The following is a 57,671-nucleotide window of genomic DNA, read 5'->3' on the forward strand; positions in this document are numbered from 1 at the left end:
TCCAACCTGCCATGCCGGCCAGCGCCGGCACTGCCCGCACCGGGGCGATTGCCGAATTCGCGTCAACACCTTGACGTGGCCTGCCTATAATGGCCGCCTCGATCAAGGAGTGACGACATGAGCGGTCCGGCACGGCGGAAGCGGTGGGGATGGGCGGCGGCGGTACTGGCAGGAGGCCTGTTGCTGGGCCTGGCCGGCTGCCGCAACGACAGCGGGCAGTTGCCCAAGGCCAGTGGCGAGGCGATCACCACCAAGGCCGAGCAGGTGAAGGAATTCACCCTTCTGCGCGCCTACCCGGACCAGAAGAATGACGGCCTGTCGCTGGCGCTGGAGTTCTCGCGCCCGCTGGTCGGCACCCAGGATTTCGACACGCTGGTGCGCTTCGAGGAGAAGGTCGGCACGGACGACAGCAGCTGGACCCTGTCCGATGACGGCCTGACCCTGCGCTACCCGTTCGTCGAGGCCGGCAAGGAGTTCAGCCTGGTGGTGTCGCCGGACCTGCTGGCCGCCGACGGCAGCCGGCTGGGCAAGGAACTGAAGCAGAAGGTGTTCAGCGGCGAGCTGAAGCCGGTGGTCGGCTTCGCCTCGCAGGGCAGCGTACTACCGGCCAAGGACAGCCGTGGCCTGCCGGTGGTTTCGGTGAACGTGCCGGAGGTTGACGTCGAGTTCCTGCGCGTGCGCGAGAAGGACCTGCCGACCTTCTTCAGCCAGTACCAGCGCGGCGGTCGCCGCGGCAGCTGGGAGCTCAGCAGCGACTACGAGCGCAGCCCGATCAACAAGCTGGCCGAGCCGGTCTACGTCAACCGCTTCATCCTTGGCGGCAAGCAGAACGAGCGGGTGCTGACCTACCTGCCGACCCAGGACATCAAGGAACTGCAGGAGCCGGGCCTGTACTTCGCCCTGCTCAAGCGCACCGGCGACTATGAGGGCGAATTCGATACCGCGTTCTTCTCGGTCAGTGACATCGGCCTGCACACCCGCGCCTACAAGGACAAGCTGTTCGTGCATACCGCCGGTCTCAAGGACGGCGCGCCGCTGAAGGGCATCGACCTGCGCGTGCTCGACGCCAAGGGCGAGGTGGTGCTGAAGGGCAGCACCGATGGCAACGGCAATGCGCTGCTGAACTACACCCTGGATGCCACCCACGTGCTGGTCGCCAGCAGCGGCAAGGACACCAGCTTCCTGCCGTTCAACCAGCCAGCGCTGGACCTGAGCGAATTCGCCGTGGCCGGCCGCGACAACGCGTGGTTCGATGTCTATGCCTGGTCCGGCCGCGACCTGTACCGCCCGGGCGAGACCGTGCGCCTGTCCGCGCTGCTGCGTGACAACGATGGCAAGCCGGTCAAGGCGCAACCGGTGTTCCTGCGCCTGAAGCAGCCCGACGGCAAGACGTTCCGCGAGACCCGCCTGCAGCCGGGTGACCAGGGCTACATCAATTTCGAGCAGGTGATCCCCGCCGAGGCGCCGACCGGGCGCTGGCAGGTCGAGTTCCGCACCGACCCGGCCAGCAAGGAAGCGATCCAGGGCATGACCCTGCGCATCGAGGAGTTCCTGCCCGAGCGCATGAAACTGGACCTGGACAGCGCGCAGAAGACGCTGAAGCCGGGTGAGGACCTGCGCCTGCAGGCCAATGGTGCCTATCTGTACGGGGCACCGGCCGATGGCAACCGCTTCACCGCGCGCATGGCGGTGGCCGCCGAGCAGCAGCCGGTGGAAGGCCTGCCGGGCTACTTCTTCGGTGACCCGACCCTGCAGCTGCCGCGCGAAGCCAAGGACGTGATCGACACCACGCTGCCGGCCAACGGCCAGCTGCGCGAGGACGTGGCATTGCCGGAAGAGGCGGCCAAGGCCAAGGCACCGATTGCCGTGGTGCTGTCCGGCAGCCTGTATGAAACCGGTGGCCGCACGGTCACCCGTACCCTGAAACGGGTGATGTGGCCGGCCAATGCGCTGGTCGGCGTGCGCCCGCTGTTCAACCCCGAGGACGGTGCCGACTCCAACGGCAACGCGCGCTTCGAGCTGATGCGCGTGGATGCCACCGGCGCGCCGCAGCCGGCCAAGGGCCTGAAGATCACCCTGGTGCGGGAACTGCGCGACTACCACTGGACCTTCAACGACAACCGTTGGGACTACGATTTCACCCGCCGTTTCGAGAACAAGGAAACGCGCACCGTCGATGCCGGCGGCAGCGCGGTCGCCTTCGATTTCCCGGTGGAGTGGGGCGAGTACCGCGTGGACGTGTTCGATCCGTCCACCGGCCTGACCAGCCGCTACCCGTTCCGCGCCGGCTGGAGCTGGGGCGATGACAACCGCGGCCTGGACGCGCGCCCGGACAAGATCAAGCTGGGCCTGGACAAGACCGGCTACAAGGCCGGCGACACCCTGGAAGTGACGGTGACCCCGCCGCATGCCGGCAAGGGCATCCTGATGGTCGAGACCGACCGCATGCTGTACGTGCAGGGCATCGACGCCAAGCCGGGTTCGACCTTCAAGATTCCGGTCACCGCTGACTGGGAACGCCACGACGTCTACATCACCGCGCTGGTGTTCCGTGGCGGCAGTGCGCCGAGCAAGATCACTCCGGCCCGTGCCGTGGGCGTGGTGCATGTGCCGATGGACCGCAAGGGCCGCACCGTGGCCGTCGGCCTGGCCGCGCCCAAGCAGATGCGCCCGGAGCAGGACCTGCCGGTGACGGTCAGCGCACCACAGTTGGCCGGCAAGATGGCGCACGTCACCGTCTCGGCGGTGGACGTGGGCATCCTCAACATCACCCGCTTCCCGGTGCCCGACGCCGGTGCGCACTTCTTCGCCCAGCGTCGCCTCGGCATCGATGCCTACGACATCTACAGCCGGGTGATCGAGAGCTTCGACGGCAGCAGCGGCAAGCTGAAGTTCGGTGGCGACATGGCGCTGCAGGCGTTGCCGCAGGCCAAGCGCCCGACTGCGCGCGTGCAGACCGTGGACCTGTTCTCCGGCCCGGTGCAGCTCGATGCCAAGGGCATCGCCCGCATCCGCCTGAAGGTGCCGGACTTCAACGGTACCCTGCGGGTGTCGGCACTGGTCTACAGCGATGACCAGTACGGCAAGCGCGACGTGGAAACCGTTGTGCGCGCGCCGATCCTGGCTGAAGCCAGCATGCCGCGCGTGCTCGCTCCGGGCGACCGCAGCACCGTGACCCTGGATGTGCAGAACTTCACCGGCAAGTCGGGCCAGTTCAACGTGAAGGTGGAAAGCGAGGGCCCGCTGAACCTGGGCGAGGGCAGCCGCAGCGTGCAGTTGAATGCCGACGCCAAGACCACGTTGAGCTTCCCGCTTTCGGCACGCGAGGGCCACAGCGTGGCCAAGGTGCGGGTGCGGGTGGACGGCAACGGCTTCAAGGCCGATCGCCGTTACGACCTGCCGGTGCGTGCGGCGTGGCCGCAGGTGCTGCGTTCGCAGGTGCGTACGCTCGATCCGCTGGCGGCGGTCAGCCTCGACAACAGCCTGACCGATGGCCTGATGTCGGAGTCGGTCAATGCCCGCCTGCTGGTCAGCCCGCTGCCGCCGATTCCGTTCGCTAGTGCACTGCAGGGCGCGCTGAACTACCCCTACGGCTGTGCCGAGCAGACCACCAGCAAGGGTTACGCGGCGCTGATCCTGGACCAGGCGACGTCGTCGATGCTCGGTGCCGACGGCCTGGATGCCAAGACCCGTCGCGAGCGCATGGAAGGTGCGTTCGGTCGCCTGGCGTCGATGCAGGTGGCCAACGGCAACTTCTCGATGTGGGGTGACGACGGCTACGTGAACCCGTGGCTGACCCCGTACATCACCGAGTTCCTGCTCGACGCCAAGGATGCCGGTTTCGCGGTGCCCGATAACGTGCTGCAGAAGGCGCTCAACCGGCTTAGCGAGGACCTGCTGTCCGGCGGCAACCAGTTCTACGGGCAGGACGACCGCGAGAAGCTGAAGTTCGCCAACCAGGCCTATTCGGGCTACGTGCTGGCCCGGGTCAACCGTGCACCGCTCGGTACCCTGCGCACGCTGTACGACAACGAGCGCAGCAAGGCGGTGGGCGGCCTGTCGCTGGTCCACCTGGGCGTGGCGCTGTCACTGCAGGGCGATGCCAAGCGTGGCCAGGCCGCGCTGGCGGCGGCCTTTGCCAAGTCCAGCAGCGAGCGCCCCTCGTACTTCGGCGACTACGGCAGTGCGATCCGTGATGACGCGCTGATGATCGCGCTGACCCACGAAAACAAGCTGGCCAAGCCGGCCTGGGATGCACGTGCGGTTGACCTCGGCCGCGGCCTGGATGCGCGCCGCAATGCCGGCTGGATGTGGCTGAGCACGCAGGAACAGGTGGCGATTGCACGTCTCGGCAAGGCGCTCGCCGCCAACCAGAAGGCGCTGGTGGCCGGTGAACTGGTGATCGGTGGCAACAGCGAAGCCATCGGCGAGCGCAAGCTGTTCGGCCGCAACTTCAGCGCCAGTGAGCTGGCCAGCGGTGTGCGCTTCACTCCGCAGGGGCAGCCGCCGATGTTCGCCAGCATCGACGTGGCCGGCATCCCGCGCAGCGCACCGGCGCCGGACAACAGCGTGCTGGGTATTGAACGGAGCTACTTCGGTACCGATGGCAAACCGTGGTCGCCGCGACCGCTGAAGGAAGGCGAAGCACTGATCGTGCGCGTCACCGTCACCGCCGACACCACGATGCCCGATGCGCTGCTGACCGACCTGCTGCCGGCGGGCCTGGAGATCGAGAACTTCAACCTGGGCGACGCCAAGCAGTGGGCCGATGTGGTGGTCGATGGCATCACCATCAGCGACCGCGGTGAAGCGGCCGATACCAAGCACGAAGAGTTCCGCGACGACCGCTATGTGGCCGCGCTGAAGCTCTCGCGTGGCAGCAAGGCCAACGTGTTCTACCTGGTGCGCGCGGTGACCCCGGGTACCTACTCGGTGCCGCCACCGCTGGTGGAGGACATGTACCGGCCGCAGCTGCGTGGCGTTGGCCGCAGCAACCCGACCACGATCACGGTGGTGCAGCCTTGATCCCACGGATGGGCCGCGACGGCGCGGCCCGTCCAGCTGGCAAGCTCCAATGCGGCACGCTGCAATGACGAACAGGATGACGACCCGGCTGGCAGCCCTGCGCCGCCGGCTGCAGCCTCTGTGGCCGTGGCTGCGCTGGGGCATGGCCGCCACGCTGGCGCTGCTGCTGGTGCTGGATTTCGCCTTCCCGCCCCCGCTGCCGAAGCAGCGCGAAACCAGCACTCTGGTGGTGGCCGCCGACGGCACGCCACTGCGTGCGTTCGCCGATGCCGAGGGCGTGTGGCGTTATCCTGCCTCGATCGACAGCGTCTCGCCGCTGTACCTGCAGGCGTTGCTGACCTACGAAGACCGCTGGTTCTGGCGCCATCCGGGGATCAACCCGGTGGCGATGCTGCGTGCCAGCGGCCAGCTGCTGCGCGGCGGCCGCATCGTGTCCGGCGGTTCGACCCTGACCATGCAGGTGGCGCGCATTCTCGACCCGCACTCGCGCACGCCTTGGGGCAAACTCAAGCAGATGCTGCGCGCGGTGCAGCTGGAAGTGCACCTGAGCAAGCAGCAGATCCTGGCCCTGTATCTGGAGCGCGCGCCCTACGGCGGCACCATCGAAGGCGTGGAAGCGGCCAGCTGGGCCTATCTGGGCAAGCCGGCGGCGCAGCTGTCACATGCCGAGGCCGCGTTGCTGGCGGTGCTGCCGCAGGCGCCGAGCCGGCTGCGCCCGGACCGCCACCCGGAAGCGGCACAGAAGGCACGCGACAAGGTGTTGTCACGCATGGCCGAGCTGGGCGCGTGGACAGCCGAAGAGGTGGACGATGCGCGCATCGAGAACGTGGTGGCGCGCTCGCTGCGGCCGCCGCTGCACGCCGCGTTGCTGGCGCAGCGCCTGCATTCGGCGCATCCGGGCCGGGCACGCATCCAGAGCAGCATCGACATCGGCCTGCAGCGCACGCTGGAGGAACGCGTGGCCAGCTATTTCTCGACGCTGCCCGAGCGCACCTCGGCCGCGCTGCTGGTGGTCGACAACCAGACCCTGCAGGCGCGTGCCTATGTCGGCACCCTGTCCTTCGGCGACCGCCAGCGGCTCGGCCACGTGGACATGGTGCAGGCTTGGCGCTCGCCGGGCTCCACGCTCAAGCCGTTCCTTTATGCGATGGCGCTGGATGATGGCCTGATCCATTCGGAAAGCCTGCTGGTCGATGCGCCGCAGAGTTTCGGCAGCTACCGCCCCGGCAACTTCGACATGGCCTTCAACGGGCCGATCGGCGCGTCAAGCGCTTTGCGGTTGTCACTGAACGTGCCCTCGGTGGACCTGCTGCAGCGGGTCGGCGCCGCGCGCTTCGCTGCACGTCTGTCGCACGCGGGCATCCAGCTGCGTTTCCCGCCAGGCAGTACGCCCAATCTGTCGCTGATCCTGGGCGGCACCGGCGCGCGGCTGGAAGACCTGGTCGGCGCATTCGCTGCACTCAACCGCAATGGCATCGCCGGGCGCGTGCGCTACACCGATGACGAGCCGATGATCGAGCGGCGCCTGGCCTCGCCGGGTGCCAGCTGGATCGTGCGCGAGATGCTGGAATCGAATCCGCGGCCGGGGTACAGCGTCGGGACGTTCGATGTCGGTGGCCGCCCGCGCGTGGCGTGGAAGACCGGCACCAGCTACGGGTACCGCGATGCGTGGGCGATCGGCAGTACCCGCCACTACACCGTGGGCGTGTGGGTGGGCCGGCCGGACGGCACACCGCTACCGGGCCAGTACGGCGCGGTGACCGCGCTGCCGCTGATGTTCGAGGTGGTGGACAGCCTGCCGCGCCAGCGCGGTGATTCGGCGGCCGCGCCGATGCCGGCCAGTGTCAGCCAGGAAGATGTCTGCTGGCCCACCGGCGAACGTGCCGAGGGGCTGCCCACGGCACTCTGCCAGCGCAGGATGCCGGCTTACCTGCTTGATGGCGCCGCACCGCCGACCTTCCCCGAGCGCGAAGCACGGCGCTGGCAACCGGGTCGGCAGCGCTACCTTGCCGATGCGCGTACCGGTCTGCGCGTGTCAGCCGATTGCCGCTTGCCGCACGAAGAAGTAGCGCGCGAGATCGCGCGCTGGCCAGCGTTGCTGTCGCCATGGCTGTCCAAGGCCACGCGCGAAGCCTCGCAGCTGCCGGCGCTGTCGCCGGACTGCCGTGATGATGGCCGCGAGGCCAGCGTTGCGCTACACATCGATGGGCTCAACGATGGCGCCACGCTGGCGCGCGCGCCGAATTCGGAACATGGCGTACGCCTGCAGCTGCGCGCGCTGGGCAGCGAGCAGGCGGTGGAGTGGCTGCTGGATGGACGCTGGATTGCGCAGACCCACGGCGCGCAGCTGATGCAGCGAGAGTTCGCCGAACCCGGCACGCACACCCTGACCGCGTTGGCAGCCGACGGCGCCTGGACGCAGGTGCGGTTCAACGTCCTGCGCTAGATGCCGACCTAGGATGGCACTTCCCGCATGTTGTCACGCTGCTGTAGAGCCGAGCCCATGCTCGGCTGCTCCTGCGACGTGCGTGCCGCGGTCAGCCGAGCATGGGCTCGGCTCTACAACGTCGTAGATGGCAGCGATCGCGTGGCGTAGCGACTACTCCCCGATCCACCCATCCAGCAGGTCGGCGAACTCGTCGGCGTGCTCTTCTTCCTGCGCCAGGATCTCTTCAAGGATGCGCTTGGTGGTGGTATCGCGGTCACCGATGAAGTTGATCATCTCGCGATAGCTGTCGATGGCGATGCGCTCGGCCACCAGGTTCTCGCGCACCATGTCGCGCAGGTCGCTGCCTTCCTTGTATTCGGCGTGCGAACGCGCGGTCAGCGTATCCGGGTTGAGATCCGGCTCGCCGCCCAGCTGGACGATGCGCTCGGCCAGCTTGCCGGCATGCGCCTGCTCCTGCTGTGCATGCTCGAGGAACTCGGCTTTCACCGCGTCGGCCAGCATGCCCTTGGCCATGAAGTAGTGCCGGTAGTAGCGCAGAACGCAGACGTACTCGGTGGCCAGTGCGTCGTTGAGCAGCTTGATCACTGCCTCGCGGTCGGCATTGTAGCTGTCGGTGATCGCACCATCTTCGATGTTGCGCCGGGCGCGTTCGCGCAGGGTCTTGCGGTCGCTGATGCCGGCAATTTCCGCGGCGGGCTTGCTGGCTTTGGCTGGCTGCGTGGACATGGCTGGCCGTTTCCTTCTGCGGTGGGGAATCAGGTGGGGAGATGCTCCAGCACGTACTCGGCCGAAGACACTTCGAACTGGCCGGGCTGTTCAACCCAGGCCTCTCGAACTACGCCGTCGTCGACGTACAGGGCAAAACGACGCGAGCGGATTCCCATGCCCGACGCGCTCGCATCAAGCTCCAGACCCAAGGCGCGGGTCAGCTCGGCATTGCCGTCGGACAGCATCAGAAGGCCGTCGGGCACGCTCTGGTCGGCGGCCCAGGCCTTCATCACGAATGGGTCGTTGACGGCCATGCAGTAGACGTCGATGCCGCGCTGGCGGAAGGCCTCGAACTTTTCGACGTAGCCGGGAAGGTGACGCGCCGAGCACGTCGGGGTGAACGCGCCGGGCACGGCGAACAGCACCACCTTGCGCGCATCGAACAGCGAATGCGTGTCGAGTGTTTCGATGCCCTCACGGATGCGCTTGAGGGTCACTTCCGGGATGCGGTCGCCGACATGGATGGTCATGGGAACTCCTTGCTGGGGCAGGCTAGTGGGCCGGATGGGACAGGGGCGTCAAGACATTGGAAACCCGGTGTGCAGGCCCCATCTTCACGTTTTGCGGCGAGGCCTTCCAGCCACAGCGTGACGCATGGGGATGGCAACCGCATTGCGCAGGATCAGTCGGCCTCACCGGGGCCGCACGAGGGGCGGCGTAGCCTCGCAGGCGCGTAGAATGAACCCGGGGCGGCGCCACCGGCGCGGCCGAAGCGAATCGAGGTAGCTGGATGGAATTCAAGGATTACTACGCCACCCTGGGGGTGGAACCGAGCGCGGGCGAGGCGGAGATCAAGACCGCCTACCGCCGGCTGGCACGCAAGTACCACCCGGACGTCAGCAAGGAGGCTGGGGCCGAAGACAAGTTCAAGGCGGTCAACGAGGCCTACGAGGCGCTGCGTGATCCGGAAAAGCGCGCGGCCTACGACCAGCTGCGCGCGCAGGGCTATCGCCCGGGCGAGGAGTTCAACGTGCCGCCGAACTACGGCGGCGCCGGTGGTTTCAATTTCGAGGAAGTGTTCGGCGGCGGCGGCCCCAACGGCGGCTTCAGCGACTTCTTCGAAAGCCTGTTCGCGCGCCAGCGCGGTGGAGCGGGCGCGGGGGCCGGTCCGGGCTTCAGCAGCCAGGGCCATGCGCCCAACCGCGATACCCGCGCCAAGCTGTCGGTGCCACTGGAAGCGGCCTACAGCGGCGACAGCCTGCGCATCACCGTCAACGGCAAGCAGCTGGACGTGCGCGTGCCCAAGGGCATCCGCCCGGGCCAGGTGATCCGCTTGGCAGGGCAGGGCAACCATGGCGGCAATCTGCTGCTGGAGGTGGAATACGCCGCCCACCCGCAGTTCGAGGTCGATGGTCGCAACATCCTCTATACGCTGCCGCTCACGCCGTGGCAGGCCGCGCTGGGCACCAGCATCAGCGTGCCGACCCTGGGTGGTGCGGTGGAACTCAAGATTCCGGCCGATTCCGATGCCGGCCGCAAGCTGCGCCTGCGCGGGCGTGGCCTGCCGGGCAACCCGGATGGCGACCAGATCGTCGAGATCGAGATCTTGGCCCCGGCTGCGACCGATGAGGCGCAGAAGAAGGCGTACCGCAATCTGGCCAAGGCGTTCGGCGAGACCATTTGAAGGTGGTGCCGGCCGCTGGCCGGCAACTTCATTGCCCTGGACGGTGATGCGTGATTGCCGGCCAGCGGCCGGCACTACCGCGCGCGTCTCAGCCCTGGCCCGCGAACACGCGCTCCAGCACCTCGGACAGCTCGTCCTCCGAGAACGGCTTGGTGATGTAGGCCTTGGCGCCCTGGCGCATGCCCCACATGCGGTCGGTGTCCTGGTCCTTGGTGGTCACCAGGATCACCGGGATATGCCGGGTCGCCTCGTCGCGGGCGAGGGTACGGGTGGCCTGGAAGCCGTTGAGGTTGGGCATCACCACGTCCATCAGGACCAGGTCGGGCAGCTCGGCCTTGGCGGTTTCGACCCCGGCGGCGCCATCGGTGGCGGTCAGGATCTGGTGCCCGAGCTTCTCGACGATGCGCTGTATCCCCAACAGCTGCGACGGTGAGTCGTCGACGATCAGAATGCGTGCCATGTTGTTCCCCATGTAATGCCCGCAGTGTAGTGCGGGCCCATTACCGGCGGGAGGGCCGCGTCTGCCGTCCGTCGCCTGCCTGCGACGTTCAGTCGATCCGCACCACGGTGCGACCCAGCGAACCGCCCGCCAGCATCCGTTCGAATACGGCAGGAAGGCCATCGAGGCCGACTTCGGCGGTGCAGATGCGGTCCAGGTGCTGCGGCTTCCAGTCACTACCCAGCCGCGACCACACTTCCTCACGCAGTCCGCGTGGCGCATTGGCCGAGGACACGCCCAGCAGCGAGACACCGCGCAGGATGAACGGCATCACCGTCATGTCCAGCGCCGGACTGGCTGCCAGGCCGGCACTGACCACGCTGCCGTAGGGCACGGTCTGCGCCAGCAGGCTGGCCAGCATGTCGCCTCCGGCATTATCGAGGCCGCCCCCGAAGCGGGCCGACTGCAGCGCGCCGGTGTCGGCCAGCGCGTCGCGCGGCAGTACCTCGGTGGCGCCGATGCTGCGCAGGAATCCTGCCTGGTCCGGCTTGCCGCTGACCGCGTGCACGCTGTAGCCGGCACGGCTGAAGATGGACAGCGCCAGCGCACCGACACCGCCGCTGGCACCAGTGACCGCCAGCGGGCCGAGTTCCGGGGTCTGCCGGTTGTCCTGCATGCGCAGCAGGGCCAGCGCCGCAGTGAAGCCGGCGGTGCCCAGCACCATCGCCTCGCGTGGGGTCAGCCCGGCCGGCTGGGCGATCACCGCGCGCGATTCCAGCCGCACGTACTGGCTGTAGCCGCCGTCGCGGGTCTCGCTGAGGCCGCAGCCGGTGGCCAGCACCGCGTCGCCTTCACGCCAGTCCGGGTCGGTGCTGGCGACCACGGTGCCGGCCACATCGATGCCGCCCACCAGCGGGAAGCGGCGCAGGATCTTCCCTTTTCCAGTACCGGCCAGCGCGTCCTTGTAGTTGACCGAGGACCAGTGGGCGCGGATCAGCACCTGGCCGGGGTTGAGGTCGTCGACCCCGAGCCGGACCAGGCCGCTGCGATAGCCGGCGTCGTCGTTTTCGATGCGGAAGGCGGTGAACGGGGTGTGGGGGCCATCGGCGTTGCCTGACTTCGAGGAAAACGCCACCTTACCCCGTTGCCCCCCTTTCGATCCTGCCGATCCGCCCCATCTTGTATGATCGGTGATGGTTTCACGGCTGGCGGTGCGGGAAGGGCCCGCGCCGCAGCCCACATCTTGATGGAGCGTGCATGGCCTGGAATACACCCGGCGGCAACAAGGGCGGACAAGGCCCCGAGGACAATCGACGCGGGCCGTTCGGGTCACGCGGCGGTGGCAATGGTGGTGGCTGGGGCGGTTTGCCCGGGCCGCTGAAGGACCTGTTCGACGGCGGCATCGTGCGTTGGGTGGTGGCAGCCGTGGTGCTGCTGGTGCTGTTCTCCAGCTTCCAGCTGATCGGCGAACAGCAGCGCGGTGTGGTGCTGCGCTTCGGCCAGTTCTCGCGCATCCTGCAGCCCGGCCCGAACTTCAAGCTGCCCTGGCCGATCGAATCGGTCACCAAGGTCAATGCCACCGAGATCAAGACGTTCTCGATCCAGGTGCCGGTGCTGACCCGCGACGAGAACATCGTCAACGTCTCGCTGAACGTCCAGTACCGCATCGACGACCCGCAGCAATACCTGTTCGGCACCGTGGATGCCAACCAGGTGCTGGAGCAGTCGGCGCAGAGCGCCGTGCGCGAGGAAGTTGGCCGCGCCGACCTCAACGCCGTGCTGAACAACCGTGGTCCGCTGGCCGTCGCCGCCGAGGAGCGCCTGCAGGCGCTGCTGAAGGCGTTCAAGACCGGCCTGACCGTGACCGGCCTGACCCTGCAGGACGCCCGTCCGCCGGAGGAAGTGAAGCCGGCCTTCGACGAGGTCAACGGTGCCCAGCAGGTCAAGGAACGCCTGATCAACGAGGCCCAGGCCTATGCCGCCAAGGTCGTGCCGGAAGCCCGGGGCCAGGCCTCGCGCGCCCGTACCACTGCCGAAGGCTACAAGCAGGCCGTGGTGTCCAAGGCCGAGGGTGACGCGCAGCGCTTCAGCCTGTTGCAGGCCCAGTACAAGGACGCTCCGGAAGTGACCCGCAAGCGTCTGTGGCTGGAGACCGTGCAGCAGGTGCTGAGCGAGAACCGCAAGGTGATCGGTGGCGATGGCCGCCAGCTGATCTACGTGCCGATGACCGGCGATACCCGTCCGAGCACGTCGGCTCCGGCCGCAGTGGCCAACCCGGACGTGGTGATGCCGTCGCTGCCGGGTGCAGCGGCGGAAGCTTCCCGTGATCCGGGCCGGCCGGTGGGCCGCCCGACCGGGCGACCGAGCGGCCGTGAGGAGGGCAGCCGATGAAGAGTCCTATCTGGATCGCCGTGATCGTGGCGGTGGTGCTGGGCCTGCTCGGCTCGGTGTACGTGGTCCGTGAGGACCAGACCGCCATGGTGCTGAACCTGGGCAAGGTGGTGCGTTCGGACATCAAACCGGGCCTGCACTTCAAGGTGCCGGTGGTGGAAACGGTGAAGGTCTTCGACCGCCGCTTCCAGGTGCTCGACACTGCGCCGGCGCGCTACTTCACCGCCGAGCAGAAGGACGTCAGCGTCGACTTCTTCGCCATCGGCTACATCTCCAACGTGGGTGACTACTTCCGTGCCACCGGCGGCGACCCGCGTGTGGCCAACGCCCGCTTGGCGCCGATCATCACCGACTCGCTGCGCAACCAGATCAACTCGCGCACCCTGCAGCAGCTGGTGTCCGGCGACCGCAGCGAGCTGATCGCCGAGCAGCTGAAGGGCATCAACGAAGCGGTGGCTGGCCTGGGCATGCAGATGATCGACCTGCGCATCAAGCAGGTGGACCTGCCGACCGACAGCCAGGTGATCAACGACGTGTACGAGCGCATGCGCGCCCAGCGCAAGCAGGAAGCGGCCAAGCTGCGTGCGGAGGGCGAGGAGCAGTCGCTGACCATCCGTGCCCAGGCCGACCGCGACAGCACCGTGCTGATCGCCGAGGCCGAGCGTGATGCGCAGCGCCTGCGCGGTGAAGGCGATGCCGAGGCGGCCCGCATCTATGGCAAGGCCGGCTCGGCCGATCCGTCGTTCTATGCCTTCTACCGCAGCCTGGAGGCCTACCGTGGCTCCATGACCGACGGCAATGGCGTGATCGTGCTCGACAAGAACGACCCGTTCCTGCAGTACCTGAAGAACGACCGCTGAGGTCGCAGGGCAGTACCCCACGGGGCCCGGCCAGACGCCGGGCCCCGTGCTTTTTCCGGAGTTCCCGATGAAAGATCTGTTCGCCGCCGTCTGCCTGGTCGCGGTGCTCGAAGGCCTGCTCCTGTTCGTGGCGCCGTTCGCCTGGAAGCGCATGGCCGAACGCCTGCTGGACCTGCCCAGCCCGGCCCTGCGCAGCTTCGGCGGGCTGGTGCTGCTGGCCGGCCTGAGCCTGCTGTGGTGGGTGCGGCATTGAAAGGGTAGTGCCGGCCGCTGGCCGGCATCCTGGGATTGCCGGCCAGCGGCCGGCACTACCGGGCGGGGCCTGAGCGGCCGGCACGACCGGGCGGGGCGGCTGACCGGCCGGTGAAGCCGTCCGTCGGAAAGGTGGCACCCGACCCCGGAAACCCGGATAATGCACAAAAGCCGGACGGGCCTCCCCGTTCGGCTTTTTCCGTGTCTGGGCCTTCCATCGCCGGCCGCTCCCCGTTTGGAGCCGCCCTCCAGGTGCTGGCCAGCCCCGCCACGGTTTACCCGTCCGCGGCCCCGATGGCCGCTACAAATCGAGGAGCCCGTCATGGGTCAGTCTGTCGTAGTGTTGGGTGCCCAATGGGGCGATGAAGGCAAGGGCAAGATCGTCGATCTGCTCACTGAGGAAATCGGCGCCGTCGTGCGCTTCCAGGGCGGCCACAATGCAGGCCACACCCTGGTCATCAACGGCAAGAAGACCGTCCTGCACCTGATCCCGTCGGGCATCCTGCGTGACGACGCGCTGTGCCTGATCGGCAATGGCGTGGTGATCTCGCCGGCCGCGCTGCAGAAGGAAATCGCCGAGCTGGAAGGCTCCGGTGTGGAAGTGCGTTCGCGCCTGAAGATCTCCCCGGCCGCGCCGCTGATCATGCCGTACCACATCGCCCTGGACCAGGCGCGCGAGCGCGCTGCCGGTGGCAAGGCAATCGGCACCACCGGCCGTGGCATCGGCCCGGCCTACGAAGACAAGGTGGCGCGCCGCGGCATCCGCATCGCCGACCTGCACTACCCGAAGCAGCTGGAAGAACTGCTGCGCACTGCGCTGGACTACCACAACTTCGTGCTGACCAAGTATCTGAACACCGATGCGGTCGACTTCCAGAAGACCTTCGACGAGGCGCTGGCCTTCGGCGAATACGTGCAGCCGATGAAGTCCGACGTGGCCGGCATCCTGCACGACCTGCGCAAGCAGGGTAAGCGCGTGCTGTTCGAAGGCGCGCAGGGTGCGCTGCTGGACATCGATCATGGCACCTACCCGTACGTCACCAGCTCCAACACCACCGTCGGTGGTGCGCTGGCCGGTTCCGGCGTCGGCGCCGATTCGATCGACTACGTGCTGGGCATTGCCAAGGCGTACGCCACCCGCGTCGGCGGCGGCCCGTTCCCGACCGAACTGGACGACGAAGTCGGCCAGGGCATCCGTGACCGCGGCGCCGAGTACGGCGCTTCGACCGGCCGCCCGCGTCGCTGCGGCTGGATGGACATCGTCGCGCTGAAGCGCGCCGTGGCCATCAACGGCATCAGCGGCCTGTGCATCACCAAGCTGGACGTGCTGGACGGCATGGAAAAGCTGAAGGTCTGCATCGCCTACGAATACAACGGCAAGCGCACCGAGTACGCGCCGCTGGACGCGCAGGGCTGGGAAGAATGCACCCCGGTGTACCTGGAGTTCCCGGGCTGGAGCGAGAACACCCACGGCATCACCCAGTGGGACGACCTGCCGCCGGCCGCACGCGCCTACCTGCGTTCGCTGGAAGAGCTGGCCGGCTGCCCGATCAGCATCGTCTCCACCGGCCCGGACCGCGACCACACGATGGTGCTGCAGGATCCGTTCGCCTGAGTGAGAGACCGGTAGCGCCGGGCCATGCCTGGCACCGCTGCAAGAAGAAGCCCCGCGAAAGCGGGGCTTCTTCGTTACCGTGCGGGCAGGCCAGCGGGGAAGCGACGCGACGCGATGATCAGGATGCCAGCGTGAAAGGCGAGACGGTTCTGTTCGTGCTGATCCCAGGGGCTGCCTTGGCGGTGTTCACCTTCACCTTGCGGCGCTGGCAGCGCCGGCCGGCGAAGCAGACGGCTTCAGCAACGGGTACGGGTTGATGGATTCGCCCTTCCACCACTGTTTTTCCGGTCCCAGCACGTGCACCTCGAAGTGCAGGTGCGGCGCGTCGGCGCTGGCGTTACCGGTGCTGCCGACGTAGCCGATCACCTCCCCGCGCTTGATCACCTTCTTTTCCGCCAGCCCATCGGCATAGCGTTGCAGGTGGGCGTAGTAGTAGCACCAGCGTCCGCTGGGTTCGAACTGGTAGATCGTCAGGCCACCGCGCTCGCTGTCGAACAGCTTTTCCACGGTGCCATCAGCCACGGCCAGCACCGGCGTACCGGCGTCGGCCATGATGTCGATGGCATCGTGTACGCGCCCTTCGCTGCGTGCATCGGTGAAGGTGTCGCGCAGCTGCGAGGCTTCGATGCCCTGTACGGGCAGCAACAGGCCGGTTGGCGTGCCGCTCGCGTTGGCCGACGGTGCCACCGATGCGGAAGGCGCTGCATCCACCTGCGGAGCTGCAGGCGCCTTCACCGGCGTTGCAGCCACTGTGGGTTGCGGGGCAGGCTGGGCAACGGCCACCGGTTGAGCCACATCCCGGCGCAACCACCAACCTGCACCCAGGCCCAGCAGCACGCCCAGCACAATCAGCTGCGAAAGACGCATCGGCTCACTCCTGCATCACCACGGGTACCGAGGTATCCACTGCATCGGCTACGCGCAACGCATCCCAGTTGGTCATGCGCACGCAGCCATGCGATTCGGTCTTGCCGACATGGCCGGGTTCAGGCGTACCGTGCAGGCCATAGTGCGGCTTGGAAAGGTCGATCCAGACCCGCCCCACCGGATTGTTCGGGCCCGGCGGCAGCGTTGCCTTTTTCTCGCCCTTGCGCGCATCCCAGAACAGTTTCGGGTTGTAGTGGAAGGGCGGATCGCGATACACGCCGAGGATCTTCCATTCACCGATCGGCAGCGGGTCATGCTGGCTGCCGGAGGACACTGGTACCTGCGCAATCACCTTGCCCTGCGCATCCAGCAGCTGCAGCGTGGAATCGGATTTGTCGACCACCACTTTGGCCGCCTTCGGCAGCGGGGCCGGGGCGATGTTCGGCACCTGGATGCGGCTGCCGGCCTTGGCCAGATCGACGCCGGGATTGAGTGCCTTCAGCAGCTCAGGGGAGGCGTGGAAGCGCTCGCCCAGGCCTTCTTCCACGCTGCTGAAGCCCAGCGACTTCAGCTTGGCCTGTGCGGCGGGCCCTTTGGGAATCGTCTGGAACGGGCCGGCCACATCCTCTGCGGTCAGGGTGTAACTGACCAACGGGGCCACTGTATCGGCCTGTAGCGCTTTCCAGGTGGCGTCGTCCAGTTCACCGGTCACGGTCAACCCGCGCGCTGCCTGGAAGCCGGATACCGCACGGCGCTGGTTGCTGCCCACTTCACCATCGATCTGGCCCGGCGAGAAATTCGCGCGATCCAGCAGCACCTGGGCGTGCAGCGGCGAGCGCGGCGCGGTATCGGGTCCGGCCTTCTCGGCAATGGGCTCCGGCAGCTGGGCCGGCGGCGGCACCTGCGCGAAGGCGGGGGACACCAGCAAGGACAGGGCGAGCAGGGCGGGGCGGTATACAGGCATGGAGGACTCCGGCAGATGGCAGCTCTACCCTGCCCGGAGAGGCTGCGCAGCCCCCGTGAAAGCGACCTGATGCCGGCATGAGCAGGGCAGCCCTGGCGTGGCCCGGGCCCTTGTCGCAGAAGCGCCGTGCGTGGCCCCACCAAGGTGAACGGCTGCCGACGCCCGTGCGTGTTGCCGATAAAGAATGCCGGCAGCGCGGCCGATACGGGCGCATCCCCCCGTTTTGGATACCCCCATGAACTACTTGAGGAACGTCAGGGTTGCCTGGCGTCTTGGGCTGGGCTTTGGCCTGTTGCTGCTGCTGGTTGCCGCCGTGGTGGCCACCGGCGCCACTGCCAGTGTCGTGCAGAAGCGCGCGATGCAGCAGGTGGTCGACGTCAGCGTGGCCAAGGTGCGCCTGTTGTCGCAGATGCTTGATGCCAACAACCAGATGATGGTGGTGCGCCGCGAGATGCTGATCCGCCAGGGTGATCACCGCACCGGCGACGAGAAGCGCATTGCTGATCTGGTCAAGCGCTACGAGGCCAGCTGGAGCGCCTACCAGGCGCTTCCCAGTGACGCCGAAGGCAAGGCCATCGCTGAAACCATCGCCGCCAAGCGAGCCGTTGCTCGCCCGCTCAACAAGCAGACCAGCGAACTGATGGAGCAGGGCGACTACCCGGGCGCCGTGGCGCTGACCCTGGGCCCGGTGCAGGAAGCCGCCAACGGCTGGAACAAGGCGCTGTCCGATGGCGTGGACTTCGAGGAGAAGGAAAGCCGTGAGGCGGCCGCCGAGGCGATCCGCCTGGGCGAGCGCAGCCTGCTGCAGTTGCTGGTGCTGGGCGGCGTTGCGCTGCTTGCTGGCATCGGTGCCTCGGTGATGATCGGCCGCAGCCTGACCGGCCCGCTGGCCCGCGCGGTGAACCTGGCCGAACGCCTGTCCAAGGGCCAGCTGGACCAGGAGTTCCGCCTTGGCGGCCGCGATGAACTGACCCAGCTGGGTGAAGCCATGGCCAGCGTGCGCCAGAGTGTGCAGGCGGCGATCGGCGCGCAGCTGCAGATGGCCGAACAGCACGAGGCGGGTGCGATCCGTTACCGCATGGACGCCAGCGCCTTCCCCGGTGATTTCGGCCGCATGGTGCAGGCCACCAACAGCCTGGTCGAATCGCACGTGCAGGTGGAACTGCTGATGGCCGAAGTGATGCAGCGTTACGCGATCGGTGACCTCAGCCGCGACCTGCCGGACTACCCGGGCGAGAAGGGTACGCTGACCCGCACCCTGGCCGCAGTGAAGCAGAGCCTGATGGCGATCAACGCGCAGATCGATGCACTGGCCCGGGCCGCGCGCGCCGGTGATTTCAGCATGCGTGGCGACGCCGCTGCGTTCCAGTTCCAGTTCAAGGCGATGGTCGAGCACCTCAACGGCATGATGGCCAGTTCGCAGGCCAGCATCGCTGATGTCTCCGATGTGCTGCGTGCGATCTCGCACGGCGACCTGACTGCACGCATGGACGGCGAGTACGACGGTGTATTCGCCCGCATGCGTGACGACGCCAACACCACCACCGCGCAGCTGACCGGCATCGTGCGTGGCATCCAGGTGGCCGCCGACAGCATCAACAACGCGGCGCAGGAACTGGCTGCCGGCAACAACGACCTGTCGCGCCGCACCGAGCAGCAGGCCGCCAACCTGGAAGAAGCCGCCGCATCGATGGAGGAACTGACCTCGACTGTGCGCCAGAATGCCGAGCTCGCTCGTCAGGCCGACAGTGAAGCGCATGCCGCCGGTGCCGCCGTACGCGAAACCGAGCAGGCGATGGCGCAGATGGCGTCGGTGATGGGTGAGATCGATCAGTCCTCGGCACGCATCTCGGAAATCTCCACCGTGATCGACGGCATCGCGTTCCAGACCAACATCCTGGCGCTGAATGCTGCGGTTGAAGCCGCGCGTGCAGGTGAGCAGGGCCGTGGTTTTGCCGTGGTCGCCAGCGAGGTACGCACGCTCGCACAGCGTGCCGGTGTCGCCGCCAAGGAGATCAAGGAACTGATCGAAGACGCCGCTGCCAAGGTGAAGAGCGGCCTGGCGGTGACCGTTGAATCGGAAGCCGCGATCGCCCGCGTGGCCCAGGCCAGCTCGCGCACCACGCAGCTGATGAGCGACATCGCAGCGGCCAGCAAGGAACAGGCCGCCGGTATCGAGCAGGTCAACCAGGTGGTGGTGCAGATGGACCAGGTAACCCAGCAGAACGCTGCGCTGGTGGAAGAAGCCACTGCCGCCAGCCGCGCGCTGGAGGAACAGGCGCATGCGCTGACCACGTCGGTGGCGGTGTTCAAGGTGGAGCAGGGCGCGCGCATGCCCATCGTGCCTGCGCAGGCGGCGTAAGCAACCTGCGACTGGATGTTGGATGACGCCCTGCATGCGATGCCCCGCATGCAGGGCACCGCATGCACGCAACCGGTCGGTGCCGCTGGCTAGCGGCCGCCCGCGGCGCGTTCGATCAGCCAGCCGGCTGCGTACAGCAACAGCAGTGTTGGCGGAACCAGTACTGCATACGCGGTCGACCAGGGTTTGCCGTACAGCAGGCTGCCTGCGCCGATGGCATCGAGTGCAGCAGACTGCAGGGTGATGGGGAGCGACATCAGGATATAGGCCCCCTTCGGGTCCGCATCCGACTGCGCGCCGTGAACCAGCCATGCGGTCAACAGCAGGTAGACCACGCAAAGCGCAAGACCGGTCCAGCTCAGTAATCGCCGCATCTTCATCCGCATGCCTCCGTTCAACGGACGTCGAAGTGAGCCTGCAGAGGCAGGCTCACATTCCGCAGCAGATCCCTGACCACCACCTGCGCAGTCCACGTGCCTTTCGGATCACTGGCCTCGGCCACGAACTTCAGGTGCAGGTTGGTCATGTACAACAGGGTTGGCGGGCCGGGCAGGGCAGCGGTGAAACAGGGAACATCGCGTTCGTCGATGCTGGTAGTGCCGTCCGGGCGCAGCATGCGCAGATCGCAGTGCACCTTGGGTACGCGGTTCTCATCCAGTTGCGGGTTGGACAGGAATGTCAGCAGGAACAATTCACCGCCCGGGTGGACTTCGTCGGCCTGGGTAAAACCGGGAGTGGTCTCTGGCGGGGTCTCCCACTTGGCCTGCCAGTCGGCATCGGAGGTGACCAGCAGCGATGCCGCAAAGCCACCGCTGGATTTCATGGCATCGGTCTCCGGCATCGCCTTGCCTGCCCCGTTTATCCAGCCATCGTTGGCGGAACTGTTCAGTGGCAGCATCATGGCCATCATGGCCAGCGCGTAGGTCCATCGCATCAGAGGCTCTCCTTGGCAGCCGCGTCCCACGGCAGAGCGGGCAGTATCGCTCAACCTTGACCGGCAAAGCAGCAGGAGAGCCGGAGCAGAGCTACCGTTGCCTGCCGATGTGGGCGATGCTTGCCAGCAAAGGAGGTGACATGGGAATCGGGCGCGAGGAAAAGCCGGGCTGTGATTCAGCATCACCCCCGCCGCAGCACGTGCTGATGCTGCCCGGGCTGGATGGCTCCGGCAGGCTGTCGATCCCGTTTCTGTCAGCACTCCAGGCTCATGGGCTGACGACGCAGGCGATTACGCTGCCTGCGCAGGGAGGGCAGGATCACGCCACGCTGGCCCAACGGCTGTGGTCGCAGCTGCCCGGCCATCCCTTCATCCTGCTTGCCGAGTCCTTCTCGGGCCCGTTGGCGGTTGAACTGGCCACGCGACTGCCCGCCGGGCTGCGCGGACTGGTGCTTGCCGCGACCTTTGCGCGTCGGCCGGTGCCATTGCCGGCAGCCAGCGCAGCCCTGCTGACGCCGGCCTGGCCTCTGCCTCCCGTGGCGTTGCTGGCGCGCCTGCTGCTGGGGCGGTGGCGCACCCGCGAGCACCTGTCGATGCTGCGCGATGCGCTGGCCCGGATTCCGGCGGCCACACTGCGGCGACGCGCCGCAGCGACCCTGCGCGTCGACGTACGCGCATTGCTGCCGACAATCGACGTGCCGACGCTGTGCCTGCACGCGTGCCATGACCGCCTGCTGTGGCCGCCCAGCGTGGCAGAACTGCAGGCCCTTTTGCCGGATGCCCGGCATGTTTCGCTGGAAGGGCCGCATCTGCTGCTGCAGGCACGCGCTGACGCAGCCGCAGCCGAAGTTGCCGCGTGGATGAGGACGCTGTCGCCCTGATCGAAGGACTCAGCCGCGCGCGCGGGTACGCGCGGCCTTCTTCGCCGCCACCTTGCGCACGGTCTTCTTCGCCGCACGTGTCTTCGCCGCCTTCTTCGCTGCAGCACTGCGCGAGGCGGCTGTACCGGCCTTCTTGGCCGCTGTCTTCTTTGCGGTTTTCTTTGTGGCTGTCTTGCGAGCCGGTGCCTTCTTTGCCGCCGCCTTCCTGGCTGTCGTCTTCTTCGCAGGTGCCTTCTTCGCCGCCGTCGTCTTGGTCGTGGCCTTCTTTGTGCCCGACTTTCTGGCAGGCGCCTTCTTGGCAGCCTTCTTGGTGGTCGCCTTCTTCGTACCCTTGCGCGCGCTGCCGCTACGCTTGCCACCACCATCCTGCTTGTTCACGGTCGCCCAGGCAATGCGCTCGGCCGTGCCTTCGCTGGCACCGCGCTCGCGCTCGCTTTCCTCGATGTGCTCGGCCTGGCGCTTCTGTTTATCGGAGTATGCGGATTTGTCACCACGGGGCATGACAGTTCTCCTGTTGTTGTAGTCAGGCCAGCAGGCGCAGCTTGGGTTCGCGCGCCCACTGGCGGGTGGCGGCCGCCGCCAGGAATGCCTTGGCGTCTTCCGCTTCGACGATGCCGGCGTCGTTGCCGACCCTTGCCGCCTTCAGCAGCGTCTGGCCGCCCGCATCGCTGGCGATGGCCTTCAGGTGCGCCCACGCCTGGCTGACGAATTCGATGGCTGCACTCTCTTTCGACAAGGCCTTCGCCGCTTCCGGGCTGAGCACCACGGCTACTGCATCGAACACGGCCGACGGGGTGCCCGCCAGTTGCCCATCCGCCGCCTGCAGCGCGCCATCGCTGAGCGTGGCGCCACCCACTCTGGGGGCGACCAGCTTCACATCCGCACCTGCTTTCCTGGCTGCCTTGCTCAGGCTGGCAATGATCCGGGCATCAGAACCCTCATCGAACAGGATGCCGATGCAGCGCCCTTGCAGGGTGGGTTTGTTGCGACCGATCACCCGCACTTCGGGGGCGGGGGGCATGTCCCGCACTGGGGTAGCGGTCGGCGCCGGGTCGGGCAGTGCAGGCAACGCCAGACCATCGGCCACGCGCTGCGCCAGTGAGTCATCGATGTTGCGCAGGTGACTGACGGTGCGTACCCGCACCTTCAGCGTTTCCACCTTGGACAACTCGAACACCAGCGCCGATGCCAGATGCGCCTGCTCCGGCTTTTCGAGGCTGCGGAAGAACATGCGGGCCTGGCTGTAGTGGTCGGCGAAACTCTCCGCGCGGGTGCGACCCTTGCGGCCATCGTCGGCGCTGGCATGGCTGCGGAATCCGGCAGGCGTCTCGCGCGGGGTGTCCTCCTGCAGCGAACTGGGATCGTAGGCCACCCGGCCCTTGGGAACCTGCATCTGCATGTGGCCGTCGCGCTGATGATTGGCAAACGGGCACTTGGGCGCATTCACCGGGATCTGGTGGAAGTTCGGGCCGCCCAGGCGCAGCAGCTGGGTGTCCAGGTAGGAGAACAGGCGCCCCTGCAGCAGCGGGTCGTTGCTGAAGTCGATGCCCGGTGGCACGTTGGCCGGGCAGAAAGCCACCTGCTCGGTCTCGGCGAAGAAGTTGTCCGGCCAGCGGTCCAGCACCATGCGCCCGATGACCTGCAACGGCACCAGCGATTCGGGAATGATCTTGGTCGGGTCCAGATGATCGAACGGGAATGCGTCGGCGTCTTCTTCGGTGAACAACTGCACCGCCAGTTCCCATTCCGGGAAGTCGCCGCGCTGGATGGCCTCGAACAGGTCACGGCGATGGAAGTCATTGTCGGCCGACTGCAGCTTCAGCGCTTCGTCCCAGACCGTGGACTGGATACCCAGCTTGGGCCGCCAGTGGAACTTGACGAACGTTGACTCGCCGGCCTCGTTCAGCAGGCGGAAGCTGTGCACACCGAAGCCTTCGATCATCCGCAGCGAACGCGGTATGGCGCGGTCGCTCATCGCCCACATGATCATGTGCATCGATTCGGGCATCAGCGAAATGAAGTCCCAGAAGGTGTCGTGGGCCGAGGCGGCCTGCGGGAAGGCACGGTCCGGTTCCATCTTCACTGCGTGCACCAGGTCCGGGAATTTCATGGCGTCCTGGATGAAGAACACCGGAATGTTGTTGCCGACCAGGTCCCAGTTGCCCTCCCTGGTATAGAACTTGACCGCGAAGCCGCGCACGTCGCGCGGGGTATCCACCGAGCCTGCGCCACCGGCCACGGTCGAGAAACGGGTGAATACGGGTGTTTTCACCCCCACCTCGGTCAGGATGCGCGCGCGGGTATGGGCGGCCAGTGACCGGGTCAACTCGAAGTAGCCATGCGCCGCGCTGCCACGTGCGTGCACGATGCGCTCGGGAATGCGCTCATGGTCGAAGTGGGTGATCTTCTCGCGCAGGATGAAGTCCTCCAGCAGCGTAGGCCCCCGAGGTCCCTGCCGCAGGGAGTTCTGGTTGTCTGCCACCGGGATGCCCTGATCGGTGGTCATCGCCGGATGACTGCCCCCGGCCTGCTGGTGCAGTTCATCGCCGTTGCCGCGGTGGTGGTTCTCGGCGTGGGTGGTTGCGCGCTTGCCGGTCGGCTTGCTGGCGGCCATTGACGTTGGCTCCGGATGCTCAAAGAGAACCACGACACTGGAACCGGGCCCGTTAAACCGAGGTCCGGCAAAGGTGAACGTACGGGCAAAAGCGGGCTCGGGTATGCTTGCCGCATGCGAGTCGAGCCCGCCGACATCGAAGCCCTGTTCGACGCCATCCCGGACGTGCTGTTCTTCATCAAGGACCGCCAGGGACGGTATACCCACGTCAACCAGACCATGCTGCGGCGGCTGGGCCTGCGCGCGCGCAAGGACGTCATCGGGCGGACCGCGGCCGAGATCTACCCGACCGGCCTCAGCGCGGACTATGTCGACCAGGATGCCCGTGTGCTGTCCGGCGAGGTGATCGAGAACCTGATGGAGCTGCACCTGTTCGCCAACCGCGAACCGGGCTGGTGCCTGACCTGCAAGCGTCCGCTGCTGGTTGATGGCGCCATCGAGGGCCTGATCGGCATTTCCCGCGACCTGGGCCAGAAGGACAGCCTCGGCACCCAGTATGAGCAGCTGCGGCTGGCGCTGGCCCACCTCAACGCGCACTACGCCGAGAACGTGCGCATGCAGACCCTGCTGGACATCACCGGCTTCTCGCTGTCCAAGCTGGAGCGCAGCTTCCGCAAGGTGTTCCAGATGACCCCGCAGCAGGTGCTGACCCGGCTGCGGATCCAGATGGCCATGCACCTGCTGCATGGCGATGACAGCATCACCTGCATCGGCCAGGCCTGCGGTTTCAGCGACCAGAGCGCCTTTACCCGCAAGTTCAAGGCTGAAACCGGTTTCTCGCCGCGTGCCTATCGTGCCCGTATCGGCGGTGGTGTCGGCGAGCCGGCACTGGCCTGAGCCGCCTGCTGCGCTGTGCCTATCCGCGCGGGCATGGGACAGGGTAAGGTGTCGCCCCTGTAGCCCGCCGCCAGCCCTGCCGATGCCCAACTCGATTCCGACCGCTTCGCCGTCCCGCCTCGGACATTCGCTCAAGCCCCGCCAGCTGATCATGATGGGCTTGGGCAGCGCCATCGGCGCCGGGCTGTTCCTCGGTTCGGGCGTGGGTGTGCAGGCGGCCGGTCCGGCCGTTCTGGTCTCGTACTTGGTCGCTGGCGCGCTGGTGATCATCGTCATGAACGCACTGGGCGAGATGGCGGCGGCCAAACCGACCAGCGGCGCGTTTTCGGTGTACGCGGCCGACGCCATGGGCGCCACCGCCGGTGCCACGGTCGGCTGGCTGTGGTGGGTGCAGCTGGTGATCGTGATCGCCGCCGAAGCGGTAGGCGCGGCCGGGCTGTTGGCCACGGTCTGGCCCGCGGTGCCGGTGCCGATGGCTGCATTGGCCTTCATGCTGTTCTTTACTGCGATCAACCTGCTCGGGGTGAAGAACTTCGGCGAGTTCGAATTCTGGTTCGCCATCCTGAAAGTGGCGGCGATCCTGGCCTTCATCGCCATCGGCGTGGCGCTGCTGATGGGCTGGCTGCCGCAGGTGACCTCGCCGGGCCTGAGCAACTTCACCGAGCATGGTGGCTTCGCGCCGAAGGGCCTGGCCGGTATTGGCGCTGCACTGCTGGTTGTCGTTTTTGCCTTCGGTGGCACCGAGATCGTGGCCGTTGCGGCGGCGGAGACCGAAGATCCGGAGCGCAGCATCGCCCGTGCCATCCGCACCGTGGCGTGGCGCATCCTGGTGTTCTACATCGGCTCGCTGAGCGTGATCATCGCCGTCGTGCCGTGGACCAGCGAGGCGCTGAAGTCGCCCTTCGCCGCGGTGCTGGACATTGCCCGTATTCCGGGTGCAGGCACCGCCATCACCCTGATCGCGGTGATCGCGCTGCTGTCGGCACTCAATGCCAACCTCTACGGCGCCTCGCGCATGATGTATTCACTGGCGCAGCGACGTGAAGCCCCGGCCGTGCTGGGCTGGACCGATCCGCGCCAGGTGCCGGTGATTGCCGTGCTGGCCAGCGTGCTGTTCGGTTTCGCCGCCACGGTGATGGAACTGCTGTTCCCGGACCGGGTGCTGCCGGTGCTGCTGAACATCGTCGGTTCGACCTGCCTGCTGGTGTGGACGCTGTCGCTGGTCTCACAACTGGTGTTGCGCCGCCGCGCGGATCGCCTGGGTATCCGGCTGCCGTTCCGCATGGCGGGCTTCCCGTGGCTGACCTGCTGCGCGCTGGCGATCCTGGCGCTGATCTTCGGCCTGCTGCTGAGCGAGTCGCACACCCGCCTGCAGTTCCTGTCGATGGTGGCGCTGACCGCCACCATCGCCGCCGGCAGCGCCATCGCGCGGCGCATGCGCGAGGCGTGATTCTGTAGAGCCGACCCTATGGTCGAGGCTGCTGTTTGCGCGATCGCCAGCCGAGCATGGGCTCGGCTCTACAACAGGCACACACTCCGCGTGGCACTGTGCGCAGGTGGGCCGCCAGCGGCCCGTCGACCGGGAGTACCGCATGCTGCGCAGCCGTCCCTTCCTGATGTTCACGGGCCAGGCCGAGGCCGCCCTGGCCCTGTACGCCGAGGCCTTCGCCGATTTCCGCCTGCTGGCAATGCAGCGCCATCCGGACGGCGCCGGTGCCGGCGTGCCCGGGCAGGTCCGCCAGGCCATCTTCCTGCTCGGTGGCACCCACTACCTGTGCTTCGACAGCCTGGACGTGCACGACTTCACTTTCTCGCCGTCGATCTCGCTGTTCGTCGAGTGCTCCGGCGCAGAGCAGTTCGAGCGCGCGGCACGCGTGCTGGGCGAGGGCGGCCACTGGCTGATGCCGGTGGGCGAGTACGATTTCAGCAACCGCTACGGCTGGGTGCAGGACCGCTTCGGGGTGTCGTGGCAGTTGAGCCTGGGGCAGATGCCGGACCCGTGATCGGTTCAGCCGCTGCGCTCGCCGGGCATGGCCCGGCGCTACCGTAAACGAAAACGGCCCGCTTGCGCGGGCCGTTCCGTCAATCACGCTTCGACTTCATCGTCCTTGTAGGCATCGACCGGGATGCAGGCGCACATCACGTTCTTGTCGCCGTACACGTTGTCGACGCGTGCCACCGGCGGCCAGTACTTGCTCTGCTTCAGGCTGGCCAGCGGGAAGGCAGCCAGTTCGCGCGGGTAGGCGTGGGTCCACTCGCTGGCGGTCACTGCGGTGGCAGTGTGCGGCGCGTTCTTCAGCGGGTTGTCCTCGCGGTCCAGGCGGCCGTCTTCGATCGCGCTGATTTCCTCTCGGATCTGGATCATGGCGTTGATGAAGCGGTCCAGCTCGTGCAGCGACTCACTCTCGGTCGGCTCGACCATCAGCGTGCCGGCCACCGGGAAGCTCAGGGTCGGGGCGTGGAATCCGAAGTCGATCAGGCGCTTGGCCACGTCCTCGGCGCCGATGCCGCTGGTCTTCTCCAGCGGGCGCACGTCGAGGATGCACTCGTGCGCCACCAGGCCGTTGCGGCCGGTGTACAGCGTCTTGAAGTGCGGCGCCAGGCGCTTGGCGATGTAGTTGGCGTTGAGCTGCGCGACCTGGGTGGCCTTGCGCAGGCCTTCGCGGCCCATCATCGCGATGTACATCCAGCTGATCGGCAGGATCGAGGCGCTGCCGAAGCTGGCCGCGCTGACCATGCCGACCGGGCCGTTGTCACCCAGCTTGCCCGGCAGGAACGGGGCCAGGTGCTCCTTGACCGCGCACGGGCCGACGCCCGGGCCGCCACCGCCGTGCGGGATGCAGAAGGTCTTGTGCAGGTTCAGGTGCGAAACGTCCGAACCCCACTTGCCCGGCTTGGCCACGCCGACCAGGGCGTTCATGTTGGCGCCGTCGGTGTACACCTGGCCGCCGTGCTTGTGGATGATCTCGCAGATCTCGACCACCTCTTCCTCGAACACGCCGTGCGTGGACGGGTAGGTCATCATGATCGCGGCCAGGCGGTCGCTGTACTTTTCGGCGTTGAGGCGGATGTCCTCGACGTCGACGTTGCCGTTGGCATCGGTCTTGGTCACCACGACCTTCATGCCGCACATCTGCGCCGAGGCCGGGTTGGTGCCGTGCGCCGAATCCGGGATCAGGCAGATGTCGCGATGGCCCTCGCCGCGCGAGCGGTGGTAGGCACGGATCGCCAGCAGGCCGGCGTACTCACCCTGCGCGCCGGAGTTCGGCTGCAGGCTGACCGCGTCGTAGCCGGTGCATTCGACCAGCATCGCTTCCAGCGTGTCGATCAGTTCCTTGTAGCCCAGCGCCTGGTCGGCCGGCACCAGCGGGTGGATCTGCGAGAACTCCGGCCAAGTCACCGGGATCATCTCGGCGGTGGCGTTGAGCTTCATGGTGCACGAGCCCAGCGGGATCATCGTGCGGTCCATCGCCAGGTCCTTGTCGGCCAGCGAACGCAGGTAGCGCAGCAGTTCGTGCTCGCTGTGGTGGGTGTTGAACACCGGGTGGGTCAGGAACGCGGACTGGCGCAGCAGGCCCGCCGGCAGCGCGTCGGCGGTGCTGGCGTCCAGCGCATCGATGTCGGCCTGCGCGCCGAACACGGCGGCCAGCGCGACCACGTCGGCGCGGGTGGCGGTCTCGTCCAGGCTGATGCCGACCGAGTCGCTGTCGATCGCGCGCAGGTTGTAACCGGCGGCGCGTGCCTTGGCGTGGATCTCATCGGCGTGCACGCCGGTGACGTGCAGGGTGTCGAAGAAGTCGCCACCGACCTGTACGCCGGCGTTGCGCAGTGCCGCTGCCAGGATGGCGGCCAGGCGGTGGGTGCGGCGGGCGATGCGGATCAGGCCTTCCGGGCCATGGTAGACCGCATACATCGAGGCCATCACTGCCAGCAGCACCTGTGCGGTACAGATGTTGGAGGTGGCCTTCTCGCGGCGGATGTGCTGCTCACGAGTCTGCAGGGTCAGGCGGTATGCCGGGTTGCCCTGGGCATCGACCGAAACGCCGATCAGGCGGCCCGGCATCGAGCGCTTGTAGGCGTCACGGCAGGCCATGAAGGCGGCGTGCGGGCCACCGAAGCCGAACGGCACGCCGAAACGCTGGCTGTTGCCGACCACGATGTCCGCGCCCCATTCGCCCGGGGCAGCCAGGAGGGTCAGGGCCAGCAGGTCGGTGGCCACGGCCACCAGGCCGCCGCGTGCGTGCACGGCATCGACCAGCGCCTTGTAGTCGCCGACCTGGCCGAAGGTGTCCGGGTACTGCAGCAGCAGGCCGAAGGCTTCTGCTTCCAGTGCCTCGGCCGGGGTGCCGACGCGCAGCACGATGCCCATGGGCTCGGCGCGGGTGCGCAGCAGTTCCAGGGTCTGCGGGTGCACGGCATCGTGCACGAAGAAGGTGTCCGACTTCGACTTGGCCGAACGCTTGGCCAGGGTCATCGCTTCGGCGGCGGCGGTGGCTTCGTCCAGCAGCGAGGCGTTGGCGATTTCCATGCCGGTCAGGTCGGCGCACAGGGTCTGGAAGTTGATCAGCGCTTCCATGCGGCCCTGCGAGATTTCCGCCTGGTACGGGGTGTAGGCGGTGTACCAGGCCGGGTTTTCCAGGATGTTGCGCAGGATCACGTTCGGCGTGTGGGTACCGTAGTAACCCTGGCCGATGAAGCTGCGCAGCACGGTGTTCTTGTCGGCGATCGCACGGATCTTCGCCAGTGCCTGCACTTCGGTCATCGACTCCGGCAGCGCCAGCGGCGCCGGCGACTTGATCTTGGCCGGCACGATGGCATCGGTCATCGCATCCAGCGACGCGTGGCCGACGACGTCGAGCATCTGCGCGATCTCGGCATCGTTGGGGCCGATGTGGCGCTCGACGAACGCATTGTGGTGCTCGAGCTCACGCAGGGAAGGGGTGTTCTGGGACATGGCGAAGGATCCGTCAGGAAAGGGCACACGCACGGGCACAAGCCGCCGGTCGGCGGTCTGCGGGGCGCCCCTCTGTCCTTTTGCCTGAGAGTTTGGAAGCGCGGAAAACCGCGGCTTCGTGCCCCTTCGGCGCCGGATCGAACCGGTCTCTCCAGAGTTCTGTTACGGGTGGTATCGGGCCTGAGCGATTACGGGCGTTGCGCCTTCGGCAGCGGTGTTCCGCTTCTCCCACCGTGTTGCCCGCCGATTATAGCCCGTTGCGGGCCCGCTGGCCGCGCCCCGGCGCGGGCCCGCGGCTGAATGGCCGATGGCCCGGCCGTGCGTTTTGTGCACCGCTGCATGGCATCGGGCGCAATCCCCACCTATGATGGGCGGATACCCGAATTCATCTGGCGCCGTCCCCGTTGCAGCGGGACCGGCGCCCGCCGTGCGTGCCGCGCATGGCCCTGCCGGACGCTTCCTTCATGACCGCCGCCGTTGCTCCCTCCACCCGCCGCATGGCCCTGCTGCTCGCCGGCCTGGCCATGTTCGGCCCGTTCTCGATCGACACCATCTTCCCGGCGTTCCCGCAGCTGGCCCAGCGCCTGGCGGTGGACGAGGTGGCGGTGCAGCAGACCATCAGCGTGTACCTGCTGTTCTACGGCCTGATGAGTCTGGCGCACGGCCCGCTGTCCGATGCCTGGGGCCGCAAGCGGGTGATCCTCGGCGGTCTGGTGGTGTTCGTCGGCGCCTCGGTCGGCTGCGCGCTGTCCACCGACCTGTCCACGCTGCTGGCGTTCCGCGCGCTGCAGGGCCTGTCGGCGGGTGTCGGCATGATCGTCGGCCGCGCGGTGATCCGCGACCTGTACCACGGACACGACGCGCAGCGCCTGATGAGCCAGGTATCGATGCTGTTCGGCATCGCTCCGGCCATCGCACCGATCATTGGCGGCTGGATCCTGCTCAGTGGCGCCGGCTGGCCACTGATTTTCTGGTTCCTGGTGGTGTTTGCGCTGCTCCTGCTGGCGGCCACCGCACGCTACCTGCCGGAAACCCATCCGGTGGAGGCACGGGTGCCGTTGTCGCCGCGCGTGCTGCTGCGTGATTACGTGCGCATCGGTTTCAACCCGCGGTTCCTGCGCCTGGCGCTGGCCGGCAGCATCGGTTTCGGCGGCATTTTCCTGTACATCTCCTCGGCACCGGTGTTCGTGATGCAGCACCTGCACCTGGGCGAGGGCGGTTTCGCCTGGTTGTTCATCCCCACCATCGGCGGCATGACCACCGGCTCGTTCCTGTCCGGGCGCATGGCCGGGCACACCACGCCCACCCGCCAGGTGTCCATTGGTTTCGGCCTGTGTGCGCTGTCGGTGCTGCTGAATGTCGGCTACGTGGCGCTGTCGCCGCAGTTCGTGCTGCCGTGGGCGGTGCTGCCGATCTTCCTGGGCGGCATGGGCATGGCACTGATCTTCCCGATCCTGGCGCTGGCGGTGCTGGACATGTACCCGCACCAGCGCGGCCTGGCCTCGTCGCTGCAGGCCTTTGTGCAACTGATGATCAGCACCGTGGTGGCCGGCGTGGTGTCGCCGCTGCTCAGTGCCAGCCCGCTGCACCTGGCGCTGGGCCAGGCCGCGTTCTTCGGCGCCGGATTCGTGTTCTGGTACTGGGAACACCAGCGTGAACGCGCGGCGCAGGCAGCCTGCACGGGCCATTGAGCAGCGCGCAGGGGTAGGGCAGGCCGCGATGCCCGCAACGCTTGCGGCGAGGAACGACCGGACTAGGCTGGGCACTCCAGCCAGCCGGTGCGTGGATGCACGACAGCCAGCCGATCCGATGTCGTTGCATGAGGTTCCCCCATGGCTGCGCAGCAGACCTATCGCCTGTTCGAGGTGGCGCTGAAGGAGCGCCGCGTTCTTTCCCCTTCCCTGGACCGCATGGTGTTCACTGGTGCCGACGTGGCGCGGATGAAGACCGAAGGCCCGGACCAGCGCATCAAGGTGTTCTTCCCCTTGCCCGGCCAGGACGTGCCGCAGGTGCCCAGCGGTGAGGACTGGTATCCGCGCTACCGGGCGCTGCCGGACGACCAGCGCCCGCCCATGCGCACCTACACCATCCGCCACCTGCGCGCCGAGCAGGGCGAGGTCGACGTTGATTTCGTGCTTCATGGCGAGACCGGGCCGGCCTCGCGCTGGGCCATCCACGCGCGACCGGGCGACCGCGTAGTGCTGCTGGCCCCCGATGCCGACTGTGCTGACAGCAGCGAAGGCTGGGAATGGAAACCGCCGGCGGGAGTCGGCCAGGTGCTGCTGGTGGCGGATGAAACCGCGCTGCCGGCGGTGGCCGGAATTCTTGAGGAACTGGCGGCCATGGTCGACCCACCGCGCACGCTGGCGCTGCTGGAGGTGGCGCAGGCCGGTGATGCGGTGCACCTGAAGGCGCCCTCCAGCGCCGAGCTGGTCTGGCTGCCGCGCGGGCAAGCCGCCTACGGACAGCCGTTGCTGCAGGCGGTCCAGGCGCGGTTGGCAGCGACCTCGAGCGTGGCTGCCAACGATGCGCTGGAGGAGATCGACGTCGATACGCAGATCCTCTGGGAGCAGGCCCATACCCGCGTGGCCGGTCCGCTGTATGCCTGGGTGGCGGGTGAGGCGGGGGCGGTCATGGCGATCCGCCGCCACCTCGTGCGCGATTGCGGGCTGGACCGCCGCGCGATCACCTTCATGGGCTACTGGCGGCATGGCAAGGTGCTGGACTGACCGGACTGGATCGAGCACGCGTGAAGCAGCGCTGCGGGCGGGGTGCGCTATCCTTGCGCCCCCCTTCGCAGCGGTACCGCACCATGTCCACCAGTTCCAAGACCCGCCGCGACCAGCGCCGTCGCCAGGAAAAGCAGGCCGCCAACAAGGCCGCCGCGCAGGCGTCGCCGGTGGAACCGCATGCCGAACTGCGCGATGCTCAGCGCACCCTGCTGGCCGGTGTCGTGCGCCGCGACGGCGAATGGGTGCTGGGCATGGACGGCCGCATCGCCGGCCACAGCGAGAGCGCTGCGCAGGTGCTGGCGCTGATCATGCAGGCCGGTGAGCTGCACGAACGCAAGGGCACGCCGGTGCGCCTGATGTACTCCGATGCGCTGCGTGATGCCGCACAGGCCGAAGCAAAGGAGAAGGGCCAGACCTTCGAGGAGTTCAAGGCCGAGCTGGCTGCAGCGATGGCAGCGAAGAAGAACAGCTGATCGCTGTTGCGGTAGAGCCGGCCGCTGGCCGGCTGCCAGACGGATTTCCACCGTGCAGTTGCCGGCCAGCGGCCGGCACTACCAGAAAGGGGCGGATCCTCGCGGACCCGCCCCTTTTCTCATTTCGCCGCCGGGGCCGCGTTGGCCTGCCAGCCGCACATCTGGCCTTCGTTCTGCTGCTTCAGCCACTCGTTGACCGGGGTGAAGTACTCGATCATCGGGCCGGCATCGAGCTTGTCGGTGCCGGTCAGCTCCTTCAGCGTGGCCTGCCACGGCTGGCTGGCACCCTTGCTCAGCATCGCCCAGTACTTCTGGCCGGCTTCCTTGTTGCCGTAGAAGGTGCACTCATGCAGCGGGCCCTTGTACCCCGAGGCGTCGCACAGGCCCTTGTAGAACTGGAACTGCAGGATGCGCGCCAGGAAGTAACGGGTGTACGGGGTGTTGCCCGGCACGTGGTACTTCGCGCCCGGATCGAAGAATTCTTCACCACGGGTGCTGGCCGGGGCTACGCCCTGGTACTTGGCCTTCAGGTCCCACCATGCCTTGTTGTAGTTGTCGGCGGTGATCGAGCCATCGAACACGCCCCAGCGCCAGCGGTCGATCATCAGCCCGAACGGCAGGAACGACACGCCCGACAGCGCCATGCGCATCTGGTTGTTGATGACTGCTTCGCGGCTTTCGGTCGGCGCATCGACCAGGCCGATCGAGCTGAGGTACTTGGGCGTCATCGCCAGCACGATGGTGTCGCCGATCGCTTCATGGAAGCCGTCGTTGGCACCGCCCTGGAACAGCGGCGGCAGCGGGTTGTAGGCCAGGTCGTAATAGATGTGGCCCAGCTCGTGGTAGATGGTGGTGAAATTCTCTTCGTTCGGCTTGATGCACATCTTTGTGCGCACGTCGCCTTCCATGTTCATGTCCCAGGCGCTGGCGTGGCAGACCACGTCGCGGTCGTCAGGCTTGATGAACTGGGTTTTTTCCCAATACGACTGCGGCAGTGACGGCATGCCCAGCGACACGTAGAAGTCCTGCGCGCGCTCAGTCATCTGCTTGGCGGTGCGCAGTTCGGCTTCGCGCTGCGCCTTGTACTGGGCCGCCACACTGGCGTCCTTGCCGGCCTTGGCCAGCGCCGCGCTCAGGTTGGTCTGGTACTGCTTTTCCAGTGCAGCGGTGATGTCCAGGCTGCCGGCACCCGGGTATGGTTCCAGCTGGTCCCACAGGTTGGACCAGTCCTGCTGCCACATGTTGCCCAGCAGGTGCGCGGCGATCAGGCCATTGCCCACTTCGGCCTTGTCCTTGCCGTAGGTCTTGTCCAGCTTGGCGCGCGCATAGCAGTGCAGCTGTTCGTACATCGGCTTGACCTGTTCCCACAGGCGATCGGTTTCCGGGCCGATCTGCTCCGGCGGCATGTCATAGCCGCTGCGCCACATCTGGCCGGCATCGGTGAAGCCCATGCCCTTGGCGCCTTCGTTCACCAGGCCGACGAACTTCTGATAGTCGCCGCGCATGTTCTTGGTGGTGCTGTGCCAGCCCTGCCAGGCGTCGAGCTGCTTGTCGTAGTCGCGGCTGCGTGCCAGCACCTGCTCCAGCTCGCCCAGCTGGCGGCAGGAGTTCGGGTCGTTGGCATCGGTGCAGTACTTGCCGGCGCCATAGCTGCCTTCCATGCGGGTGGCGATCTGGGTCAGCTCGGCCAGTTTGGCCGGGTCGCGCGGCGCCGGCATCGACGACATCAGCTTCAGCAGGTGGATCGCGCGCTTGCTGTTCTCGCTCATCGGCTGGCCGTCGAACTTGGCGGCCTGTTCGATCCAGCTGTTGAGCTGGGTCAGCGAGCGCTCGTTGGCCTTGGCCGCGATGCGTTCCGAATCACTGTTGATGTAGGTGGAGGACAGCCACTGCGCCGAGGTCATCTCCGGGTAGGCGGCCTTGAACTCGGCATTGATGCGGGCCACGAACTGGTCGGCGGTTTCGCCGGCCGGGGCGCTGCTGCTGGCGGTATCGGTGCCTGGGGCAGCTTCCTTCTTGCAGGCGGCCAGGGCCAGCGTGGCGGCGGCGATTGCCGAGGCCAGCAGGAGATGACGGTGTTTCACGGGCGGTCCTTGGGTGGTGAACGACGGCCGAAGGCTAGTGGGCAGTGGCTGCGACCGCAAGTGGCGGAAGTCGGCCGGGCGGCGCCCGGCACCCGCAGAGGCTTTCAAGCAAGGGCAAAGGCAGAAGCAACAGCAACAGCGGACTATTCTTGGTTTGGCGGGGCGGTGTCGGAGTGCGGGGCGCCGCAAGTACGTCCGTGTAGGCTTGGCAGCCGCATCCATGCGGCTGACACCCCGCACTCCCACACCCCCCCCCCTCTGACAGATTCCGTGTGCTGTCGGTAGGTGTCGACCTTGGTCGACACATCTGTCAGATATCGAATGAGTCATCCACGCATGGCGTGGATCTACTGTGTCGACCAAGGTCGACACCCACCAGGCAATGCGTCGTTCCGACAGATCGCGGAAATCTGTCGAAGGCGGGGTCCGGTTGCGGGGGCGTGAGCCGCATGGATGCGGCGACCGAGCTTACATGGACGTACTTGCAGCGTCCCCCGCAACCGGACCCACCCCGCCAATCCACGGAATGCCAGCTTTTGTTGTTGCTGTTGCTGTCGAGGCTGCCGGCCAGCGGCCGGCACTACCGCGGGTGCAGGGCTGCAAGCCCTGCCGAACAACCCTCAACCTTCGCAGTTGGCGAACACGTCGCGGTCGCGCTCGTACAGCGAGGTCTTCACCTGCATCAGGCCCAGCACCGACGGGAACAGGTTGTCGTGGTCGGTATACGCCGCCGAACGCTTGCGCACGCACTGCAGGTCCAAGCCACGGCTGCTGGCGAAGCCCGGCGAGAACCACATCGTCATCGGTACGCGGGTCTGCTCGGCCGGAGCGATCGCATACGGCACGCCATGCAGGAACAGGCCTTTTTCGCCCAGCGACTCGCCATGGTCGGACAGGTAGATCATCGCCGTGTCGTAGTCCTGCATGCCCTGCAGCGTGCCGATGGTCTTGGTCAGGAAGTGATCGGTGTACAGCACGGCGTTGTCGTAACTGTTGGTGATCTCTTCGCGCGAGCAGCGGCCGATGTCACGGGTATCGCAGGTTGGCTTGAAGCGGGCGAAGGCGGCCGGATAGCGCTCGAAGTAGGCCGGTCCGTGGTTGCCCAGCTGGTGCAGCACCACCACCCGGTCCCCGGGCCTGGCCCGCACCTGGGTGGCCAGGTCCTGCAGCAGGATCTCATCCATGCAGCGGCCATCGGCGCACAGGCCCGGCGTGGTGGCATCGGACAGCGACTGGAAGTCCAGGCCTTCGCACACGCCCTTGCAGCCGGACTGGTTGTCACGCCACAACGGCACGATGCCGGCGCGGTCCAGGACGTGCAGCAGCGACTGGTGCGCACGGATCTTCTTTTCGTCGTAGTCGTGACGGCCCCATGGCGAGAACAGGCACGGTAGCGAAACCTCGGTGCTGGTGCCGCACGAGTGCATGTCCGGGAAATTGATCACGCTGGCCTGCGCCAGTTCCGGGGTGGTGTTGCGGCCACCGTTGAGCCCCCAGTTCTGCGCACGCACGGTCTCGCCCATGACGATCACCAGCAGGCGCGGCTTGCTGGCCGGCGCGCGCGGGGTGGCCTTGGCATCGTTACCGATCGGCAGCTTCGGCGCGCGCTGCACCGGATTGTCGCCACGCAATGCACGCGGCATGCCCAACAGGACATTGGCCGGTGTCGCGAGATAGCGCACTTCACGCTGGTTGCGCATCAGTGCCGAGACATCCTGGAACGAGATCAGGGCACCGCCGATGGCGGTCACTGCGGCCACCGCCAGGAAGCCCAGCCGCGACATCAGGCTGCGGCCCCAGCTGCGGCGGCGCAGCTGCACGCGCCACAGCACGATCATCGGCAGCACCGCAAGCAACAGCACCGGCCACAGCAGCGACACGGTCATCAGCTCGCGGCTTTCCTTGGGGTCGGTCGCCAGCACGTTGCGCAGCATGTCAGCATCCAGGTAGATGTGGTAGCGGCTCATGTAGTGCGCGGCGAATGCGGTCACCAGCAGCAACAGGCTGATCACCACCTTGGCGTTCCAGCGCCAGACCAGGATGCCCAGCAGCACGCCGTGAGCGCCCAGCAGCAACAGCAGCAGTGAAAGCGCGTAGCGCAGGCTGCCTGGATGGCTGGCCATCGCGCTGTGCCAGAACAGGCCATTGCCGGCCACCGCGAAGAACAGGCTGGTCAGCGCGATCAGCGCTTCGGTGGACAGCTGCGGCCGCCAGTGGCGTAGACCCGCAAGGGCGGGGAGGCGGGCGGGCCGTTGGACCGATGCGCTCATGCGTTTGCCTCCTGGCGGTTGGCATGGTTCGGTTGACGGTGTGTCAGGACGCACTTGACGATGAGATACAGGCCCAGCGAAAGCAACCAGCAGATCAATGCAGTGGCAACGTCATGCGAAAGGAAATGTGCACCGCGCAGCTGCTGGCTGATGCCGAACACCAGGCCGGCGCCGAGGCCGATCCACAACCCGGTCCAGCGCCACGACGGGCGCCATAGCAGGGCGAAATAGTACAGACACAGCCAGGCGTAGCCAGCACTGGCGTGACCGGCCGGGAAGCAGGCCTGCGCGGCCATGCCAGCGGGGCGCGCCGTGAAAAGCCCGATAAAAGGCTGGTGGCCACCGTAGCGCAGCAGGTCCCACGGGCATTCCATCGGCACCAGCGACTTCAGCAGGGAGATCGCGCCGGTGCCCAGTGCCATGGCAATCACGACATAAAGCAGCGCCCATTGCAGGGTGCGATCGCGACCCTTACGCCAGTGGTGGAAGCACAGCAGGATCACGACCAGCGCCGCCGCCGTGCTCAACCATTTGCCGGCCTTGTGCACGACGCTGCGGGTGATCCAGGCGTCCTGCAGCGCCCAGTGGCTGCCTTCAAGACGGAACAGGTGATCGGCCACCCATTGATCACCGCCGAAGTCCATCAGCAGCGTAAACAATGGCAGACCGATTGCGACAGGCAGCCAGAGGTGAGTTACGGCAAATCGAGACGCCAGTGGTGTCGCAAGCGGCGCTACCGCATCAAGGGGACGGACGGGCATGCTGGGGGAGGGCGGTTTGGGAATCCGCAGTCATGCTCGTCACCTGCATGTCGGAGAAGGGTCGGACGCCCGTTCGCACCGGGTTAATGATTCCCCGGCACGAGTCAACGTTCAGTCTTCTTCGGCGGTCGAGCCGGCCCGTTCGGCGTGGCATTGCGGGTCCCAGGCCGTACCGGGAAGCAGTTGCCAACGATTCCTGTTGGCCATGCCGATGTCGATCACTTTGGCCGGGTCCACGCAGGGACTCATTGCATCGTCCAGCACCAGCAGCCAGCGCTTGTCCGGCGCTTCGGCGAGCCAAGGGCCGGCATCGTGCCATTGCTCGGCCCAAGGCCGCTTGAAGCCGAACTCGCGCACCGCGCGGTCGGCCTGCAGCAGGTTCTGCTCGCGCCAGGCGACCAGCGCCAGTTCGGCGTCCGGCCCGATCCGTGCGCCGACCCGGCGCATCAGCGCCGACGCCGAAGCGTAGGGATCCAGCGCCGGAATCAACACCAGGCCGTAGAGCATCCACAGCATGCCGTGGGTCAGCAGCACCAGCGTTGCGGCGCGGCTTACCCGCAGCCACACGATCAGCGTGGCCAGGGCGATGGCGAAGGTCAGCAGGCCATCGCCCAGCACCGGCAGCAGCGTATCGGGCATTGCCCGGCGCTCAAGCTGCGCAAGGGCCCAGGGGTGCTCGGTCAACAGCATGACGCCGAGCACGCCGGTGGCCAGCATCAGCACCACGCTGTAGCCGAACAGGTAGCGGCGCACGCACAGCCGGCGCAGCAGGCCCGGCAGCAGTGGCGCCGCCGCCAGTGCCATTGCCGGCAGCATCGGCAGCACATACACCTCGCGCTTGCCCGGGCTGGCGCTGAAGAACACCAGCACCAGAATGGCCCAGCCGAGCAGCAGCCACTGCCGGCGGTCGCCTCGGCGGAGGCGGCGCCACCAGGGTCTGAACAGCATCGGCAGCAACAGGCTGCCGGCCAGCCACAGGGTCAGGATCACCTGCAGGTAGTACCAGACCGGTTGGCGGTGGTGCCAGGCGTTGGCATAGCGGGTACCGGTCTGCTTGAACAACAGCTCATGCGCGTAGGCCTGCAGTTCGGCGCTGGGCGTGTGCAGCAGGGCCCAGCCCAGCGGCGCAAGCCACACCGACACGCCCAGCAGGAAGGCCGGGATCAGCCACAGCAGCGTTGCCGGGTGCGGACCATCCCCCCTGAGGCCGCGGCAACGCTGGTACAGCCACCAGCCGAACCATGGCAGCACCATCAACAGCGGCAGGAAACCCACACCCTTGGTCACTGTCCCCAGGCCGGCCGCGAAACCCGCCAGCCACAGTGCGGGCAGGTTGCAGCGCTCGCAGAGATGGCGCATCAGGCCCCACAGGGCCACCGTGGTCATGCCCACCAGCACCATGTCGATCTGCGCGCGCTTGGCCATCAGCCCGAACTGCAGGGTGCAGAACAGCGCCGCCAAGGCATACAGGGAATGCCGTGGTGACCACAGCCGGCGTGCGAGATCCGACGCCAGCCACAGGCTGAGCAGGGCGCCCAGCAGCGACGGCAGCAGGAACGACCACTGCCAGCTGCCGACGATCTCGTAGGCCGCCGCCTGCAGCCACATGAAGACCGGCGGCTTCTCCGCATACAGCTCCACGCCCCGGTGCGGCAGCAGCCATTGCCCGCTTTCGACCATGGTCCGGGCCGCCAGCACGAAGCGCGGCTCGTCCGGTGGCTGCGGCTGCCGAAGGCCGATCCCCGCTGCCAGCGCAGCAACGATCAACAGCCACAACAGGGGCAGGCGCCAACGGCGGGGCAGGGCTACGGGCACGGCAGGCTCCGGGAGCAAAACGGCCATTCTGAGGTGGCAGGGGTGGGAAAAGCGTCAGAGCGGGGCCGGGGCGACCGCATTCCGACATGCGCGGCGCTACCATGGTACGAACTTCCGTGGGTGTTTCGTGCATGCGTCTGTTGGTGATCGAGGACAACCGCCAGCTGGTAGCCAACCTGTTCGACTATTTCGAGTCGCGCGGGCATGTGCTTGACGTGGCCCCGGATGGCATCACCGGCCTGCACCTGGCCGGCAGCCACCCTTACGACGCCGTGATCCTGGACTGGATGCTGCCGCGCATGGAGGGCCCGGAGGTGCTGCGCCGGCTGCGCGCCGAGCGAGCATCGGAAGTGCCGGTGATCATGCTGACCGCGCGTGACGAGCTGCCGGACAAGATTGCCGGCTTCCGCGCCGGTGCCGACGACTACCTGACCAAGCCGTTCGCGCTGCCAGAACTGGAGGTGCGGCTGGAGGCGCTGTTGCTGCGTGCGCAGGGCCGCAACCCGCGCAAGCGCCTGCAGGTGGGCGACCTGGTACTGGATCTGGCAACGCTGGAGGCCCAGCGTGGGGGCCAGCTGCTGCACCTGTACCCGGCCTGCCGCAAATTGCTGGAAGTGCTGATGCGGGCCAGCCCGGGGGCGGTGACACGACAGCAGCTGGAGTTCGCCCTGTGGGGCGATGAGCCGCCGGATGGTGACCTGCTGCGCTCGCACGTCTACGAGTTGCGTCGCAGCGTCGACGGCCCGTTCGCCAAGAAACTGATCCACACGCTGCCGCGGGTGGGCTACCGGTTGGCGGTGAGTTCCACCAGCGATGCCGGCAAGGATGACGATGAAGGCGCGTAAGCCGGGCCCGTTGTACCGTCGGGTCGTGTGGTGGTTGCTGGGCTATCTGGCGCTGCTTTCACTGGCGGTGTTCAGCGTTGGCAACTATGTGCACGAGCATGCCGAGCACGCCGCCTGGCGCGCACTGCTCAACTCCGAACTGGACAGCATCGTCGAGCACGTCGAGCATGAGCCGCATTACCGCTGGCAGGATTCGGACACGCTCAGCCTGTATCGCTTCGATGCGGTCAACCTGCCCGACGCTTTGCGTACGTTGCATCCGGGGCTGCATGACGGCGTAATGATCAAGGGCCGTGAGACGGCGGTGATGGTGCGCGAAACCGAGTCGATGGGCCGGGTCGCGCTGGTTCTGGACATTTCCGATTTTCATGATCTGGAACAGTTCGCCACGCGCTGGGTGATGCTGGCCGGGGTGATCATGATCTTCGTCACCGTACTGATGGCGTCGTTCGGCATGGAACGCATGGTGCGCCCGCTGAGCCTGCTGGCACAGCACATCGCCGCGTTGCGGCCGGGCGTGCAGGGCCAGCGCATCGAGGTCGATCCACGCGGCAGTTCCGAACTGCATACCATCGCCGATGCACTGAACGATTACCTTGACCGCAATGAGCAGTTCGTCGAGCGTGAGCGGGTCTTCATCAGCACCGCCAGCCACGAACTGCGCACGCCGATCGCCGTGATGACCGGTGCCGCCGAACTGGCACTGGAGCAACCGGGCCTGCCCGAGCGCGCCCGCCAGCAGATGCAGCGGGTGTTGCGCACGGCGCAGAGCGTGGAGCAGTTGATCGAGCTGCTGTTGGTGCTGGCGCGCGATCCGGCGCGCCTGGCGGCGCGTGCCGAGCGCATCGCGCTGGACCAGCTGCTGCCGGAGATCGTCGACGACCATCGCCACCTCCTCGGCGACAAGGACCTGAGCATCGGTATCCAGGCCGCGCCGGTGGATATCGTCGCGCCGATGGCGGTGGTGCAGGCGGCGATCGGCAACCTGCTGCGCAATGCCATCGAGAACAGCGGTCGCGGCCATATCGAACTGCAGCTGAGTCCGTCGGCGGTGCTGACCCTGCAGGACCCCGGGCACGGCATGAGCCCGGAGGAGATCGCGGCGATCCATGCACGCATGGCCCGCGGCGGGCGTGCCGACCGTGGCAGCGGCATCGGCCTGGACCTGATCGCGCGGCTGTGTGAACACCTGGGCTGGACACTGCAGTTGCAGCCCTGCGAGCCGCGCGGGACACGCGTCACCCTGGACTTTGGCGCTTCGCGCCCCGCCTGATCAAGCGGCCGACCTGCTCCGCGCTGCGGCATGACCCGGCGTGAAGACAGTGTTAATCTGGACCTGCGCCGCTTTATGCGGCGCTTTTTTTTCCGCTCTTTCGATCGACAGAGGATCCCATGCCGACCGAACCCGCTACCGCCCTGATCAGCAACGATATCGTTGGACTGGGCCTGATCGCCGCCACCCTGGCCCTGATCTTCTGGGCTGCCAGTGGTCCGACCCCCTTGTTGAAGAAGATCTTCGCCTGGGTGCCGGCGCTGCTGCTGTGCTACTTCATTCCCGCCATCTACAACACCGCCGGTGTCATCGATGGCCACAACACCTCGCTGTACAACCCGGTCGCGCGTGACGTGCTGCTGCCGGCTGCACTGGTCCTGCTGACCCTGTCGATCGATCTGAAAGGCGTCATCAAGCTCGGCCCGAAGCTGTTGCTCGTGTTCTGTGCCGGTACCGCTGGCATCATGCTCGGCGCAATCGTCTCGTTCCAGCTGATGAAGCTGATCCACCCGGAAACCGTGGCCGGTGATACCTGGGCCGGCATGGCCGCGCTGGCAGGCAGCTGGATCGGTGGCGGCGCCAACATGGTGGCCATGCGCGAGGTGTTCGGCACCGACGCCACCACCTTCGGCCAGTTCGCCGTGGTCGACGTGGCCTGTGCCAGCCTGTGGATGGCGATCCTGCTGTTCCTGGCCAACCGCGCGCAGCAGATCGATACCCGCAACGGGGCCGACACCCGCGCCATCGACGAGATGAAGGCACGAATCAGCGCCTACGAGGCACAGAACGCGCGCATTCCCAGCATGACCGACCTGATGGTGATCGTCGGCGTGGCACTGGGTGGCGTCGGCCTGGCCCACGCCATCGCCGCGCCGCTGTCGGGCTGGTTCAAGGCCAATATCAGCTGGGCCAGCCAGTTCAGCCTGGACAGCCAGTTCGTGTGGGTGATCCTGCTGTCCACGGCGATGGGCTTGGGCCTGAGCTTCACCCGTGCGCGCCGGCTGGAAGCGGCAGGCGCTTCGCGGCTGGGCACGGTGTTCCTTTACTTCCTGATTGCCTGCATCGGCATGCAGATGAACCTGCTGTCGCTGCTGGACAGGCCTTGGCTGTTCCTGCTCGGCGCGATCTGGATGGCCACCCACGTGCTGGTGCTGTGGGTGGTGGCCAAGCTGCTGCGCGCGCCGCTGTTCTTCTTCGCCATTGGTTCGCAGGGCAACATCGGCGCAGCCGCTTCGGCTCCCGTGGTGGCAGCAGCGTTCCACCCGACGCTGGCGCCGGTGGGCGTGCTGCTTGGTACGGTGGGCTATGCCACCGGCACCGGGCTTGCCTATGTCACCGGCCTGATGCTGAAGTGGATGGCCGGGGCCTGAGTCCTGAGCTGACGATCATGTTGCGTGTTCACGGCAATTGCCGTGGACACGCTTCCCCGTGCAGAGCCGAGCCCACGCTCGGCTTTCTTTTTGCCTGCCACCGGATAGATCCACGTCATGCGTGGATGCACTTCATGGGTATCCATGAACAAAGAAAGGACAGATCCGTTTCCCCGCGGAAACGGATCTGCCCCCTGATGCTTCTTGCCGTCAACGGAAATCTGTCGAAGGTGGGGTGGTGTCGGATGGCGGGGTGTCCGCGGCATGGATGCCGCGGCCAAGCCCCCAAGGACGGGTTTACGGCGTCCCCGCCATCCGACACCACCCCGCCAAATTCACGGAAAACCAGAGCCGACGCTTTTGCCGTTGCAGTTGCAGTTGCCTCTGCGGGTGCAGGGCTGCAAGCCCGGCACCCAACCCTCAACAGCAGCGGCCACCATTGCGCCCACCGTAGCGCGCTTCCTGGCGTTCGCGGAAGAACGTCTTGTAGTCCATTGGCTCCTGGTCCGGGTGCTTTTCCAGCATGTGCCGGACATAGTTGTCGTAATCGGGAATGCCACAGCACAGACGTGCGGTCTGCACCAGGCGCCGCCAGATGCGGCGGTGCGCCTGGTACTGGCCGGCGGGAACCAGTTGCGTGCTCATCACAGATCCACCATTTCGTGCGGCTTCAGTGCCACGTAAGGGGTCTCGCGGTCGCTGCGCTGCGGATTGCGGCGTGCCGCCAGGATGGTCTTGATCGAATACACCAGCACAGCGCCCACCACCAGCAGGAACAGCGCGGTCAGGCCGGTGTTGACGTAGGCGTTGACCACGATCTGCTTCATCTGCGCCACCGATTTGGCCGGTGCGGTGATGGTGTCGCTGGCAATGGCAGCCTGGAACTTGTGTGCCTGGGCCAGGAACCCCTGTGCCGGGTTGCTGTCGAAGATCTTGATGAAGCCGGCATAGGTGGTGCAGATCAGCAGCCACACTGCCGGTACCGCAGTGACCCATGCGTAGCGGTCACGCTTCATCTTGAACAGCACCACGGTGCCCAGCATCAGTGCGATACCCGCCAGCATCTGGTTGGAGATGCCGAACAGCGGCCACAGCGTCTGGATGCCGCCGAACGGATCGACCACGCCGGTATAGAGCAGGTAGCCCCACAGTGCCACGCAACCCGCAGTGCCGATGATGTTGGCGGTCCACGATTCGGTCTTCTTCAGGGCAGGCACGAAATTGCCCAGCAGGTCCTGCAGCATGAAGCGTCCGGCACGGGTGCCGGCGTCCACTGCGGTCAGGATGAACAGTGCTTCGAACAGGATCGCGAAGTGGTACCAGAACGCCATCATCGCGTCGCTGCCACTGGGAATCGCTTCGTGCAGGATCTGCGCGATGCCCACCGCCAGCGTTGGCGCACCACCGGCGCGATGCAGGATGGTCGGTTCACCGATCGCCGCCGCGGTCGCGGTCAGTTGTTCGGGCGTGATGGTGAAGCCCCAGGTGTTGGTGATGTAGTGCGCCGCCGAGGCCGCATCGGCACCGATCACCGCCGCCGGGCTGTTCATCGCGAAGTAGATGCCCGGATCGATGATCGAGGCCGCGACCAGCGCCATCACCGCCACGAACGATTCCATCAGCATGCCGCCGTAGCCGATGTAGCGCATGTGCGCTTCATTGGCCAGCAGCTTCGGCGTGGTGCCGGACGAAATCAGCGCATGGAAGCCCGACACCGCACCGCAGGCGATGGTGATGAACAGGAACGGGAACATGCCGCCCTTCCACACTGGGCCATCACCGCTGGCGGCGAACTGGGTCAGCGCCGGCATCTTCAGTTCCGGCATCACGATCAGGATGCCGACGGCCAGCGCGATGATGGTACCGATCTTGAGGAAGGTCGACAGGTAGTCGCGCGGGGCCAGCAGCAGCCACACCGGCAGCACCGAGGCGACGAAGCCGTAGCCGATCAGCATCCAGGTGATCTGGGTGCCGGTGAAGGTGAACGCCGGGCCCCACACCGGGTCGGCGGCGACCTTGCCGCCGTACCAGATTGCGGCCAGCAGCAGGATCAGGCCGACCACCGAGATCTCGCCGATCCTGCCAGGGCGGATATAGCGCATGTAGACGCCCATCAGGATCGCGATGGGCATCGTCGCGATCACTGTGAACATGCCCCACGGGCTTTCGGCCAGCGCCTTGACCACCACCATCGCCAGCACCGCCAGGATGATGATCATGATCAGGAACGCACCGAACAGGGCGATGGTGCCGGGTACCTGGCCCATCTCCTCGCGCACCAGGTCACCCAGCGAGCGGCCGTTGCGACGGCTGGACAGGAACAGCACCATGAAGTCCTGCACTGCGCCGGCCAGCACCACGCCCACCACCAGCCACAGCAGGCCGGGCAGGTAGCCCATCTGCGCGGCCAGCACCGGGCCGACCAACGGGCCGGCGCCGGCAATGGCGGCGAAGTGGTGGCCGAACAGCACGTGCTTGTTGGTCGGCACGTAGTCCAGGCCATCGTTGTTGATCACCGCCGGGGTGGCCCGGGTCGGATCCAGCTGCATCACCTTGTTGGCGATGAACAGGCTGTAGAAGCGGTAGGCGACCAGGTACAGCGAAACCGCGGCGACGACGATCCACAGCGCATTGATGTGCTCGCCGCGGCGCAGTGCCACGGTGCCCAGACAGAATGCGCCGAGCAGGGCGAGTACCGCCCAGCCCAGTTTTGCAAACCCTTTCATGAGGTGCTCTCTCCCGGAAAGACAGTCAAAGAGTCCCGCTTGCCTTCGACAGGGTCAATTGGCGCAGGACGAATCGGCGGTAGTACTTTGGTCGTACGTTCGTTGTGCTGACGTGCAGCGAACATCAGGGATGGAACAATCGGTTGCGGCGCCATCCATTGGCGTACGGCCGTATGGCGTCCATCTTCACTGGCATCCATCCAACAGGAGTCGCCATGAGCCTTCCCGAACCGGCCCGCGTGCTGCGCACCATCCGCGGCCTGCCCACCTCCGACGGTGCTGGCGTGCGCCTGACCCGCGTCATCGGCGGCCCCACGCTGCCCGATCTGGATCCGTTCCTGCTGCTCGATGAATTCGGAACCGACCGCGCCGAGGATTACATCGCCGGCTTCCCGGAACATCCGCACCGCGGTTTCGAGACCGTCACCTACATGCTCGACGGGCGCATGCGGCATCGCGACAACCACGGCAACGAAGGCCTGCTGACCCCGGGCAGCGTGCAGTGGATGACCGCTGGGCGTGGCCTGGTGCATTCGGAGATGCCCGAGCAGGAAAGCGGGCAGATGCGCGGCTTCCAGCTGTGGGTGAACCTGCCGGCAAAGGAGAAGATGACTGACCCGAAGTACCAGGAATTCGCGCCCGAGCGGATTCCGGTGGTGCAGCCGGAGCCGGGTGTGACAGTGAAGGTGATTGCCGGCAGCGTGGACGGCACCCGGGGTCCGATCGTGCAACCGGCCACCAATCCGCTCTACCTCGACATCACCTTGGTGCCTGATCGGGTCTGGACCTACACGCTGCCGGAAGGGCACAACGCCTTTGCCTACGTGTTCGAGGGCGGGCTGACGGTGGGCGAGCAGGACGCTGCGCGCGACGTTGCACGCCAGGAACTGGCGGTGTTGGGCGGAGGCGAGCAACTGCACCTCTCGGCGGGCAGTGAAGGCGCGCGGTTGATCCTGGTTGCCGGCCGTCCGCTGCGCGAACCGGTGATGCGCCATGGCCCCTTCGTGATGAACACGCGGCAGGAACTGATGCAGGCCTTCGTCGACTTCCAGGAAGGCAAGTTCTGATGGATTGCGCCGGGCATGGCCCGTCGAAAGAAGCCGGCAACGCCGCCGGGCCACGCCCGGCGGACGTCCCGCGAGTCGGATCCTGCGGGGATGCTGCCAGGCAGTCATCCCCGTCACCTTCAGCGCCCCGCGGCCACGGCTGACGGGGTCAGGCTCATGCCCTGCGCCAACTGCTGCAGCGAGCCCAGCTCCTGGGCGCTGTCCGGGTACAGCGAAATCTGCGCGTAGCGCTTCTTGTCCAGCTTGACCACGCTGATGCGGCGCTCGGCATAGCCGGGCGGCTGCTGGCCACCGAGATCGGGCTGGTACCAGTAAAGCGGTTCACCGCCGAAGCTGCCTTTTTCCTGGCGCAGTGCCCGGTTCAACGGAATATCAGGGTCACGCGCGCTGAGCATCAGGCTCAGTACCTCGCGTCCATCCCCGGTGCTGGCGCGGCAGACCAGAAGGTCGGCCAACACCTGCTGCTGCCACTGCAGGCCACTGCTGGCCGGCAACGAAGGACATTCCGCGGGAGCCTGCGCGGCAGCCTGGGCCGCGGCGAACAGCAGGCTCGACAACACTACAGGCGCGAACTTCATGCATCCCCCAAGGTGGTCGGTCGTGTGGCTCCACCAGATGGACTGGCGGCCGTGGCATCCCATCCCCGGATGCCGCCCCGCCCGGCGTGTGCACGGACGGTCAACTCAACCTTAACGGAACGTGAGCGATCGCACAAATCGAAGTTGCAGACGTAACCATTGCGGCCGATGGTCGGCCGCAATGGTGCGCACAGGCCTCAGCGGTCGTTGCCGATCCACTTGTAGATGATGCCGCCGATCGCGCCGCCCAGCAGCGGGGCGACCCAGAACAGCCACAACTGGCTTACTGCGCCGCTGCCGGCGAAGAAGGCCACGGCGGTGGAACGGGCCGGGTTCACCGAGGTGTTGGTGACCGGGATGCTGATCAGGTGGATCAGGGTCAGCGACAGGCCGATCGCCAGTGGCGCAAAGCCAGCCGGCGCCTTGCCATGGGTGGCGCCCATGATCACGATCAGGAACACGGCGGTCAGCACCACTTCGCACAGGAAGGCCGCTGCCACGCTGTAACCGCCAGGCGACAGCGCGCCATACCCATTGCTGGCGAACGCACCGGCCTGGCTGCCATCGATGGCGAAGCCGCTGGCCCCCGACGCGATCTGCAGCAGGATGAAGCCGGCCAGCAGGCCGCCAGCCACCTGGGCGATGATGTACGGCACGAGGTCCTTGGTCGGGAAGCGGCCGCCGGCCCACAGGCCGACGCTGACTGCCGGATTGAAGTGCGCGCCGGAGATATGGCCGAACGCATAGGCGCCGGTCACCACGGTCAGGCCAAAGGCCAGGGCGACGCCGAGGAACCCGATACCCAGCGGATTGCCGTCGCCACCGAACTTGGCGGCCAGCACCGCGCCGCCACAGCCGCCCAACACCAGCCAGAACGTGCCGAGGAATTCGGCGGACAAGCGTTTACCCATGCTCATGTGTTGCACTCCTTTGAGGGCGAAAGTGTGATTTATGTCACATTTCAGTGATCAGCGGGTGACTGTAGCGTCAACGCCGGGTGCAGGGATACACCCTCGGATGTGTGCAACACGCGATGTTCAATACTGCGGCAGCGGAATGAACTCCTTGTCGTCGCCCGGAATGGTGCCGAATCGGCCGGCCTCCCAATCGTGCTTGGCCTGCTCGATGCGCTCCTTCGAGCTGGATACGAAGTTCCACCAGAGGTGGCGCGGGCCATCCAGCGGCTCGCCACCGAACAGCATCGCCTTCACCGGCGTCTTCGCGCGCAGGCGGCCGCGTGCGCCGGCCTCGGGAATCACCAGATGCTGTGCAGGGATGTCCACGCCATCCAGCTGTGCGTCGCCTTCGAGGATGTACAGCGCGCGCTCGCGGTGGCCGTCATCGATATCGATCTCCGCATCCGGGTCGAGATCGATCGCCACGTTGAGGGTATCGGCGAACACCTTCACCGGCGATTCCTCGCCATAGGCGCGGCCGGCGATCACCCGCAGCCAGGCACCGTTGCGGCGCCGCTCGGGCAGCGTAGCCGCCGCATGGTGGTAGAAGGCCGGTTCGATTTCCTCGTGCGATTTCGGCAGCGCCACCCAGGTCTGCATGCCGTGGATCGGGTTGTCGTGGGCGCGGTCCGGTTGCGGTGTCCGCTCGGAATGGGCAATGCCGCGACCAGCGGTCATCCAGTTGACGTCGCCGGGACGGATCACCTGGTCCGACCCCAGCGTGTCGCGGTGGCCGATCGCGCCCGACCACAGGTAGGTCACGGTGGCCAGGCCGATATGTGGATGCGGGCGCACGTCGATGGCGGTGCCGGGGTGCATGAGTGCCGGGCCCATCTGGTCGACGAACACGAACGAGCCGATGCTGCGCGCCTGCAGGGTGGGGACGGCGCGACGGACTTCGAGGCCGCCGATGTCGTGCACGCGCGGGGCGATGATGGTGGTCATGCGGGCGTTCTCGCTGGCAGGGATCAGGTGGTCAGCATCGCATGCAGCTGTGACGGGCACATGCCCCGTATGGGTAACAGGTTGTTCCAGCCAACGGCGCAGCCCCTCGTGGCTGTGGGGTTGGTCGCTGAAGGCAGAAGCAAGATCAAAAGCCGCGATTGGCCGGGCGGGTGGGTGGCGCAGGGGACGCTGCAAGCCCCCCCCCGGGGCCCACCCCAGCCGCTGGCGGCTGTGCGTTCGGTCGCTCGCGAAGCAGTGCTTCGCAAGCAAAGCGCCCTCACCCATGTAAGCTCGATCGCCGCATCCATGCGGCTCACGCCCCTGCGCAACCCACCCGCCCGGCCTCTGACAGTTTCCGTGTGCTGTCCAGCCACGGAGAAGAAAAAGAAAATCAAAAGCAAACGTCGCTTCGCCCGCATCCACGCATGACGTGGATCAAGCGTGTCGACCAAGGTCGACACCTACCAGTCATCGCAGTTCACCAACCGACACCGCCCCGCCCAACAAACAGAAAAGCCAGAGCCGGCTGTTGCTCCGGCTCTGGCTTCGGCGGTTGCCTCTGCGGGTGCCGGGCCGCAGGCCCGGCCGATAAACTCAAACCACTGGTTCGCGCAGGGCGGGGTTGTCCCAGCCGGGGCGCGGGGCAAAGCGGTCGCCGTGGCGCTGCTGCAGCGCCTTCAACCGCTCGACGATCGCATCGGCACCCACCGCACGGATGTGCTGGATCGGGCCGCCACGGAACGGCGCGAAACCGGTACCGAAGATCACGCCCGCATCCAACAGGTCCGCATCGGCCACTACACCTTCGTGCAGGCACGCAACCGCCTCGTTCAACAGCGGCAGGATCATGCGGTCCTCCAGATCGGCCGGGGCCTGGTAATCGCTGGCCACGTCCGGCTTCTTCGGCTTGCCGTTCTCCCAGGTGTAGATGCCCTGGCCATCCTTCTTGCCGCGCTTGTCCTGTTCCACCGTCTGCAGGGCCGCCGGAATCTGCAGGCCGAGGAACGGCGCCAGTTCGCGGCCCACGCCCGCAGCCACGTCCAGCCCCACGGTGTCGATCAGTTCGATCGGTCCCATCGGCATGCCGAACTTCACGGCGGCCTTGTCGATCACCGGGCCCGGAATGCCTTCGGCATACGCGGTGGCCGCTTCCAGCATGTAAGGGAACAGCACGCGGTTGACCAGGAAGCCCGGGCTGCCGGCCACCGGCACCGGGAACTTGCCCAGTGCCTTGCAGAACGCGGCCAGGCGGCGTTCGGTTTCCGGCGCCATGCCGTCGTGATGGATGATCTCCACCAACGGCATCTGCGCGACCGGGTTGAAATAGTGCAGGCCGGCGAACTGCGCCGGGCGCTGGATGTGATCGCGCAGTTCCACCAGCGGGATCGACGAAGTGTTGGTGGTCAGCAGCGCGTCCTGCTTCATCTTCGGTTCCAGCGTCTGGTACAGCGCACGCTTGGCCTCGGGGTTCTCGATGATGGCCTCGATCACCAGATCGGCTTCGGCCACGCCGTTGCCTTCCAGATCGGCACGCAGGCGCGCGGCCACGGCAGGGCGCTTGCTCTCGTCACGCACCTTCTTGGCGAACAGCGACTGCGCGCGTTCCATGGCCGGGTCGATGAAGCGCTGCTCACGGTCCTGCAGGGTCACCTCGAAGCCCTTGTAAGCGGCCCATGCGGCGATGTCGCCGCCCATCACGCCGGCGCCGACCACGTGCACGTGACGGATGCCGGAATCACCACCGCCCAGGCCCTTCAGTCGCTCGGTCAGGAAGAAGATGCGGATCAGGTTGCGCGCGGTCGGTGTACTGGCCAGCTTCACCACGGCGCGCCGCTCGGCGTCCAAACGCGCCTGGATCGGCTTGCCGCCACTGCGCTGCCAGGTGCTGATCAGCGCGTACGGCGCCGGGTACTGGTCCTTCTTCGCCTTGCGTGCGACCTGCTTGAACATCTGCGGCGCCAGCAGCGTGCGTGCCAGCCAGGTGTTGGTGGCCCAGGCCGTCGCGCGCTGCTTGAACGGGCGCGTGGTGCCGGACAGCGCCAGCGCCACGGCTGTGTCGAGCACCACGGCCGGTGCCACCACCTTGTCGACCAGCCCGATGCCACGCGCGGCCGACGCCGACAGGGTGCGTCCGGTCAGCATCATGTCCATCGCCGCCGGTGCACCCACCAGTTGCGGCAGGCGGGCGCTGCCGCCCCAGCCCGGGAAGATGCCCAGCTGGGTTTCCGGCAGGCCGATGCGGGTGCTGCTGTCGTTGGAGGCCACGCGGTAGCGGCAGGCCAGCGCCAGTTCGGTGCCGCCTCCCAGGCAGTGGCCATGGATCGCCGCCACGGTCGGGCAGGGCAGTTCGGCCAGCTTCTGGTAGGTGGCCTGGCCACGCCGGATCGCGTCGTTGACAGTGCCGCGACGGTCGAACTCCTGGAACTCCTTCAGGTCGGCACCGGCAATGAAGCCGGCCTTCTTCAGCGACTGGATCACCACGCCCTTGGGCGGATCCAGCGCGATGCGCTCAAGCAGGTCGCCCAGCTCCAGCAGCACGTCCTGCGACATGGCGTTGACGCTGCTGTCCTGACGATCCAGGGAGAGAACCACCACGCCGTCGTCGCGGATCTCGGGGTGCCAGTGGCTGAAGCGGAGACCATCGAAGCCTGAGAGCATGGACGTTCCATCCGGTTGTGTATGGAGAAGAGGCTATGATCCAGAGGTTGTTTCCCCCGCGTCAAATCCCAATAGCAGGGGAGTGGCGCCCCCGGATCCATGGCCGTGGACCGGGACGCTAACGGAACGGTGGTTAAAAGCTGGTGCGGCGCCAGGTGATCGGCGACTGAACTTTTCCCGGGATTGGCAGTCTCATTGCCCGACGTCGGTTGGGCTGACAGGAGTGCGGCCCCTCATGGCCGAGGTTGATACACCACAGGAGCTGGATCTGGAACTGGTCCGGCGCGTGCAGCACGGCGAGAGTGCCGCCTTCGATGTCCTGGTGCGCAAGTACCAGCATCGGGTGGTGGCCCTGGTCGGTCGCTACATCGCCGACTGGAGCGAATGTCAGGACGTCGCCCAGGACACTTTCATCCGCGCCTACCGCGCGATCGGGAGTTTCCGTGGCGACGCCCAGTTCTCAACCTGGTTGCATCGAATCGCCGTGAATACCGCCAAAAACTACCTGGCTTCACACAATAGACGGCCGCCGACCGATGACATCGACATCGGCGACGCCGAACAGTTCGACACCGGTACCCGCCTGCGCGACACCGACACGCCCGAACGCGAGTTGATGCGCCAGGAGCTGGAACAGACGGTAATGAAGGCCGTCAACGCGCTGCCGGAAGAACTCCGGTCGGCAATCACCCTGCGCGAGGTGGAAGGCCTGAGCTACGAGGATATCGCGCAGAAGATGGGGTGCCCGATCGGCACGGTGCGTTCACGGATCTTCCGGGCGCGCGAGGCGATCGACACCGAACTCCGGCCGCTGCTGGACATCGGCAGCGCCACCCGTGAGAAGAGCCGCGTATGACCAGTAAACCGTTCAACGAATCGCAGAACCACCAATCGCCCGCCGGACAGCGCCTGGACCAGCGCCATCGCGAGCAGCTGTCGGCCCTGGTCGATGGTGAGCTGGGCGCCGATGAAGCGCGCTTCCTGCTGCGCCGGATGGAGCACGACCCCGAGCTGGCCGGATGCCAGGAACGCTGGCAGCTGCTGGGCGACGTGATGCGCGGGCAGGCGTCGGCGCTGGCGCCGGTCGGCTTCAGCGCGGCCGTGGCCGCCGCCATCGCGGCCGAACCGGCGCCGCAGGTCGAGCCGCGTCGCCAGGTACGCCGCAGTGGCTGGCGGGCCTGGGGCGGCGGCGCCGCCCTGGCCGCGTCGGTGGCCGCCGTCGCGCTGTTCATCGGCGGCGAGAAGCTGAAGGAGGCCACGCCGGGTGAACCGCTGGCGCCGCAGGTGATCGCCAGCCAGGCGGAGCTGGCGCCGGCGCCAACCGCGCCGGCCCCGGTGACCGAGGCTTCGGTGGATACGGCCGCGATGGCCGTGGCTGCTGCGCCGGCTGTGGCGATGGCCGCTTCCAGCCGTCGTCAGGACGCCCGCCGTGCCAGCGCCACGCGTACCCAGCAGGCTGCGCGTGCCGCCCAGCGCGACGAGGCCCCGCAACGGGCCGTCGCCGCAGCGCCGGCGCCGTTGACCCCGACCGTGCCGGCCAACGCCAGCCGCAACCTGCCGTTCGGCGAGGTGGGCGGACTGCAGGCCCGGCCGTGGCCGCGCTCCAGCCTGGCGCCCGCTGCCGGTGGCGCACTCAATGCCAGCTTCCCGGCCCATGCCGGCGGCGCGGCGTTCTATCCGTTCGAGCCGCGCCTGCAGGACGACCTGCCGGTGCCGCAGCGCCCGCGCGACTGAGCCGGGCGCTTTCACGCCCCGCCGCCGGCGGGGTCCGTATTCCTCTTTCCATCCGATCCGGAGGTTGCCGTCCGATGACTCCCCGACTCCGCACGCAGGCCATGGGTCTGCTGGCCCTGACCCTTCCCCTGGTGGCCTGCGCACAGGCCACCGCGCCTGCCGCGCAGACCCAGCCTGCGCCAGCTGCAGCAGCGCGGGCACCGGCGCAGCCGCTGGTCAGCGGCCTGCCCGACTTCACCAATCTGGTCGAACAGGTCGGCCCGGGCGTGGTCAACGTCGACACCACCATCGTCCGCAACAACCGCCAGGTCGCCCGCGGCCCGATGGGCGACGATGACATGCCGGAGTTCTTCCGCCGCTTCTTCGGCCCGGACTTCCCGATGCCCGGGCAGGGGCCGGGTGGGCCGGATGGCGGCCCCAGCATCAAGGGCCGTGGCATGGGCTCGGGCTTCATCATCTCGCCCGATGGCTATGTACTGACCAACTACCACGTGGTGGCCGATGCCAGCGAGGTGAAGGTCAAGCTGGGCGACCGCCGTGAGTTCACCGCGAAAGTGGTGGGCAGCGACCAGCAGTACGACGTCGCGTTGTTGAAGATCGACGGCAAGAACCTGCCGACCGTGCGCGTTGGCGACTCCAACTCCCTCAAGCCGGGCCAATGGGTGGTCGCGATCGGCTCGCCGTTCGGCCTCGATCACTCGGTCACTGCCGGCGTGGTCAGCGCCCTTGGCCGCAGCACCGGCGGGCCGGACCAGCGCTACGTGCCCTTCATCCAGACCGACGTGGCGATCAACCAGGGCAACTCCGGTGGCCCGCTGCTGAACACGCGTGGCGAAGTGGTCGGCATCAACTCGCAGATCTTCTCTGCTTCGGGCGGCTACATGGGCATCAGCTTCGCGATCCCGATCGACCTGGCGATGAGCGCGGTCGAGCAGATCAAGAAGACCGGCAAAGTCACCCGTGGCCAGCTCGGCGCGGTGGTGCAGGAAATCGACGGCCTGAAAGCGCAGGCGATGGGCCTGCCGGACAGCCGCGGCGCCCTGGTCAACCAGATCGTGCCGGACTCGGCTGCAGCCCGGGCCGGGGTGAAGATCGGCGATGTGATCCGTTCGGTGAACGGCGCGCCGGTCAACAGCTGGTCCGACCTGCCCCCGCTGATCGGCGCGATGGCACCGGGCAGCCGGGTCACCCTGGGCGTGATCCGCGATGGCAAGCCGCGCGACCTCAGCGCCACCCTGACCGCACTGACCGAAGATGCGCAGGCCAGTTCGCGTGGCCCGGCTGCCGGCAACAGCGATGCGGCTCCACAGGCCGGCGCCAACGCCCTGCTGGGGCTGGACGTCAGTGACCTGACCGCGCCGCAGCGCAAGCAGCTGGGCCTGGAATCGGGCGAGGGCGTGCGCATCACCGGGGTCAAGGGCCAGGGCGCGCGCGATGCGGGCCTGTCTCCGGGCATGGTGATCCTGCAGGTAGCCAGCACCCAGGTCGGCAGCGTGGACGCGCTGAACCGTGCGCTGTCCAGCTACAAGAAGGGCGACGTGGTGATGCTGCTGGTGCGCACCGGCAGCGGCAACAGCGCGTTCGTAGCGGTCAAGGCTGGCCAATAAGGCCGGTGCAAGGCCGCCCCGGCGGCCACGTGGTTCCCCCGAAGCCCCGCCCCGGCGGGGCTTCGGCCATTCCGGGCCCGGCTCGATGAGGCCGTTTTCGCGGGCGGGCGCCGGGCATGCGATAATCGACCGTTACCCTGACGACGCCGCGCGCCGCCGCCACCTATGTCTTCTGATTCGATGCGGAACATCCGCAACTTCTCCATCATCGCCCATGTCGACCACGGCAAGTCCACGCTGGCCGACCGCATCATCCAGCTCTGTGGTGGCCTGCAGGCCCGCGAGATGGAAGCGCAGGTGCTCGACTCCAACCCGATCGAGCGCGAGCGTGGCATCACGATCAAGGCGCAGTCGGTGTCGCTGCCGTACCTGGCCAAGGACGGGCAGACCTACCACCTGAACTTCATCGACACCCCCGGCCACGTCGACTTCTCCTATGAAGTCAGCCGCTCGCTGGCCGCCTGCGAAGGCGCGCTGCTGGTGGTCGATGCCGCCCAGGGCGTGGAAGCGCAGTCGGTGGCCAACTGCTACACCGCGGTGGAGCAGGGCCTAGAAGTGGTGCCGGTGATCAACAAGATCGACCTGCCCACCGCCGACATCGAGCGCGCCAAGGCCGAGATCGAGGCCGTGATCGGCATCGACGCCTCCGACGCGGTGCCGGTCAGCGCCAAGACCGGCTTGAACGTGCAGGATGTGCTGGAAGCGATCGTGCACCGCATCCCGCCGCCGGCGCCGCGCGACACCGACAAGCTGCAGGCGCTGATCATCGATTCGTGGTTCGACAATTACCTGGGTGTGGTGTCGCTGGTGCGCGTGATGCAGGGCGAGATCAAGGCCGGTGACAAGCTGCAGGTGATGTCCACCGGCCGCAACCACCAGGTCGACAACGTTGGCGTGTTCACCCCGAAGCGCAAGGTGCTGCCGGCGCTGAAGGCCGGTGAAGTGGGTTGGGTCACCGCCAGCATCAAGGACGTGCACGGTGCGCCGGTCGGCGACACGCTGACCCTGGCCGGCGACCCGGCCCCGAAGCCGCTGCCGGGCTTCCAGGAAATGCAGCCGCGCGTGTTCGCCGGCCTGTTCCCGGTCGACGCCGAGGACTACCCGGACCTGCGCGAAGCGCTGGACAAGCTGCGCCTGAACGACGCCGCGCTGCGTTTCGAGCCGGAAAGCTCCGAGGCGATGGGCTTCGGCTTCCGCTGCGGCTTCCTGGGCATGCTGCACATGGAGATCGTGCAGGAGCGCCTGGAGCGCGAATACAACCTGGACCTGATTAGCACCGCGCCGACGGTGGTGTACGAGGTCCTGAAGACCGATGGCTCGATCATCAACATGGACAATCCGGCCAAGCTGCCGCCGGTGAACCAGGTCGAGGAGATCCGCGAGCCGATCATCCGTGCCAACGTGCTCACTCCCGAAGAGTACATCGGCAACATCATCAAGCTGTGCGAAGAAAAGCGCGGCAGCCAGATCGGCATCAATTACCTGGGCAGCCAGGTGCAGATCAGCTATGAATTGCCGATGGCCGAGGTGGTGCTGGACTTCTTCGACAAGCTGAAGTCGGTCAGCCGTGGCTATGCCTCGCTGGACTACCACTTCGTGCGCTTCGACGCGGGCCCGTTCGTGCGCGTGGACGTGCTGATCAACGGTGACAAGGTCGATGCCCTGTCGCTGATCGTGCACCGCAGCCATGCCGACCGCCGCGGCCGCGAGCTGTGCGAAAAGATGAAGGACCTGATCCCGCGCCAGATGTTCGACGTGGCCATCCAGGCCGCCGTTGGCTCGCAGATCATCGCCCGCACCACGGTCAAGGCCATGCGCAAGAACGTGCTGGCCAAGTGCTATGGTGGCGACGTTTCGCGCAAGAAGAAGCTTCTGGAAAAGCAGAAGGAAGGCAAGAAGCGCATGAAGCAGGTCGGCCGCGTGGAGATCCCGCAGGAAGCG

Annotated in this window: 44 protein-coding genes and 1 riboswitch (1 of these 45 running past the window's edge); of the genes, 23 read left to right on the top strand and 21 right to left on the bottom strand. The window is 66.9% G+C overall.

Features of this window, described 5'->3' with window-relative positions; genetic code table 11:
* Positions 1-117 precede the first annotated feature (117 nt).
* The gene (locus BN1263_RS10205; protein ID WP_058980959.1) at positions 118-5,025 is read left to right on the top strand and encodes an alpha-2-macroglobulin family protein; all 4,908 of its coding nucleotides are present in this window, start codon (positions 118-120) and stop codon (positions 5,023-5,025) included.
* 64 nt (positions 5,026-5,089) lie between these two features.
* Complete coding sequence (pbpC, locus tag BN1263_RS10210; protein ID WP_058980961.1) at positions 5,090-7,471, top strand: penicillin-binding protein 1C; 2,382 nt, start codon at positions 5,090-5,092, stop codon at positions 7,469-7,471.
* A gap of 153 nt (positions 7,472-7,624) precedes the next feature.
* Here the strand turns inward: pbpC and BN1263_RS10215 are convergent, their stop codons facing one another.
* Both BN1263_RS10215 and BN1263_RS10220 read right to left on the bottom strand, forming a co-directional pair.
* Positions 7,625-8,200 (bottom strand): ferritin-like domain-containing protein, encoded by a 576-nt coding sequence (locus tag BN1263_RS10215; RefSeq protein WP_058980963.1) that lies wholly within the window; start codon positions 8,198-8,200, stop codon positions 7,625-7,627.
* Positions 8,201-8,229: 29 nt separating this feature from the next.
* Entirely contained in the window at positions 8,230-8,712 is a 483-nt protein-coding gene (locus BN1263_RS10220; protein WP_005410646.1) for a peroxiredoxin, read from the bottom strand.
* Positions 8,713-8,972: 260 nt separating this feature from the next.
* On the opposite strand from BN1263_RS10220, the gene BN1263_RS10225 reads away from it, so the two are divergent.
* Positions 8,973-9,866 carry a DnaJ C-terminal domain-containing protein gene (locus BN1263_RS10225; protein WP_058980965.1) on the top strand — a complete coding sequence of 298 codons (894 nt, stop codon included), beginning with the start codon at positions 8,973-8,975 and terminating at the stop codon, positions 9,864-9,866.
* Positions 9,867-9,954: 88 nt separating this feature from the next.
* Here the strand turns inward: BN1263_RS10225 and pilH are convergent, their stop codons facing one another.
* Positions 9,955-10,326 carry a twitching motility response regulator PilH gene (pilH, locus tag BN1263_RS10230; protein WP_005410644.1) on the bottom strand — a complete coding sequence of 124 codons (372 nt, stop codon included), beginning with the start codon at positions 10,324-10,326 and terminating at the stop codon, positions 9,955-9,957.
* Between the two features lie 88 nt (positions 10,327-10,414).
* Positions 10,415-11,440 (bottom strand): YhdH/YhfP family quinone oxidoreductase, encoded by a 1,026-nt coding sequence (locus tag BN1263_RS10235; protein ID WP_058980968.1) that lies wholly within the window; start codon positions 11,438-11,440, stop codon positions 10,415-10,417.
* A gap of 122 nt (positions 11,441-11,562) precedes the next feature.
* Here BN1263_RS10235 and hflK point away from each other — a divergent pair, with 122 nt between their 5' ends.
* The 4 genes from hflK (at position 11,563) to BN1263_RS10255 (ending at position 15,423) form a co-directional block, all read left to right on the top strand.
* Positions 11,563-12,696 (top strand): FtsH protease activity modulator HflK, encoded by a 1,134-nt coding sequence (gene hflK / locus BN1263_RS10240; RefSeq protein WP_005410642.1) that lies wholly within the window; start codon positions 11,563-11,565, stop codon positions 12,694-12,696.
* Positions 12,693-13,556 (top strand): protease modulator HflC, encoded by an 864-nt coding sequence (gene hflC / locus BN1263_RS10245; protein ID WP_019660037.1) that lies wholly within the window; start codon positions 12,693-12,695, stop codon positions 13,554-13,556. Before hflK ends, hflC begins: the two co-directional genes overlap by 4 nt.
* A gap of 67 nt (positions 13,557-13,623) precedes the next feature.
* Positions 13,624-13,809 (top strand): DUF2065 domain-containing protein, encoded by a 186-nt coding sequence (locus BN1263_RS10250; RefSeq protein WP_058980970.1) that lies wholly within the window; start codon positions 13,624-13,626, stop codon positions 13,807-13,809.
* 321 nt (positions 13,810-14,130) lie between these two features.
* Positions 14,131-15,423 (top strand): adenylosuccinate synthase, encoded by a 1,293-nt coding sequence (locus tag BN1263_RS10255; RefSeq protein ID WP_019660036.1) that lies wholly within the window; start codon positions 14,131-14,133, stop codon positions 15,421-15,423.
* Positions 15,424-15,615: 192 nt separating this feature from the next.
* Here the strand turns inward: BN1263_RS10255 and BN1263_RS10260 are convergent, their stop codons facing one another.
* Positions 15,616-16,290, bottom strand: a complete 675-nt coding sequence (locus BN1263_RS10260) for a M23 family metallopeptidase (protein WP_058980973.1) — start codon at positions 16,288-16,290, stop codon at positions 15,616-15,618.
* Positions 16,291-16,294: 4 nt separating this feature from the next.
* The gene (locus tag BN1263_RS10265) at positions 16,295-17,254 is read right to left on the bottom strand and encodes a L,D-transpeptidase family protein (RefSeq protein ID WP_058980975.1); all 960 of its coding nucleotides are present in this window, start codon (positions 17,252-17,254) and stop codon (positions 16,295-16,297) included.
* Positions 17,255-17,489: 235 nt separating this feature from the next.
* On the opposite strand from BN1263_RS10265, the gene BN1263_RS10270 reads away from it, so the two are divergent.
* Complete coding sequence (locus tag BN1263_RS10270; protein WP_058980977.1) at positions 17,490-19,616, top strand: methyl-accepting chemotaxis protein; 2,127 nt, start codon at positions 17,490-17,492, stop codon at positions 19,614-19,616.
* 89 nt (positions 19,617-19,705) lie between these two features.
* Here BN1263_RS10270 and BN1263_RS10275 read toward each other — a convergent pair whose 3' ends face one another.
* A complete protein-coding gene (locus BN1263_RS10275) occupies positions 19,706-19,996 on the bottom strand; it encodes a hypothetical protein (protein WP_044570698.1) in 291 nt (96 codons plus the stop codon).
* Between the two features lie 14 nt (positions 19,997-20,010).
* Positions 20,011-20,550, bottom strand: a complete 540-nt coding sequence (locus tag BN1263_RS10280; protein WP_005414174.1) for a hypothetical protein — start codon at positions 20,548-20,550, stop codon at positions 20,011-20,013.
* Between the two features lie 140 nt (positions 20,551-20,690).
* Between BN1263_RS10280 and BN1263_RS10285 the strand changes: the two genes are divergently transcribed.
* Positions 20,691-21,431 (top strand): alpha/beta fold hydrolase, encoded by a 741-nt coding sequence (locus BN1263_RS10285; protein WP_058980979.1) that lies wholly within the window; start codon positions 20,691-20,693, stop codon positions 21,429-21,431.
* A gap of 9 nt (positions 21,432-21,440) precedes the next feature.
* On the opposite strand, the gene BN1263_RS10290 is transcribed toward BN1263_RS10285, so the two are convergent.
* Positions 21,441-21,932: a hypothetical protein gene (locus tag BN1263_RS10290; protein WP_049404556.1), complete on the bottom strand. Its 492-nt coding sequence runs from the start codon at positions 21,930-21,932 to the stop codon at positions 21,441-21,443.
* Between the two features lie 22 nt (positions 21,933-21,954).
* Positions 21,955-24,045 (bottom strand): catalase, encoded by a 2,091-nt coding sequence (locus BN1263_RS10295; protein ID WP_058980981.1) that lies wholly within the window; start codon positions 24,043-24,045, stop codon positions 21,955-21,957.
* 114 nt (positions 24,046-24,159) lie between these two features.
* Between BN1263_RS10295 and BN1263_RS10300 the strand changes: the two genes are divergently transcribed.
* The 3 genes from BN1263_RS10300 (at position 24,160) to BN1263_RS10310 (ending at position 26,885) form a co-directional block, all read left to right on the top strand.
* A complete protein-coding gene (locus BN1263_RS10300; protein WP_058980983.1) occupies positions 24,160-24,882 on the top strand; it encodes a helix-turn-helix transcriptional regulator in 723 nt (240 codons plus the stop codon).
* Between the two features lie 82 nt (positions 24,883-24,964).
* Positions 24,965-26,332 carry an amino acid permease gene (locus BN1263_RS10305; RefSeq protein WP_058980985.1) on the top strand — a complete coding sequence of 456 codons (1,368 nt, stop codon included), beginning with the start codon at positions 24,965-24,967 and terminating at the stop codon, positions 26,330-26,332.
* Positions 26,333-26,474: 142 nt separating this feature from the next.
* Entirely contained in the window at positions 26,475-26,885 is a 411-nt protein-coding gene (locus BN1263_RS10310; RefSeq protein WP_058980986.1) for a VOC family protein, read from the top strand.
* An 83-nt stretch (positions 26,886-26,968) separates the two neighbouring features.
* On the opposite strand, the gene gcvP is transcribed toward BN1263_RS10310, so the two are convergent.
* Positions 26,969-29,836 (bottom strand): aminomethyl-transferring glycine dehydrogenase, encoded by a 2,868-nt coding sequence (gene gcvP, locus BN1263_RS10315; RefSeq protein WP_058980989.1) that lies wholly within the window; start codon positions 29,834-29,836, stop codon positions 26,969-26,971.
* A gap of 62 nt (positions 29,837-29,898) precedes the next feature.
* Positions 29,899-30,001, bottom strand: a riboswitch (glycine riboswitch).
* A gap of 299 nt (positions 30,002-30,300) precedes the next feature.
* On the opposite strand from gcvP, the gene BN1263_RS10320 reads away from it, so the two are divergent.
* The 3 genes from BN1263_RS10320 (at position 30,301) to BN1263_RS10330 (ending at position 33,041) form a co-directional block, all read left to right on the top strand.
* The gene (locus BN1263_RS10320; protein WP_058981019.1) at positions 30,301-31,527 is read left to right on the top strand and encodes a multidrug effflux MFS transporter; all 1,227 of its coding nucleotides are present in this window, start codon (positions 30,301-30,303) and stop codon (positions 31,525-31,527) included.
* Positions 31,528-31,668: 141 nt separating this feature from the next.
* Positions 31,669-32,565: a siderophore-interacting protein gene (locus BN1263_RS10325; RefSeq protein WP_058980991.1), complete on the top strand. Its 897-nt coding sequence runs from the start codon at positions 31,669-31,671 to the stop codon at positions 32,563-32,565.
* Between the two features lie 83 nt (positions 32,566-32,648).
* Positions 32,649-33,041 carry a hypothetical protein gene (locus tag BN1263_RS10330; RefSeq protein WP_014038106.1) on the top strand — a complete coding sequence of 131 codons (393 nt, stop codon included), beginning with the start codon at positions 32,649-32,651 and terminating at the stop codon, positions 33,039-33,041.
* 119 nt (positions 33,042-33,160) lie between these two features.
* Here the strand turns inward: BN1263_RS10330 and BN1263_RS10335 are convergent, their stop codons facing one another.
* From BN1263_RS10335 to BN1263_RS10350, 4 genes are all read right to left on the bottom strand, one after another.
* On the bottom strand, positions 33,161-35,125 hold the full coding sequence (locus tag BN1263_RS10335; protein ID WP_058980993.1) for a M2 family metallopeptidase: 1,965 nt from the start codon (positions 35,123-35,125) through the stop codon (positions 33,161-33,163).
* A gap of 620 nt (positions 35,126-35,745) precedes the next feature.
* Positions 35,746-37,395: a phosphoethanolamine transferase gene (locus BN1263_RS10340; RefSeq protein WP_058980995.1), complete on the bottom strand. Its 1,650-nt coding sequence runs from the start codon at positions 37,393-37,395 to the stop codon at positions 35,746-35,748.
* A complete protein-coding gene (locus BN1263_RS10345) occupies positions 37,392-38,156 on the bottom strand; it encodes a phosphatase PAP2 family protein (RefSeq protein WP_058980997.1) in 765 nt (254 codons plus the stop codon). The genes BN1263_RS10340 and BN1263_RS10345 overlap by 4 nt, the downstream gene beginning before the upstream one ends.
* A gap of 111 nt (positions 38,157-38,267) precedes the next feature.
* On the bottom strand, positions 38,268-39,998 hold the full coding sequence (locus BN1263_RS10350) for an ArnT family glycosyltransferase (protein WP_448226382.1): 1,731 nt from the start codon (positions 39,996-39,998) through the stop codon (positions 38,268-38,270).
* A gap of 104 nt (positions 39,999-40,102) precedes the next feature.
* Between BN1263_RS10350 and BN1263_RS10355 the strand changes: the two genes are divergently transcribed.
* From BN1263_RS10355 to BN1263_RS10365, 3 genes are all read left to right on the top strand, one after another.
* Positions 40,103-40,816 (top strand): response regulator transcription factor, encoded by a 714-nt coding sequence (locus BN1263_RS10355; protein ID WP_058981001.1) that lies wholly within the window; start codon positions 40,103-40,105, stop codon positions 40,814-40,816.
* Positions 40,803-42,089 (top strand): sensor histidine kinase, encoded by a 1,287-nt coding sequence (locus BN1263_RS10360; RefSeq protein WP_019662180.1) that lies wholly within the window; start codon positions 40,803-40,805, stop codon positions 42,087-42,089. Before BN1263_RS10355 ends, BN1263_RS10360 begins: the two co-directional genes overlap by 14 nt.
* A gap of 119 nt (positions 42,090-42,208) precedes the next feature.
* On the top strand, positions 42,209-43,459 hold the full coding sequence (locus BN1263_RS10365) for a DUF819 family protein (RefSeq protein WP_058981003.1): 1,251 nt from the start codon (positions 42,209-42,211) through the stop codon (positions 43,457-43,459).
* 420 nt (positions 43,460-43,879) lie between these two features.
* On the opposite strand, the gene BN1263_RS10370 is transcribed toward BN1263_RS10365, so the two are convergent.
* Positions 43,880-44,104, bottom strand: coding sequence for a YbdD/YjiX family protein (locus tag BN1263_RS10370; RefSeq protein ID WP_005410613.1), 225 nt, complete (start codon positions 44,102-44,104; stop codon positions 43,880-43,882).
* Positions 44,104-46,185: a carbon starvation CstA family protein gene (locus BN1263_RS10375; RefSeq protein ID WP_058981004.1), complete on the bottom strand. Its 2,082-nt coding sequence runs from the start codon at positions 46,183-46,185 to the stop codon at positions 44,104-44,106. Before BN1263_RS10375 ends, BN1263_RS10370 begins: the two co-directional genes overlap by 1 nt.
* Positions 46,186-46,400: 215 nt before the next feature.
* Here BN1263_RS10375 and BN1263_RS10380 point away from each other — a divergent pair, with 215 nt between their 5' ends.
* Positions 46,401-47,252, top strand: coding sequence for a pirin family protein (locus tag BN1263_RS10380; protein WP_058981006.1), 852 nt, complete (start codon positions 46,401-46,403; stop codon positions 47,250-47,252).
* A gap of 119 nt (positions 47,253-47,371) precedes the next feature.
* Here BN1263_RS10380 and BN1263_RS10385 read toward each other — a convergent pair whose 3' ends face one another.
* From BN1263_RS10385 to BN1263_RS10400, 4 genes are all read right to left on the bottom strand, one after another.
* Positions 47,372-47,830, bottom strand: coding sequence for a hypothetical protein (locus tag BN1263_RS10385; RefSeq protein ID WP_019662176.1), 459 nt, complete (start codon positions 47,828-47,830; stop codon positions 47,372-47,374).
* 197 nt (positions 47,831-48,027) lie between these two features.
* A complete protein-coding gene (gene aqpZ / locus BN1263_RS10390; protein ID WP_058981008.1) occupies positions 48,028-48,747 on the bottom strand; it encodes an aquaporin Z in 720 nt (239 codons plus the stop codon).
* A gap of 120 nt (positions 48,748-48,867) precedes the next feature.
* On the bottom strand, positions 48,868-49,731 hold the full coding sequence (locus BN1263_RS10395) for a pirin family protein (RefSeq protein WP_058981020.1): 864 nt from the start codon (positions 49,729-49,731) through the stop codon (positions 48,868-48,870).
* 594 nt (positions 49,732-50,325) lie between these two features.
* Positions 50,326-52,389 (bottom strand): 3-hydroxyacyl-CoA dehydrogenase NAD-binding domain-containing protein, encoded by a 2,064-nt coding sequence (locus tag BN1263_RS10400; RefSeq protein ID WP_058981011.1) that lies wholly within the window; start codon positions 52,387-52,389, stop codon positions 50,326-50,328.
* A 235-nt stretch (positions 52,390-52,624) separates the two neighbouring features.
* On the opposite strand from BN1263_RS10400, the gene rpoE reads away from it, so the two are divergent.
* The 4 genes from rpoE to lepA form a co-directional block, all read left to right on the top strand.
* Positions 52,625-53,245 carry an RNA polymerase sigma factor RpoE gene (gene rpoE / locus BN1263_RS10405; RefSeq protein ID WP_019662172.1) on the top strand — a complete coding sequence of 207 codons (621 nt, stop codon included), beginning with the start codon at positions 52,625-52,627 and terminating at the stop codon, positions 53,243-53,245.
* A complete protein-coding gene (locus BN1263_RS10410; RefSeq protein ID WP_058981013.1) occupies positions 53,242-54,123 on the top strand; it encodes a sigma-E factor negative regulatory protein in 882 nt (293 codons plus the stop codon). Before rpoE ends, BN1263_RS10410 begins: the two co-directional genes overlap by 4 nt.
* 74 nt (positions 54,124-54,197) lie before the next feature.
* Positions 54,198-55,730: a DegQ family serine endoprotease gene (locus BN1263_RS10415; RefSeq protein ID WP_058981015.1), complete on the top strand. Its 1,533-nt coding sequence runs from the start codon at positions 54,198-54,200 to the stop codon at positions 55,728-55,730.
* A gap of 180 nt (positions 55,731-55,910) precedes the next feature.
* Positions 55,911-57,671, top strand: partial view of a translation elongation factor 4 gene (lepA, locus tag BN1263_RS10420; RefSeq protein ID WP_019662169.1) — the 5' portion only. It continues 33 nt past the right edge of the window; 1,761 of the gene's 1,794 nt are visible here — the first part of the coding sequence; it begins with the start codon at positions 55,911-55,913; its stop codon lies off the right edge, out of view.

The organism is Stenotrophomonas thermophila, assembly GCF_001499715.1.
GTDB classification, from domain to species: Bacteria; Pseudomonadota; Gammaproteobacteria; order Xanthomonadales; family Xanthomonadaceae; genus Stenotrophomonas; species Stenotrophomonas hibiscicola.

Excerpts from the sequence above, each read along its gene's own strand:
- pbpC (WP_058980961.1), top strand. The coding sequence starts at position 5,090 with ATGACGAACAGGATGACGACCCGGCTGGCAGCCCTGCGCCGCCGGCTG.
- gcvP (WP_058980989.1), bottom strand. The coding sequence starts at position 29,836 with ATGTCCCAGAACACCCCTTCCCTGCGTGAGCTCGAGCACCACAATGCG.
- BN1263_RS10330 (WP_014038106.1), top strand. The coding sequence starts at position 32,649 with ATGTCCACCAGTTCCAAGACCCGCCGCGACCAGCGCCGTCGCCAGGAA.
- hflC (WP_019660037.1), top strand. The coding sequence starts at position 12,693 with ATGAAGAGTCCTATCTGGATCGCCGTGATCGTGGCGGTGGTGCTGGGC.
- BN1263_RS10225 (WP_058980965.1), top strand. The coding sequence starts at position 8,973 with ATGGAATTCAAGGATTACTACGCCACCCTGGGGGTGGAACCGAGCGCG.
- BN1263_RS10270 (WP_058980977.1), top strand. The coding sequence starts at position 17,490 with ATGAACTACTTGAGGAACGTCAGGGTTGCCTGGCGTCTTGGGCTGGGC.
- BN1263_RS10325 (WP_058980991.1), top strand. The coding sequence starts at position 31,669 with ATGGCTGCGCAGCAGACCTATCGCCTGTTCGAGGTGGCGCTGAAGGAG.
- BN1263_RS10400 (WP_058981011.1), bottom strand. The coding sequence starts at position 52,389 with ATGCTCTCAGGCTTCGATGGTCTCCGCTTCAGCCACTGGCACCCCGAG.
- BN1263_RS10350 (WP_448226382.1), bottom strand. The coding sequence starts at position 39,998 with ATGGCCGTTTTGCTCCCGGAGCCTGCCGTGCCCGTAGCCCTGCCCCGC.
- BN1263_RS10395 (WP_058981020.1), bottom strand. The coding sequence starts at position 49,731 with ATGACCACCATCATCGCCCCGCGCGTGCACGACATCGGCGGCCTCGAA.
- BN1263_RS10215 (WP_058980963.1), bottom strand. The coding sequence starts at position 8,200 with ATGTCCACGCAGCCAGCCAAAGCCAGCAAGCCCGCCGCGGAAATTGCC.
- BN1263_RS10365 (WP_058981003.1), top strand. The coding sequence starts at position 42,209 with ATGCCGACCGAACCCGCTACCGCCCTGATCAGCAACGATATCGTTGGA.
- BN1263_RS10275 (WP_044570698.1), bottom strand. The coding sequence starts at position 19,996 with ATGAAGATGCGGCGATTACTGAGCTGGACCGGTCTTGCGCTTTGCGTG.
- BN1263_RS10290 (WP_049404556.1), bottom strand. The coding sequence starts at position 21,932 with ATGCCCCGTGGTGACAAATCCGCATACTCCGATAAACAGAAGCGCCAG.
- BN1263_RS10205 (WP_058980959.1), top strand. The coding sequence starts at position 118 with ATGAGCGGTCCGGCACGGCGGAAGCGGTGGGGATGGGCGGCGGCGGTA.
- BN1263_RS10260 (WP_058980973.1), bottom strand. The coding sequence starts at position 16,290 with ATGCGTCTTTCGCAGCTGATTGTGCTGGGCGTGCTGCTGGGCCTGGGT.
- BN1263_RS10285 (WP_058980979.1), top strand. The coding sequence starts at position 20,691 with ATGGGAATCGGGCGCGAGGAAAAGCCGGGCTGTGATTCAGCATCACCC.
- BN1263_RS10320 (WP_058981019.1), top strand. The coding sequence starts at position 30,301 with ATGACCGCCGCCGTTGCTCCCTCCACCCGCCGCATGGCCCTGCTGCTC.
- BN1263_RS10310 (WP_058980986.1), top strand. The coding sequence starts at position 26,475 with ATGCTGCGCAGCCGTCCCTTCCTGATGTTCACGGGCCAGGCCGAGGCC.
- BN1263_RS10255 (WP_019660036.1), top strand. The coding sequence starts at position 14,131 with ATGGGTCAGTCTGTCGTAGTGTTGGGTGCCCAATGGGGCGATGAAGGC.
- BN1263_RS10265 (WP_058980975.1), bottom strand. The coding sequence starts at position 17,254 with ATGCCTGTATACCGCCCCGCCCTGCTCGCCCTGTCCTTGCTGGTGTCC.
- BN1263_RS10385 (WP_019662176.1), bottom strand. The coding sequence starts at position 47,830 with ATGAAGTTCGCGCCTGTAGTGTTGTCGAGCCTGCTGTTCGCCGCGGCC.
- BN1263_RS10355 (WP_058981001.1), top strand. The coding sequence starts at position 40,103 with ATGCGTCTGTTGGTGATCGAGGACAACCGCCAGCTGGTAGCCAACCTG.
- BN1263_RS10380 (WP_058981006.1), top strand. The coding sequence starts at position 46,401 with ATGAGCCTTCCCGAACCGGCCCGCGTGCTGCGCACCATCCGCGGCCTG.
- pilH (WP_005410644.1), bottom strand. The coding sequence starts at position 10,326 with ATGGCACGCATTCTGATCGTCGACGACTCACCGTCGCAGCTGTTGGGG.
- BN1263_RS10220 (WP_005410646.1), bottom strand. The coding sequence starts at position 8,712 with ATGACCATCCATGTCGGCGACCGCATCCCGGAAGTGACCCTCAAGCGC.
- BN1263_RS10415 (WP_058981015.1), top strand. The coding sequence starts at position 54,198 with ATGACTCCCCGACTCCGCACGCAGGCCATGGGTCTGCTGGCCCTGACC.
- BN1263_RS10375 (WP_058981004.1), bottom strand. The coding sequence starts at position 46,185 with ATGAAAGGGTTTGCAAAACTGGGCTGGGCGGTACTCGCCCTGCTCGGC.
- BN1263_RS10340 (WP_058980995.1), bottom strand. The coding sequence starts at position 37,395 with ATGAGCGCATCGGTCCAACGGCCCGCCCGCCTCCCCGCCCTTGCGGGT.
- BN1263_RS10410 (WP_058981013.1), top strand. The coding sequence starts at position 53,242 with ATGACCAGTAAACCGTTCAACGAATCGCAGAACCACCAATCGCCCGCC.
- BN1263_RS10280 (WP_005414174.1), bottom strand. The coding sequence starts at position 20,550 with ATGCGATGGACCTACGCGCTGGCCATGATGGCCATGATGCTGCCACTG.
- BN1263_RS10295 (WP_058980981.1), bottom strand. The coding sequence starts at position 24,045 with ATGGCCGCCAGCAAGCCGACCGGCAAGCGCGCAACCACCCACGCCGAG.
- BN1263_RS10250 (WP_058980970.1), top strand. The coding sequence starts at position 13,624 with ATGAAAGATCTGTTCGCCGCCGTCTGCCTGGTCGCGGTGCTCGAAGGC.
- rpoE (WP_019662172.1), top strand. The coding sequence starts at position 52,625 with ATGGCCGAGGTTGATACACCACAGGAGCTGGATCTGGAACTGGTCCGG.
- hflK (WP_005410642.1), top strand. The coding sequence starts at position 11,563 with ATGGCCTGGAATACACCCGGCGGCAACAAGGGCGGACAAGGCCCCGAG.
- BN1263_RS10345 (WP_058980997.1), bottom strand. The coding sequence starts at position 38,156 with ATGCCCGTCCGTCCCCTTGATGCGGTAGCGCCGCTTGCGACACCACTG.
- BN1263_RS10360 (WP_019662180.1), top strand. The coding sequence starts at position 40,803 with ATGAAGGCGCGTAAGCCGGGCCCGTTGTACCGTCGGGTCGTGTGGTGG.
- BN1263_RS10305 (WP_058980985.1), top strand. The coding sequence starts at position 24,965 with ATGCCCAACTCGATTCCGACCGCTTCGCCGTCCCGCCTCGGACATTCG.
- BN1263_RS10300 (WP_058980983.1), top strand. The coding sequence starts at position 24,160 with ATGCGAGTCGAGCCCGCCGACATCGAAGCCCTGTTCGACGCCATCCCG.
- BN1263_RS10370 (WP_005410613.1), bottom strand. The coding sequence starts at position 44,104 with ATGAGCACGCAACTGGTTCCCGCCGGCCAGTACCAGGCGCACCGCCGC.
- aqpZ (WP_058981008.1), bottom strand. The coding sequence starts at position 48,747 with ATGAGCATGGGTAAACGCTTGTCCGCCGAATTCCTCGGCACGTTCTGG.